The following is a 57,671-nucleotide window of genomic DNA, read 5'->3' on the forward strand; positions in this document are numbered from 1 at the left end:
TCAATAAGTTGGGTACGGTATTGATTAAAGTCGTACATTTGGTCTGCTGGCAATCGAAGGGCACCGTCAATGACTACACGTATTGTACCAACCGGTGTGTCGCCATCATAAGCAATAATATTATAGCTATCGGGCATACCGTCAAACATATCCATGATGATACGCTGTGGGTTTTTCTGCATATAGGCGTATTCTTCGGCATAAACCTGATACCTGAGCTGGTATACATGATTGAGCTCAACCGGAGTGTTAGCGACTTTAACTCTAATAGACATTCAACTGACTTTATTTTAATTATTGCAAAGCTGGATTGTAACCCTCAGTAGCGTTGCGGTAAACACGAGTAATAATATATTCAAAGAAAAATAATATATCAAAATCAATGGGGTCAGAGTCGTTGATTTTAAGCACCGTTGATTCTCGATGTCTGTAGTTGCTCCAAAGCAAATTACACACCCGTAAAAATCAACCATTAAGGGACTAAATTGTCAGAATCGATTCGCGCTTATTCAGAATTAGTAGACGAGGCTGATTGTTCAAAACCTAAGTATTTTTCTCTTAGTAGACAAACAAGCATTTAAATTAAACACCATGGAATTAACTTTAGTCCAGAACTTTTCTTGAACCAAAATCTACGCATACAGTGCAGCCACGTTGATCGTTATTGTATAAAGAGAACTCCCAATCGAATCGCTGACAGAAGTCTTCGACTATCAGTAGACCTAATCCGTGCCCCTGTGGATCTTGATTTCCATCGTAACCACACCCACTGTCGATTACCTTCAATTTTGATGCAGTCATGCAAACTTCGATAGAGCCTTTTTCGGTTGCAGCAATCGCATTTCTAATTAAATTGTTTAGTACGATGGCTATTACTGGTGGGCTAGCTTGGACGTTAGGCATACTCTCAATAGTGCACATTAATTCTAGTTGTTTTTCCTGTGCTAACGTTAGATTGGCCGCCATAATACTATTTAGTTCTTCAGCACTTACCAAGCGAAAAGGCGCATTGTGTTTTTCTCGTTCATAGCGAACTAATGCTAAGAGAGCATCGGTCATAGTCGACATTTGTGTAGTGGCTTCTTGTACTCTAATTACTTGGCGTGAAATAAAACCATCCTCACAGGCTCTAAGGAGTAACTTTGATGCACCTTTAATCACAGTTAAAGGTGTTCTAAGCTCATGACTTGCGTATCTAGCGAAAGATTGCTCGCGTTTAATCAGCTCATTTACTCGAGTTCTGTATCCATTTAATCCAGCTGCGAGCGTTTGAAACTCATTGGCTGCATCATTTGGCAGGGCGAAAGCGGCGCTCGGGTCGTTCTTATCTAGTTGGGTTTTAAGTGCGTTAACTGGCTCAATCAAACGCTGTGACAATTTCATCAGAAGCTTTGCAAAAATAAAAACAAGCACAACCACAAAGGTAAGATTGATGGCAATCACGGTGATAAACTCATCATAGCTAAGCTCTACTTCATCAACATAAGTAAGCAAGATAATCGGCTTTTCATCACCATTGTGAGTAAATGTACTTAAGTAAACCATTTGAGAGCCATCTTCTATGTGAACTTCATCCAAAAAGTGGCTTTTTCCGACTAGGTAAGGTCGATAGGTTTTCGGCACTAACGAAATGTCGTTATATGCCGTTGTCAGTAAATCCAACTGAATCACACTAATATCAGGGTTAGAGTGAAAATAGTGAATAGCTTCTTTCTTATCAATAAGTATGCGTCTTTCACCCATACGATCCTCGGCCCAGTGCAAAGTAAGGGTGATGAGCGCAAAACAGAATAACCCGATCACGGCTGAAACAGCTGCAAAAAAGAGGGCGAGACGACCAGTCATACTACGCGTGTTTCCAAGATATCGTCGAATCATGAAGGCTGCTCCAACCTAAACCCTACCTTAGGCACAGTGATTAAAACAGCATGCTCAAATGGCTTATCTAATTGGGTTCTGAGCTGATAGATATGGCTGCGTAATACATCATTGTTGGGGTCACTTTCTTGCCAAAGTTGAAACGCGATCTCCTCTTTTGTAAGCACTTCTGGTGCTTTCTTTAAGAGTAACTCCAGGATGGTGTAGGTCGTGGGGTTTAGCGCAAGTAAGCGCCCTTGTCTGTAGGCTTGTCGTGTTTTTTGGTCGATTGAAACCTCGCCATAGCAGAGCTTTTGAGTAGCGAATTCAGCATTACTACGGCGGATCAATGCATGCATGCGCGCTTCTAGGATGTCCAAGTCAAATGGCTTTGTTAGATAATCATCAGCTCCGTGTTCAAACCCTTGAAGAATATCCTCTCGGCCATCTAATGCCGTGAGCATTAATATTGGAGTAGTGTTGCCTGACTCCCGGAGCTTGTTGCAAATAGAAAGGCCGCTCAAGCGGGGTAGCATAAGGTCCAAAAGAATGATATCAAATGTGTTTTCACTGGCGAGCTTTAACCCTAACTCTCCATTGTCTGCGTAATCAATCTCCATTCCTAATGACTCAAAGTAGTCGAACAAGATACCAGCGATTTCGCGATTATCTTCAACGATTAACAGTCTTTTCAAGCGAACTCTCCAACAAAAACTCAAATTTACATTATGCACAAAGCGCGTGAAAAAAATGTCGATAACAACTCTTTCACTGCAACCATTGTAGGCTGAACCCGTCTTTTAATGATCCGGATACATGTCTATGTCTATTTCAAATGCACCAATCACTAATATAAGTGCGTTCAATGAGCGCCGAGATATTGGACCCATTTTATCAGTCGTTGTTCCTTTTTATAACGAAGCAGAAGTACTGAATGAATTCCACCAGCGCCTTGAGTGGGTGCTCACCCAAATTCATGGTGAAACAGAAATCATTTATGTGGATGATGGGAGTGTTGATGGTAGTTTGGATATTGTCAAAGAATTTAGTGCGCCAAACTGTACAATAAGATGTGTCGAGCTTAGCCGTAATTTTGGCAAAGAAAGCGCGATGAGTGCCGGCCTCAATCATGCGCAGGGGCAAGCCGTTGTTATGATAGATGCTGACCTCCAAGACCCGCCAGAGTTGATCCCAAAAATGTTATGTAAGTGGCGAGCAGGGTTTGACGTGGTTAACATGAAGCGTACTAGCAGAGATGGCGAATCTTGGTTTAAGCGGTTTTCAGCAGCTTGCTTTTATAAGTTACTCAATAAGATGACGCCGTTAAATGTGCCAGAAAACGTTGGCGATTTTCGCTTGATGAGTGCCAAAGTTGTCAAACACATCAATGCACTGCCTGAGCGGACTCGTTACATGAAAGGTATTTTCGCATGGCCCGGGTTTAATCAAACAACCATTGCATTTGAACGTGACGCACGCTATTTAGGGCAAACAAAGTGGAATTATTTAAGATTAATAGGTCTGGCCATGGACGGTATCACTTCCTTTTCTATTCGGCCACTTAGAATAGCGACCATATTGGGTGCACTGATTGCGGGATCTGCGTTTGTTTATGGGCTCGTAATAATCACTAAAACGATGGCTTTCGGTGAAGCTGTCTCTGGATATCCGTCCACTATGGTTGTGCAGTTAGCGCTCGGTGGTGTGCAGCTGTTGTCTATAGGTTTATTAGGGGAATACATAGGGCGCATTTTTGTTGAAGTAAAACAAAGACCGCTTTATCTGGTTGCTGATGTACACAATTGCGCGAAAGCCCATTGCAAAAATGAAGCATTGGCGTCATTTAGGGAGAATGCATAAATGACAATCAGACAAATACACCTCTGGTCGCTTTTAGCGTTTGCACTGCTACTTAGGCTGATCTCCTTGGCGACTTACCCCTTAATGGATACGACAGAGGCCCGTTATGGTGAAATGGCGCGATTGATGGTGGAAACGGGGAACTGGCTAACTCCTCAATTTGATTATGGCGTGCCATTTTGGGGAAAGCCTCCGCTTTTTACTTGGATGAGTGCTACTGGGATTCAGGTTTTTGGGCTCAATGAATTTGCGGTGCGAGTACCACATTGGTTTGCAGGTGTTTTGACTATTTGCTTAATTGGGTTTTTAGCGAAGAAAACCAACAATAACCCGGTTGTCGCTGCAATCGTAGTTGCCACGTGCGGCATTTTTACTATTGCTTCAGGTGCAGTTATGACTGATATGGCATTGACCTTGGCGCTTACTATCGCGATGGTGGGATTTTATTTGTGCTGGCTACAAAAAGATGAGCATACTCAAAAATGGGGCTACGCAGGTTTCTTTGGTTTGGCGTGTGGATTACTTGCTAAAGGACCGGTAGCGTTAGTGATTATGGCGATCGCAGTCGTCCCCTGGCTTATGCTCCAACATGGTTTTTTGGGAGCATTTAAGCAATTGTGGCAAAGGTTTCCGATACTGTCAGGCGGTGCACTCATGTTAGTTGTTGCACTGCGTGGTATGTCCTAGCAGAAATCGCGACACCAGGGTTTTTAGATTATTTTATTGTTGGAGAGCATTTTAATCGATTTGTAGTTAGTGGTTGGGAAGGCGATCTCTATGGCAATGCCCATGATAGGCCTCGCGGAACTATTTGGCTGTTTTGGCTACAATCTGCTTTGCCATGGTCATTGATACTCCCAGTATTAATTTGGAAAAAACGCACTCAGAAACATGATATTGAAAAGGGTCATACTGGTCTTTTTAGCTTTTTAATATTTTGGCTTTTGTCACCACTTTTACTATTCACACTTTCAGGGAACATATTACCCGCTTATGTACTACCAGGCGTGCCTGCTATTGGTGTGTTGATAGCGATGCTAGTAACACAAAAAGACTTTAAATGGTTGTGGGGAGCGTCCGCTTTGATCCCTGTTATGCTGATGATTGCTTTACTTGTACTTAATATGGGCAAAGCGGATAGTCGCAGTGATCGAATAATATTTGAAAAGACATTGCCAGAGCTTCCTGTTTTTTATGTGGGAAAGCGGCCATTTTCAGGTCAATTTTATAGCCGAGGGCAAGCTAAATTATTACAAGATGCAGATATCTTACCTTCATTGAGTCAGTATCATCTGATTGGGCACCCTGAACAGGTGACTGCGCTTATCGTTCAAAATTCTTTAAGTTGCACCGTTGACCTAGAATCTCAATCAGGCCGTTCGTTATACACTTGCAGCAATACGCATGGTGAGTGATGAGGCAATTGATTAAATTTGCCCTAGTAGGCATTACAGGATTTGCTGTGGATGTTTCAGTATTCACACTGCTAAGTTTTGGCCTGTCTTTACAGGTCGAGTGGGCAAGGGGGCTTGCATTCTTTATTGCTGCTTTAACGACGTGGCTTGGTAACCGACACTTTACATTTTGTACGGCTAGTTCCAACCGACTAGTCGGCGAATGTCGCAAGAGCTTAATTTGTGCGGTACTTGCTGGCTTAATCAACCTTACCATATTTAAAGCGATGACTTTATATTCAAACGAACTGTTATTCGTGTACTTTGCTTTTGTTTGCGGTGTACTGGTGGGGATGGTTTTAAACTATGTACTCAGTGCTATGTGGGTATTTAAAGTGGGTCACGATGTAAGTGGTGAGAGTTGAAATGCCTGATGAGCACTTTAGATTTTAATCGATTCTTATTGAAATAGCCCCGCGCAGATTTTCTTGGTTTGAATACGAGTATGGGTGTAAGGCCAGCTTATAAAAAGCGTTAAAAATAAAAATGCTGCCACTAAGGACAGCATTTTGGGTCTCTATAAAAGAAAGGAACTGTTTAGAAGTAAGCTCTAATTCCAAGCTTTAAGTTACGCCCAGGGAGAGGCGCCTGATCTTTGATAAATGAACTATGTACAAAGCCCAATTCATCAGTCAGGTTTTCAAGATTCATATAACCAACCATATCGATACCCTGAACAGCAAAGTCGTAGCTTAGGCTTGCATCTACTAATGTGTAGCCTTTAGTTACTGTTTCGTATGATGTAACTTTGTCTTGCTCTAGGTAACGGGTAATGGTCATGTCTGCTTTAAATGGACCTTTTTCAAAAGCGTAATTAACACCAAGCTTGTTGCTTGGAATACGCGGAAGGTTTTGTCCATCTTCAAGCTTAGCGCGCAAGTGGTCGCCAAATACTTTAATACGTGTCAAGTCGTTGATTTGATAGTGGACATCAAATTCTAACCCGTAAAGCTTCGCATCTTTACTCACATATTGATAAACGTCACGTGCGCCTTCATGCTCGTGGTCAGCAACTTCTAATCCATGCTCAGACGTAAAGAAGTAATTTGTCTTTTCTTGGTAGTAGAAGTTAGAAATATTGTTATGGAATACGTTAACCGTATAGCCAAAATCACCGATGAAACGACGGTAGCTTATGTCTAAGTTTGTCGATGTTTCTTTTTCGATATCTGTTGGCTCAAAGTGGATCTCTGTGCCTTCAATTTCATAACCAAGACCTAGTTCATAGGTGCTTGTTGCAATGTGTAGACCGTTAGAAAGCAATTCAGCTGTCAAAGGTGCACGCTCTGAACGAGAAAGGCTGATAGCAACGTTTTCACCAGGCGCGTAGTTATATACACCACCAATTGACGCACTTACGTTAGTCATCTCTAAAGTGTAATCAGAGATTTGGGTGGTTTTTACCATATCTTCTTCATGACCGTGGTCATGATCATGGTCGTCGTGGCCGTGCTCATCATGATCGTCATCGTGACCAACATGTGTTTCGGTAATTCGGCTTGAAAGCTCAAAATCTTCAACGCGCGCGCCCAACTCTAACGTGAAATCACCAAACTCTTTTTCTTCTAAAATATAGAATGCATGCGTTGTGGTATTTGTAGCTGGCGTGAATGCTTCCGCGCCTTGTGCTTCATAATCACTGTCAGAGTAGTGATAACCAAAGATCCCGTGCCAACCACCAATGCGGTGCTCGAAGTTAGTACGTAGTTCAGTAGTTTCATTTTTGAATACTGTGCCAACTGCGCCGCCTTCGATTTCGGCATGTTCATAATCTGTGTAACCTGCACGTACTTGAATAGACTCTAACCAGTTATTATGCAGTGCATAGTTAAATAACGCTTGCCATCTGTCTTGCTTTACGCGGGCAAACACGTTGTGGTTTTCGCCTTCGTGATCGTGCGCGTCATCTTCACCATGGTCTTCATCGTGATCATGGCCATGTTCGTCTTCGTGTCCATGGTCATCGTGACCATGCTCATCATGTCCGTGATCATGGCTGTGTGCTGGAATACCATAATCAGTTTCGATGCGACCGTAAGAAATACCCGCAGTGATATGGTCTGATACGTAACTTGTGCCGATGTTAAATACTTCTGAGTCAATAAAAGTATTGTCTACTTTTTCAGCGTACTCAGCAGCATGCTCTTCTTCACCCTCGTGATCTTCGCCTTCATGCTCATGGTCGTCATGCCCGTGCTCGTCTTCATGATGCTCGTCATGGTCGCCAGGTAATTTAAAGCTCGGCGTGTCATAGTCGTCACCTTGACGCTTTACACCATCAAAGTGGAAGTTGAAACCTTCATGACCAGTCTCAAACAATACAGCATAGGTGTTGGTGTTTGAATTCGTGTCGTGGCTGTAGTTTACAGCGCCTTGAGGTGCGTCGATTACATCAGTAGGGATGCGGTTATCAACTACGTTTACCACACCACCAATTGCGCCTGAACCGTAAAGTAGCGTCGCAGGGCCGCGAAGAATTTCAATTTGCTCTGCGCCAAGTGCATCGTTTGTGTTTGCGTGGTCAGGACCAATACGAGAAGCGTCACTGCTGTCTAAACCGTTTTGTGTAATTTTAACGCGCGGGCCGTCTAAACCACGGATGATAGGGCTTGAAGAAACTGGGCCAAAGTAGCTTGCGTTAATACCAGGTAAGCCTTTAAGTGTTTCGCCTAGAGTTGGTTTAGCAGAGTTTTTTAGTGTATCACCGCTTACAACAGTTACAGGCGACGCCATTTCCATATTACTTTTGTGTAAAGCTGATGCGTATACAACAATACTTTCAACAGAGCTTGGCGTTAGTGTTACGGTAACAAAAGGAGAGTCTGGATTAACGTCTAGACGTTGATCAATAAAGTTATTTTTTGAAACATGTAATTGTGATGCTGCATCTACATCAATGGTGAAGTTACCTTCAGCATCAGTCTTAATGGTTTGCGATTTGCCGTGCAAGTGCACATTTGCATTGCTAACCGGTAGGTTGTTGTTATCTACAACTTTACCCTTTAACTCGCCAGCATATGCCGACGTCGACAGCATTACTGCGCTGACACTCAGTGAGATCAAAGATTGTTTAAACATGTTACTACTTTCTTGATTATGATAGTGATTGTGAACTTGTAATAATATAACACCTCATTTTTTCAAAAACAATGATGTTATACTATAACTTTAAGTTTGAATTATATTTGACTGTTCCTATATTTAAGCTAGAGCGTGTTTATCAGAGCCTAGTATGACTGGACCATTTGTATTCAAAGTAAGGTTGAAAATAGCGGATTTGTTTCATCAAGCAAATCACCTTGAAACCTTTACAACAGCATTACAAAAAGCAGAAACACTTGAGCACTTTGTGTTAAAGCTCATCGGCTATTGCGCGTTGTCCTATAGTGATAAAGTGCGCTGGCTGAACAGTCGCGAAAAGTCTAGCCCTGACGTATGGCACGAAGATGACAGTGGGTTGATCGAAAATGCACTATTTGCTGGCGCATTAGAGCTAGATGACGTGCAAAAATATGCAAAGCTCTTCAACAAAACCATTATATTTATGGTTCACGATGAAGAGTGGTTTAATGCCTTAGAGCCACATTTGATAGCCCTGCCTAGCATTCGTATATTTTCAGTGGAACAAGTTTGGATAGATGATTTGGTCGCGGCCTTAACTCGCAGTTTGCACTGGGATGTAATCATTGAAGACGGTGCCATCGCGATCAGCAATGGCACCGATTACTTTCAAACAGACGTGCAAAGGTTAAGCTAGCTTAATCACAATATCGGTTATCGGCTTCGAACAGCACAATAGCACCTCACCATCTCGCACAAATGCCAAGGGCTCTTGGTTGTAAACTGTTTCACCTTGTACTAACTTTGCTCGACAAGCGCCGCAATAGCCTTCTCGGCATTGGTAGGGGACATCGATATTGTTTTGTTCAAGTGTGCATAGCAGTGAAGGTGATTGAGCCGCAAATTTCAGCGGCTCATCGTGGTCTTCGATTGTTATAGTCGGTTGTGGCCTTTCTTCCATTACAGGTCGAAATCACCAAAGTCTGACGCACTTACTTCAGAATCGATTTGACCAACTAGGTAGGAGCTGATTTCAGCTTCTTGCGGAGCAACCTGAACATTGTCAGAAACCAACCAAGCATTAATCCATGGAATCGGGTTACTTTTGCTTTCGAATTGCGTCGGTAAACCCACAGCAGCCATACGTACATTTGTGATGTACTCTACGTATTGGCACAAAATATCTTTGTTAAGGCCAATCATAGAGCCGTCTTTAAATAGGTACTCTGCCCATTCTTTTTCTTGCTCTGCAGCTTCAACGAACATTTGAATTGCTTCTTCTTGGCATTGCGCCGCAACAATTGACATCTCAGGGTCGTCTTTGCCTTCTTGCATGATATTCAACATGTGCTGAGTGCCTGAAAGGTGAAGCGCCTCATCTCGTGCGATTAGCTTGATGATTTTCGCGTTACCTTCCATAAGCTCTCGCTCAGCAAAAGCAAATGAGCATGCAAAGCTCACATAGAAGCGAATTGCTTCTAAAATGTTGACCGACATAATGCAGAGGTAAAGCAGCTTTTTCAGTTCAAACAGGTTAATGTGCACTGTTTCGCCGTTAATCTCATGCTTTCCTTCGCCATACATGTTGTAAATAGATACTTTTTCTATTAACTCATCGTAGTACTTAGTTACCGAGTCTGCGCGCTCACTGATTTTATCGTTTTCAACAATGTCGTCGAAAATCAGTTCAGGTTGCTTGGTTACGTTACGAATGATGTGAGTGTATGAACGACTGTGTATTGTTTCACTAAATGCCCATGTTTCAATCCAAGTTTCAAGTTCGGGGATTGAGACGATCGGAAGTAACGCAACATTTGGTGAACGACCCTGAACACTATCAAGCAGTGTTTGGTATTTTAAGTTACTAAGGAAAATATGTTTCTCATGTTCAGGTAACGCCTGAAAATCTAACCTGTCTTTACTTACGTCGACTTCTTCAGGACGCCAAAAGAAAGATAACTGCTTTTCAATTAGCTTCTCAAATATTGGGTATTTCTGCTGATCATAGCGAGATACATTAACAGACTGGCCAAAAAACATTGGCTCTTTTAGTTGATCATTATGTTTTCTGTTAAACGTAGAATACGACATAAATAATACTCGATACCAAAAATATAGCGGAGTCTAAGTGACTGAGCCGCTGGAAAGTTTACAATTTATCATGACACAAAATGCTGAAATAACACTTCTCAACCCTTATACAGGGACAACGGAATTTGCTCCGTTACACTTGATGTCATTAAACCCAGAGCGTGTGATTCAGTATACGAATGTATCACAGAATTCGATTCTACACCGCAAATAAATTTTTCAAAATTACGTGTTTATCGTCTTGACAAACTCCTAAAATTATCAAACTTAGTAATTCTATTTGTAATGAAAAATGGATATTATAGTCTTTAAATACAATGGGTTATTGTTTTTTCTTTTTAATTTAAGAACGATAAAGCTGAGCACTGAAAACTATCGTAATCGGACTGACATGTTTTACTATTTTTAATTTTTCGGTGCAGATTTAATCAGCTTAGCCAAAGATTTCAAATAACCTGCTATTTGAGCAAAAACCAAGAATTTATAACGTCCATTGCTTTTCAGAATTGGGACTAAAGAAAGTGGAACTTGTAGCTGGCAAATTCAATCGCTAATACGGACTCATACTCCTCAAAGAATTCTACCGTGAGTGTATCCCGACTTTAGCCCTGTGTATTGAGCCACAAAGTGTAACAAAATCTAAAAGCAGTCATTGTGACTAAAAGGCAAGCTTCGCTGGCATTGTTAATGCCAGTTGGTAAAACCAATTTCATTTCGACGCGGATAGCGAACAAATGTCACAGTCTTTGTCTTAACTTGAGGAAAACGTATTGATATTAATTTGTAAAGTGTGTTCGAAAATTAGCTTAATTATAAAAGCGCCAGATAAAGAATCAGAAGATTTTTACCAAGGTAATAGGGTAAAACCATTTGCACATTCAAGTGAATTTAGATTATAAAATCAGTACCCATAATGGTTCCTGTGAACTTTTGAAGTTGCATCAGGATATAAAATAGTTAGGTCGTGTATGAGTAAACAAATATTAGTGACTGGGGCATCATCAGGAATTGGTTTGTGCCTTGTTCATCACTTATCTTCAATTGGTCACACGGTTTACGCCGGAGTTCGAAAACAACAAGACTACAATCACTTAGTTGGATTTAAAAATATCATTCCAGTGATTTTAGACGTGACTAACAAAGCAGATATTGCAGAATTTATTGCCTTAATCGAAGCGTCAAATAGGCCGCTTTACGGGTTGGTTAATAACGCGGGGTTAGGTGGTGTAGGGCATTTTAACGCTTGGAAAGAAGATGAAATGAAAGCAATGTTTGATGTTAATGTATTCGGTCCTTGGCGGCTATCTAAAGCCTGCATCGACTCATTGCTTGAAGCCAAAGGTAGGATTGTAAATATTGGGGCTCAAAGTGGTGTAACAGGCTCTGAGCTATTAGGCCCTTACACAATGACTAAAAATGCATTGGATACGTTTACGGAATCTTTACGAAGTGAAGTCGTTGAGTTTGGCGTAAAAGTAAGTTTAATTCTGCCTGGAAACATCAAGTCCAAAATGGAAGAGTCAACGAATAAGTCGAGTTTGGAAAGGCTGGAACGAGCATCATACCCCTTTAATATACGTGCCAAAATGTTTATTAACCATATCCTAGAGCAACAGGAATATACCGGATTTGCTGAGCACACAGATGCGTCAGAGCCTGAATTTGTTTCTCATGCCGTTGAACATGCACTGTTTAGTGACGAACCGAAAGAGCGATATGTCATAGGGACACATTATGAAGGCACAAAATTAATTGAAACACTTTTAGAACGAGTAGTTCAGACAAACAAAAATCCAGACCTTCATTACACAAGGGATGAATTAATTGAAATATTAGACAGGTATCTTGCTTAAAGAAAACAGCAAAGTGGTTTGAATGGCTAGATTTAAGCTCACAAACCTACCTATTAACAACATCAAAGAACTGTCGATATGAGCGTAAAAACGGAAATTCAAGAGATCCAAGATAAATTACAACCCCATGCATTAGAGTATGTAAAAGTCATACCAATTGCACAAGAACCGATGCACCTATGGAGTAGCAAACTCGCAGGTAAACCATATTGGCCAAAAGAGAAAACTTATCCATGTAATAAGAATGCGGAGCCTTTAGTTTTATTAGCCCAAATTAATTTTGCGGAGGTACCAACTCTCGATGGCTATCCAGCTCAAGGGATCTTGCAATTTTTCATAGAAGATGATGATGAATTGTATGGATTGAATTGCGATATCTCGGTAGATGAAGCCATAGAGCAAGCTGACGGCTATCGCATCATTTATCACAAAGATGTAATAAAAAATGAAACCTTACTAGAGAGTGGGTTACCGTGTGCCGCTTTAGATTCAGATTTTCCAATTGCGAACGAGTACGCCCTGCAGTTTGAATTAGATAAAGAGTTTCCTTCACCAACGGATTATCGTTTTGAGCAAATCTGTGGTGACGTATTTGAAATGGATGAAGCGGTTGGTGAGTACCTCTATGATAACTATGAAAGTATGGGCTCCAAAATAGGAGGGTATGCACATTTCACTCAAGAAGATCCGCGAGGTTATGAAAAACCAGACGAAAAGTGGGTATTGCTGTTTCAATTGGATAGTCAAGATGATGAAGGTGTTGATGTTATGTGGGGAGATTGTGGTGTCGCTAACTTCTTCATTGAACCGAGCGCATTGCAAAAAATGGACTTTTCTAGAGTCTGGTATAATTGGGATTGTAGTTAATTGCACCAATAGGTTGGGCCAAAGTATGGCCCAACCTTATAGTTATACTCGTATCAACTACCGCCACCGGTCGCGGTCTGCACGGTGACACTCACTTCGATCCCTTCATTTTGATTACTATAAACAATCATTTTGATAGTTTGTAAGTCACTATTTAAGAATATTCGAATAGATGGGCCGCTATCATCACTGCCATAGTTAACCTGTACTCTTGGCTCTTCGGTTATATTACGCCTATCAAAAATAGCAACAATATCACTCGGTGCGAAGCTGACTCCGGAGTCAAAATCAATGGTACCATCTTGGCCTATAATGAAGGTGCCTCTGCTATGACCTTCACCTGTTACTGTATATGTACCAGCAAGCGCTGTGACAAGTTCTAGGTTTGGTATTTCATCACCACTAGCTTGCTCAACAAATTGGCCTAACAAACCACCACCAATCGCAAATAAATTAATTTCGTGGAGTTTTCCATCGAGCACAGCCACGGAATATTTAAATCCATTTGCCTCGTCACTGTAGTTGTACTCGTCACCGGATTTGTCGAAGTCGTCTATTGTAATTTCATCTCCATTCGAAGCATCCGGATCAACATCAATAAACAACTTGCCAGAGCTGGAGAAGGTAAACATGACTTTTTGACCATCTGTAAACGAGGAGCCACTTTCAGTTATTTTAAAGGTCAACGTGAACACCTTGCCACTTAACGCATCAGGCAGCATATCGTCGTTTGAACCGTCATCATCAGACGCGTCATCTCCGGTAAAACCTGGCGTCCATGTATAGGTCAGATCTGCTGTTACAGTTACTCCTGAAGTTGAGAAAGAGTATTTGACACTCACTACCACTTTTTCGCTACTGGCACTGACTAATTCAAATTCAAGGTTAGTGACCGTAATACCTTGTGACTCAACCTGCGTTTTTATCTGTTGCTCAATGGCATTGATGTCTTCAGGGTTTGGTGCGGGTACATTGTTAACCGTGATTGCTGGGAGATCAGTGGTAATACCGGCAGTTGTTGTGGTACCAGTAATGGTCAGTGTAGCCGTGGTGTCGTCGTTGCCTTGATCATCATCTTGGTCGTCGTCATCATCGTCAGGTAAAAATCCATCGGGGATAAAATCAAAATTTAGGTCATCTAGGTTCAACCCGTTTAGGATGTCTTCTAGACCTTCTAATGTCTTTTTAATTTCATTGAGCAGAAAGGTGCTATTAATATCGCTGATCAATTCAGCGACGCCGAAACTATTTGCATATGATGTGATTTGTGCAGAAAGGTCGCTAATAAATGAGTCTGCATTATAAATCGGGTTTTGAAATGCTTTGTCGCCCACTTTGCCATCAAGCTGATTATCTAAGAAATCCGCTTTTAGGCTGTTGAGCATTGCCAGTGCTGGGTTATCTTGTGTCGAGCCGAGTTTTGCAAGCGCAGCAAGGGTGACTGCATATATTCCGCCTTGGTCGTTATTGACTGAGCCTTCTGCATTTTCAGAAATAAGCTGTGGCGCTTGTAGGATACTTTGTAAAGCGGGCGCAAGCGCCTTTCTTATTTGTTCATTGACCGCATTGACTGAGTTTGCATCACTGACATTGGCAGATATGATTGAATTAGCGGCAATCTCGGTGAGTGTTGTAACCCCAACCTGACTTTGCAGGTTGGATAAAACAGCGCGAAGTTTCGTGTCTGAGGGGAGGGGTAAGAAAGCGGCCTTTGCCTCGTCAAAATACTCTGAGTCGCTGGTGGGTAGCACTTCTACCAGAAATGGACCAGTCGTTCCCGCAGGAACAGTTATAGTTGCACTGCCTGACTCGCCAGTGCTGCCTGTTGCGCCAGCTACGGGCTGGTTATTACTTAATGTAAGTATCTGAATATTTGCATTTTTGATCAACCCCAAAGAAGGGGTGACTGTGATTTGTGTATCCTGTTGCGTTGGAACTGGGTCATCATCGTCATTGTCTAAACAGCCAGGCAATGACAAAAGCGCTAAACCCAACACAAGATATTGTAATGGTTTATTGAATTTCATAGCACATGCCTACAAGGTTAACTTAAACTGTTTTGCTATTTCATCCAAACAACCCGTTCAATCCTTGTAATTTATTTGATAATACGTTTTCAAAAGCGCTGTGCTAGCATTCGACACTTATCGTAAGTTCTTCCGGCCAAGTTGAAAATGCAGGAGCGAATAGCATAGTAGAATGTAGACTAAATTTGAGGGATTTGTAGGTATATTTGACCAATATGGCTTATTTTGAAAGTTTATAGAAATGATACAAACTCTAGAATACGAGTTTGTATCTGAACAAATTATAAAGTATCGATCCGGTCTACTAAGACATCTCTGTACGCAAATTTGCATTTATTATTTGATATCACCAGCTTATCTATATACCTGCCTGAGAGCACTTTGGTATTGCTGGTTGCTGTTTTGTCTTTCATGAACAGAATGAAGTTTGAGGTTGCACCCAATTGGCCTTCAGAAGACATGTAAACATCGCTTGAAGTTAACAAGTGGACAGACTTGTTTTTTGCCCTTGCTGATTCAAACCTATCAGCAAGTTCTTTGCTTCCGTTTAACTGTATACCGAGGCGTTCAACTGTGAATGTGGCATCAGCCGTAAACAGATCCACATACTGTGTAGTCGTTCCTTTGTCTCTTACTTCTGTATATTTATAGAGTGTATCCTCACATAGCTTTTTGGCATTTTCGCTTATAGTTGAGGTCGTGCTACAACCGGCTAGGAGTATGACAGGGAGCAGTATGTATTTCATGGGGATCCTTGCTGTATAAATGGCTTCCAAAATAGGCCTATTTTTGAGTGTGATTGTTTTTCTTCTTATTAAGTGCAAATCTAGAGGCGAGCGCATAGACAATGTAAACCAAAACCAGCGAGTTCCCAAGTACTAAGACATCTTTGTCATCTGTAGACAACCACAAAAAAGCGAGTGCCGCAAAGGCAATAGTCAAATGGGTTACTAAAGGGTTCGTTTTACTCTTTTTGCTCATTACAGACCTACATTAAGTTTGGGTTGGTCATTATAAAGTGAAATTCTCTCTTTAACCAGAACAACTCAAAAACACACCTTCGTTCTGTTATGCCTGATTTATACGTATTACGTGAAGCGAGAGATTAGTTTGGGATTGATATCGAAATATTCTAAAAACATTGACCTAGAATAAATACGTAAAAGGTTGGTGCGTTAGAATTTTAGCAATTCGTAGGGAAACATAATTAACAGTTTATAGTGAAAGCCAATATAAAAAACTCGATGAAAAGAGCATTTCGAGTTGATTTGAAAAAGCTGATATTAGCTTTAGCAACATGCGGTGTATTATTGACTTCTTTTAATACGCTTTTTGCAAGTTATCAGGTACATAAAAATGCTTTCATAAAGGATACATTGCACGCAAATCGGGTGTATGCAACAAAGCTTGCACAGGTAACCGAACTGTTTTTACAGTCAGTAAATAGCCAACTCAATGTTAGCGCCTATCACATTTCACAGCGGTTTGATGATTTGAACGCGGTGAATCAGGAGCTAGAGCGACTGTTGAGCCAGACTAATAGCTTTGACTCCTTAGTAGTCGTTAATCCACAAGGCCAAATAATCGCTGTAAAACCCGACCTTGATATACTAGGAATGTCAATCTCGCCTGCGCAGCTTCGACAAGTTAAGCATCAGCAGCCTATCGTGTTAGACCCATTTAGGTCTCCCGCTGATAACCTAATGGTTAGCCCCACCTATCCCATTCGAACATCGGATGGGAAGTATTTAGGGTTTGTGGCTGGGGGCATTTACTTACAAGGAGAGACCATATTAAGCCGGTTATTAGGTAGGCACCATTATGTTGATGGTTCTTATTTGTATGTAGTAGATGGACAATCCCGGATACTTTACCACGCTAACGCATCAAGAATTGGAGAGCAAGTGTTCGGTAATGCCGTTATTAATGAGGTTTTAAAAGGCCGAGTAGGTGCGTCAGAGATTGTAAACAGCACTGGTATTCAAATGATCGCTGGATTTGCACCTGTCCCTATGACTGGTTGGGGCGTTGTGAGTCAAAGGCCAATGGCATCGATACTGAATGAATTGGGCGCTACACACAAAGCCGTAATATATTCTAGTATTCCATTTACAGTGTTAATATTGGCATTGATTTTGGTCGTGGGAGTACAGATTGCGAAGCCTCTTACGCTGTTGGCTAAGCAGCTAGCGACTTTCAATCGTCAGCAATCCGATGCGACACGCATATTTGCGTGGTATTTCGAAGCCGCAAACTTAAAGCATACACTGATACAAAGTAATCGCTCTGTACGACGTGTCATTAAAGCACTAGATACTGATCGCAAAACAGACAAGTTAACTTCTTTACATAACCGATTATCATTGGAGTACTGGCTAGAGAATGCCATTCGGAATGAGGTTGGCTTATCTGTGTTGGCGATAGACATAGATCATTTTAAACGTATTAATGATATACATGGGCACAGTACAGGAGATGGGGTTTTAAAGGAGCTGGCAGCTTTGATGGTGTGTAATGCTCGGTCTGATGATTTTATTTGCAGAGCTGGTGGCGAGGAGTTTCTTATGTTTTTGCCTAAAATTGCATTGAATGAGGCTTTGTGCATTGCCGAGAGACTAAGAAAGCAAGTGTTTGAGCACACTATGCCTCAGAATATTAAAATAACAGTATCCATCGGCGTCGCTTATTGGCAAGGCAATACAACCACGATCGAAGAAGCTATAGAGCTTGCAGATCAAGCTTTGTACCGTGCTAAACATACCGGTCGAAATAGAAGTTGCTGTATTGACGCTGTTTAATCGCATTTTTTGCGCGTTAAATCGCAATTCATTTACAATCTTTTAGCTTAAGCAATGATCTTTGTCTTAAATGTGGGTAATATGCGCGCCAAACTACAATATTATTAATTTGGAGCAGTAAATGGGACAACAGTTGAAAGTGCCACACACGCTCGTGCTTTTATTAGGCATGATGGTGGTTGCGCTACTTGCTACTTGGGTAGTGCCGCAAGGATTTTTTGAGACAAGTGTGACAGACAGTGGCCGTAAAATGGTTGTTGCTGGTACTTATCAGTTAGTAGAGCAAAAAGAGTACCTAACTCCTTGGGATTTACTAACTTCCATTCCAAAAGCGTTTGCTCAAGCTCAAGATGTTATCTTCTTTGTTCTTATTGTAGGTGGTGTGCTTAGTATTGCACGTGCAACAGGTACCGTTGATGCCCTTATTGGCCGTATGCTAGAGAAGCATGGCACTAAGCCACAGCGACTGATTTTTATGGTGGTGTTTTGCTTTGCCTTGGCTTCAAGCACCATAGGCACAGCTGGAGAATACATTCCATTTGTGCTTATTCTCGTAGCGCTATGTAAGGCGATGAAGCTAGATGCAATGACGGCTGTAGGCATGATTGTCGCAGGTTATGGTATTGGATATGGTGTTTCTGCATTTAACCCGTTTACGGTTTTAATCGCGCAACAAATCGCAGATATTCCAGTTTACTCAGGTATTGAACTTCGTTTAGCCATATTCATCCCATTTGTACTTATAGGCTTTCACCATGTGTGGAGCTACGCTAAAAAGGTTGCACAAGACCCTAGCAAGTCGATGATGATTGGTGTGCCTTGTCCTCTAGAAGGCCAAGCTAAGCCTAACTATCCCAAATTAAACAAACGCCATCAGACTATTTTATTCAGTTTTATCGTCACTTTGTGTATTGCCGTTTGGGGTATTGCGACAAAAGGTTGGTACTTATATGAACTAGGTGGATTGTTTGTCGCTTGGGGTGTCGTAATTGCAATTTTAGGTAAATTATCAGCGGATGAAACCGCTGAGCGCTTTATTGAAGGCGTGTCAGAGCTTGTTACAACCGCGGTTTTAATCGGTGTGGCGAGAGGCATCGCTTTGATTCTTGAAGATGGTCAAATACTACATACATTGGTGTATGGCATGTCTTCACCATTGTCACATGTTGCTGCCGAAATTTCAGCTGTGGGTATGTTAGTCATCCAAACCTTCCTAAATACATTCATTCCTTCAGGTTCAGGACAAGCATACGTCACAATGCCTCTAATGGTACCAGTAGGTGATCTAGTGGGTGTTCCTCGTCAAGTCGCAGTGCTTGCTTACCAATTTGGTGATGGCTTCTCAAATATGATCATCCCGACTAACGCAGTATTAATGGGGATTCTAGGCATGGCGGGTGTACCTTATACGCATTGGTTCCGCTTCTGTTTACCGTTAATTGGTAAATTATTGTTGGCTGCATCGATTGTTTTAGTACTTGCAGTGAGTTTCGGTTATGGGTTAGATGTACAACCTATTATTGAATAAAAAACAATACACAACTAATAAAAAAGCTGTCTTATAGACGGCTTTTTTATTAAAAACAGCACGATAATCTCTTCACGCCATATACGCAATTAGTGAATATATATAAATAAACAAGGCGGCCCACGTTATACATAGGTCGTTTAGACCACCTATATATTTGCTATTACTTATTGATATTTTATTGATCTACCTTCATATTTATATTCGGCAATAAAACTAATATTGCAATTTATATTATTTCCCGTTCATAGTAATAACTATAATTATTAAAAGATTGTTAAACGATGAAGCTATCATTCAGTACTTTTTACAATTTACCAAGTAGCGAAGCTCGTTACGAATTGGCGCTGAACTTGATATACGAAAAGTTTCAGCCAGCTCATTGTTTAATAGGTAAGTTTATTGACTCGGATACGAGAGTAAAGACAGTTGCGTACGCTGTAGATGGGGTAAAGTCGAATTACATCATTTACGATTTAGAAGGTACGCCATGTAAAGACGCCAAAGATAGCCAGAGCGTATGTTCGATTAGCTGTAACTTACAACAAATGTACGCTGAAGACGAAATCCTCAAAATATTTGATATTGATGGTTACTTGGGTGTTACTCTCAGAGCTTTGGACCATACCCCTATAGGCATCATGGTTTGCCTATTTGATGAGCAAATAGAAATTTCGAGCGACGATAAACATTGGTTTAGAGAACTCAGCTTATTAGTAGGCGCTGAGTTGAACCACAATATGGAGCTTGCAGCGCAGGAAATCTTGGTTAAGCAATTGGCCAAAGGGGAGCGGATCGCAAGGCTCAGTTCTTGGTCTTGGAATATTAGTAGAAATACGCATATTTTTAGTCAAGAAATGAGAGCGCTCATAAACCATCCATGCGAAGAACTCTGTTTTGAGCAATTTTGTGATTGCCTGATCGAGAAGGATCAAAAGGCGTTGCGTGTGATCATGCAAAAATTGCGTACGGGCCAAGTCGATCAAGTTGATATCAATGTCTCTCACCAAGAAAGAAATCAATTTAAAGGCCTTTTTCGCGTAATCGGGCACGTAGAGCGTTCAGAAGAGCAAGAAGATGAGCGCGTCTTTAGTGCAACGATACAAGATATTACTTATATCTATTCGCTGAATAGGCAACTTGAACTCACCAACGTTGTTTTCGAGCACGCTACCGAAGCCATTATGATCACAGATCATTTAAACAGAGTTGTGATGGTCAATCGCGCATTTGAGCGTCTGACCGGATACTCTGATACAGAGCTACTAGGGCGTAACCCCTCCGTGTTATCTTCAGGTAAACATGATGCCGAGTTTTATGCTCAAATGTGGGCGGTTTTGTCGTCGCAAAACACTTGGAAAGGTGAGATTTACAATCGCCGCAAGAATGGACAAATCTTCCCTGAAGAGCTGACTTTAAACATCGTACGTGACGATGAAGGTGAAGTGATTAACTACGTGGCTATATTCAGAGATATAACTGAATGGAAACGTAATGAAGCGCAACTGACTTTTTACGCTAACCACGAACCACTGACAGCGTTACTCAATAGACGTTGTTTCATGGATATTGTAGAAGAAAAAATATCGGCCAGTCGAAGTCGTTCTCACCCATGTTCATTGCTGTTTATAGGTCTCGATCACTTTAAAGAGATCAATGATATTTATGGGCCAGAAATAGGTGACAAGGTACTTATTTCCGTCGCCAAACGATTAAAAAATGGGTTGCGAAAGCTCGATACTATTTCTCGTTATGGTGGAGATGAGTTTGCAATTTTGCTTGATAACACCAATGTGGAGAGCGCACTGCATATAGCAAATAAGCTTAGTGATAAGCTTAAACAGCCCTATGTATTTAATGAACTGACGATTGAACTGAGCGCTAGTACTGGCATTGCGCAGTTGGATTGTCGGCATCGAGTTACAGCCGCTAAGTTTATCCGAAATGCGGCCCACGCACTTGAAAGCGCCAAGAAAAACAACCGTGGGAATGTCGCTTTACACAATCAAGAAATTCAGAACGCTCATCTCAATAAAATCGCACTACGAGACAAGCTTCGCGCAGCTATTAAACAAAAGCTACTCAAAGTTTACTATCAGCCAATTGTCGATCAGAACACGGGACGTATCGTAAAGTTTGAAGCGCTCGTAAGGTGGTTCGATGATCAGCAAGGGATGATTTCTCCAGGCGCTTTTATTCCTATTGCAGAAGAATTTGGCTTTATTCATCAAATCGGCCAGTTCGTGCTAGAACAAGCTTGCCATGACTTACGGCATATCCAAGACCTCGGTTATTCCGAAGTCAGCGTGTCTGTAAATCGTTCGGTCAACGAGTTTAAGGTAAGTAATAATCAGTTTGACTTGATATCCAATGCGATTGAACAAGCTGGTATTCCTTATGAAAGTGTCACTGTTGAAGTGACAGAGTCTATGGCAACAAACCGCTATACGTGGGAGCTACTTAAAACCTTGCGAGACAAAGGAGTAGAAATAGCGCTTGATGATTTTTGTACTGGGTATTCATCGCTCAGCCACATAATTGATAACCAAGTAGACTACCTTAAAATCGATAAATCGTTTGTAGATAGTTTAATGCAGGATAAGAGCAAGCAAATTATGATTTCTTGTTTGGTCAATATGGCAGCGCAGTTAGGTATTAAAGTCATCGCAGAAGGTGTCGAATCGCAAGTTCAGCTACAGATGTTAGCTGAGTTGGGTTGTGACCATATTCAAGGCTACTACTATAGCCCTGCAAGGCCTTTAAATGCATGTATTAACCTACTTGAGGAGTTTAATGCTCAGGAGGAAGACAAGCATGCGAGTTTTGTAGGTGTAAAACAAACACGCGTATAATGATTTAGATAAGTAAAATGCCACCTTGTGGTGGTATTTTACTGCTAATCAATGGGGTCAGAGTCGTTGATTTTTGGGCTGAGAAACGGATATCGAAAGTGAGTTCTAAAAGGCGACTATTCCCAATCCGCAATATCAAAAGCTTTTCTTGCTTCTACTACTGTGCAATCAGTTTGCGCAATCAATTTTTGCAGTGTAATAACAGGGTTGCTCTTCACTATTGCAACTAGATCATCCATCTGAGGTTTGGGTTTATACGAGTTTAACTTTTCAATCACCCACTGCCAGCTAGGCTCATCTTTCATATGAGCACTCTCAATGATGGCTTCAAATTGTTGCCAATCACCTTGTAAACGCCAGTTTCGAGAGCGGCCTTTTCGGCTTAATTTCGCTCCTGATGATTTTATCAGCGCTTTTAATTCATTTGTTTGCTCTACGCGACGAACAAAGCTATTTAATTGAATATCAAACATACTTACGATAGAAAAAAAGTGAGTGGTTATTGTAACAAAGTTATGTTGGATAGGTAGATTGAAATAGTTACTGAAGAAAAAGCATCTAATCCACGACGTATTTGATAAAAAGAGCTCAAGAAAATTGTGTGTGACGGTTTTTAACTTTGGCTTTTGTTGCTTTAATTTAATGGGGTGTATACATCGAAGATGTATGTACGAAAATTTTTGAGATTAACTTCTATATCTTGTTCAGGGTCTACTTTTAATTCGCTAAAACTGAAAAGGAGGAGCGATGAAAATGCTTGTGTGTATTTCGCAATGTTTAATCGTAATGAATGTTGCTGCGAAAGATGTATCTCAACACGAAATCCCCATTTTTGTTAAAGGAGAAAAAGAAGTAGTAATTGATTATATGAAATCGGTGAATGAAGCTTTAGGAAAGAAACAACTTGGAGGGGAGTGGGAATTATTACTAGAATTTGAAGATGATAAAGTCCTAAACAAATTTAAGAAACTATGCCCTGAATGTATTGACGTTGATCCAATTCCTGAAGTACCAGTGGTTAGCCCAACTTGTGATACGTTACACCAAATTGCGTTTCCTAAATCTCTAAAGCTAACTTCGAATACGTCTTATATATCTGAAAAGGTCACGCTTTTTATGTCGAAAGGCGTGTTAATGGATGTTGATGTAAAGTACACGACTATGTTTCCTAAAAAGGATGTAAAAAGCTTAGATGAAGTCTTTAAAGATTGTTTAACGTGTATTGATGTCGATCCAGTCCCCATCGTCCCTGTTGTCTCACCAAGTGGAGATCCTTGCAAATGAAACAGCTTATAGTTCTAATTTTACTTCTTTTACCTACAGCGGCTTTCTCAGCGGAGCCTAAAGATATATGCGATGAGAACATTACCATGAGTACTTCAGTTAACGACGCCATTGATATTCAGAAGAAATGTCAAGTTGAGAAAAATCTGCAGCTTATTCGTGAGAAGTCTAATTACGATAGGTTTTCTTTGATGCACAGGCAATCTACGCAAGAGTATCAATACACAACATCGATAATAATATTTTCCCTAGTCGTTGTGATTGTTATTTTTGGCCTTGTTTTCTCTTGGTTGGAATTTAAAAAAGGCAAAGACTCTACTACAACATTAAAATTTTCATCTAATGGTATTGAAATAAGCTCTCAGATTATAGGCCTAATCGTGTTAGTCATTTCTCTTGGCTTTGCGTACATCTATATAGATAAAGCATATCCAATAAATGAAATTGGCAGTAATAATACGAGCTCAAATAAGTGACTCTAATTTGACACACACCAGAGTTGTTTAAGTGGTAGTTCCTATGGAGGCTTACGCAAACTACACAGTATTAAATGAAAAAGGCGTAAGTTTCCTAGTGGGGATTAGTTTAGTTCAAAATTGGCTTTACTAATCTATGTTTTGGGCACCTAATGAGAGTTGCAATCTGCATTGGCAGTGTGAAGGAACGTTATAATAACTACAAGTGAGAGACCTATGTACAAGAAATGCCTATATTTATTAACAGTTTTGCTGATCTCAGGCTGTTCATTCAGTGGTGTGTTCTTTCCGATTGATAAAAGGCCAGACGATCCGATAAAAGGAATTGTAGAAACGGTCCAATTATCTTCCCCAGACGGAAAGATGATCAATCACTTTTTATTTAAACCACCCCATAAACCCAAAGCAACTATTTTTGTGTTTCAAGGGAGTGGATCAAAAGTCGTCAATTGGTACAAAGTGATTAAGCCGCTTATTGAGAGCAACTATCAGATTTTTATGATGGAATACAGAGGTTTTGGGGACTCTGAAGGGAAGGCAAGTCACGCGTTAGTCGCAAATGATGCTAGCCAAGCTTTACGCTATCTCGTCACGAGAAGTGATGTAAAACAAATGCCTGTTTTGGTGATGGGTCAGTCCTATGGTGGGCAGCTAGCGATATATGTCGCTCACAGCCATCCTGAATTTGTTGATGCTTTAATAACCGAAGGAACTTTTACATCTTTTGGTGATGAAGCTGCTTATTCATCGCCATTGCTCGTAAGGCCCTTTGTCAGAGCGGTATTCTCTGAGCCTTATATTTCTGAAGAGTTAATAGCTGATCTTCAGCACCCAATGTTAATTGTTCATAGTTCGCAAGATAAGGTCGTACCATTTAGTATGGCTGAAACACTATACGCAAAAGCAAATGGTGAAAAAGAGTTATGGGAAATTAAGGGGAAGCATATCGCTGCAATGATCGACTTACCTCAAGATTATGTATCTAAAATAAACGATCTATTGCGACGAAGCCGAAACAATGGCAAAGCAAACTGATTCAGACGTTTGAAGATTAAAGGCCACCATTGCTGGTGCCTTTAGTGTTATAAATGAGGCTTTAATATTTCGTAAAATGCTTCTATGTGATCGTCTCTATCATTCAGAGCAGGGATGTAGTCGTAACGCTCTCCACCTGCTTCTATGAAGTACTCTTTATTTTCTTCTTCTAGCTCTTCCAGTGTTTCTAAACAATCAGCGCTAAAAGCAGGGCTTAATATTGCGATATGTTTGGTGCCATTGTTTGCTAGATCTTTAAGTGTAAAGTCAGTGTAAGGTTTTAACCATTCTGCTTTACCAAACCTACTTTGAAAAGTTGTGATTACACGCTCTTTGTCTAGTCCAAGGCGCTCTATTACCGCATTAGTCGTTAAATGACAAAAACAATGATATGGGTCACCATTTAACAAAAACCGCTTGGGTGTGCCGTGATATGAAAAAAGGATTTTTTCTGGCATCGGATTTTGTTCTAAATATTCTTTTACCGAATTTGATAAGGATTCTATGTACTTAGGATGGTCATGATATCCATTCAAAAAGTGCAATTGGGGCACCCAACGCCATTTAGTTAAAACGCGTGAGACGGCGTCAAAAGTAGAGCCGGTTGTTGCGCTTGAATATTGAGGGTAAAGCGGTAACACAACAATGTTTGTGATGCCTTTTTCACGTAACTGCTCTAAGCCAGATTCAATCGATGGATTCCCGTAGCGCATTGCCATGACAACTTCAGCATTCTCATGGCCTTTCTCTGAAAGAAGGGCCTTTAGCTTTTCACACTGATTTTTCGTTATATTGATGAGCGGGGAGCCTTGTTCAGTCCATATGCTTTTATACGCTTCTGCCGATTTACGCGGTCTGACTCTTAAAATAATGCCATGTAAAATGATCATCCAAATCGCTCTGGGAATTTCGACAATTCTAGGGTCAGATAAAAATTCTCTTAAATAAGTTCTTAGTGCTGGGGTAGTGGCATCATCTGGACTACCCAAATTAGTGACTAATATCCCAATTTTACTGTTGAATCGATTTTCATGAGGATTGTCTGTAATTGCTGAAAATCTGGACACTTAGCACTCCTTGGTGGCTTTTTATAACATTAATATTTTACAGTAAAGAGCATACGTGAAAAAACGATTTTTAGATCTGATTTCGGACATATTATTCTTAAATATGTACAAATAGCCTAAATTCTTAGTAATTTGATGGAAATTGGTTGCCTAATTGTCACATAAGACGTATGTTCCATAGTCCAGCGTCGAGTTTAAATATAATTTGCAGAGAGTTTTAAGTTAAATGCGAGTTAATCAACCCGTTACAAGTCGTGAACAACGATTTGCAAAACAAGATAAACTCATTTCAGTTACCGATCTTAGAGGTATTATTACCGACTGTAATGAGCATTTTATTAATGTGAGTGGCTACTCAAAAGAAGAACTAATTGGCCAACCGCACAACCTTGTAAGACATCCCGATATGCCAGAATTGGCTTTCAAGACTATGTGGACTCAGCTTAAAGCTGGAAAGCCTTGGATGGGAATGGTTAAGAATCGGTGTAAAAACGGCGATTTTTACTGGGTTAATGCGTACGTTACGCCTATGACTGAAAATGGGCAAGTGATCGGTTATGAATCCGTGCGAACATGCCCAAATAGAGAAGACGTTGAGCGTGCTGACGCGCTTTATAAAACGGTGCGCACTGGTGGGAAGACTAAGTATGAGTTGCCTAAATTAAGGACTGCTTGGCCTCTTGCTGCTTTTGCTACTGCATTGGGACTGTTTTTCACTGGTTATGAAACCGGCGCTTTTGGGTGGTTAATGCTCAATAGTATGGCCATTTTTGGTTATAACCGCTACAGAGATAACGAACAGCTTGAGCGAATTAGTGAAGTGTTGAAGCACAGTTTTTGTGACGATGTCTCTCAAAAAGTATACTCTCCTTGGCAAGGCAAAATGGCCGAGCTACACGTTAAGTTACTGAGTGAACATGCACACTTAGATACGGTGATAACACGTATTGAGCATGCTTCGAAGCAGGTGACGTCTGGCGCTGAACAGACGACAAGTATGAGCAGTTCAACTACCGAACAACTAACGCAGCAACAGCAAGAAACTGAACTCGTAGCAACAGCGATGAATGAAATGGCGACAACCATTCAAGAGGTTTCACAAAATGTTCAGTCAACGTCGTCTGACGCTACGGATGCATTAGCGTTAGCAAAAGAGGGCGCAAAAAGCTCAGAAGAAACCAAGGCGTCTATTGTGAATTTAGGTGCTACAGTTGTCGATATCAAAGACTCAGTTTTGGGTGTTGCGCGACAAACGAATAAGATTGCAGATGCAGCTCAGATCATTGAGCAAATTGCTGAGCAAACCAATTTGTTAGCACTGAATGCGGCGATAGAAGCTGCACGAGCCGGTGAGCAAGGTCGAGGCTTCGCTGTTGTAGCAGATGAAGTGAGGCACCTTGCGCAAAGAACACAAGAGTCCACCAAAGAAATCCATGCCATTATTGATGAATTAACTCAAAGTACGCAGGAGTCTGAGGTAATTGCCCAGAGAGGGGAAACAGAGTCTCAAGCAGGTATTGAGAAATTGAACGAATCAACGCAAAAAATTGAGCATATTTACGCCTTGATTGAAACGATGAGTGTTAACTCTATGCAGATTTCTGCTGCGGTGGAAGAGCAGGCAACGGTATCTGAAGACATCAATAAACAGGTCGTTAACATTGCCGCGCTTGCGAATACAAGTGTCAATAGTTCTCAAGAAAGTCAGATGATAAGTGAAGAACTAACGCGAGTAGCAAAAGATATGCATGAATTAGTAGTAAGATTCAAACGCTAGCACTACGAAGAGAGGGCCTTATGGCCCTTTCTTAAATGCACAGTGTGGAACACATCATACTGTGGGTTTGTCAATTATGGTTAAGCAAATTAAGTGCTTTTTGTAATGTTCTTCAAGCGCTAGTGCTAAAGCTTTCTTTTTAATCCTGACTTTGCACGCTCTTTGATATTGGTTTGAATATAGATTTGATCTGTCGTCGCTATTTTAGAGTGACCCAAATCTTCTGATAAGTGTTTTAAAGGTCTAGTTTGCGCGTCGTGCGTTGCCCCTGTATGGCGTAACCAATGACTTGTTGCCGCTTCGAGACTTTCAGACTCTTCGGTAAATCCATCTTGCTTGAGTTTCTCTATCGCCAAGTCAAAACTTTCTTGAACAATGCGTCTTAATTGACGAACGTTCATGCCACCTTGCCCCCGCAGTTTATGGATAATAGGGTGTGGCTCGTCAACACGTGGGAGTGCACTTAACCCCCTCGATAAACGGTAACGTTTTAAGTAATCTACAAAGTCATCACTGAGCGTGACATCTCGCAATTTATTACCTTTCCCCATGATCCGCAAAAACCAAAAGTTGTCTTGATCTTGCCAAAAATGACTCATAACCGGGGACCACTGGGGTCGTTCTGACAACTCAGAAATACGTAAATATAAACCTTTTAAACACGCCAACGTAAATAGGTTACGCTCTAATTTAGGGTGTTGTTCACAAAGGTCTCTTGTCACACCAAAGACGTATTCCCACTGTAAATCACTGAGTGTATCAGGCATTTTTATTTGGGACTGAACAACGAGATACGGGCAATTCTTTTTCACGACAGGCACAAAATTAGTAAATGACTTCTCTTCAAGAATTGCAAACTTGTAAAATACGTTGAGGGCTGTAAACATCGAAGCTAATGTCTGTTGGCTGACACCATTTTCTTTATACACAAAAGGGCGCCAGTTTGGGTTGACTTGACGTATACCTTTGTCGTTTTTAAACCGCCATTGTACCGAGTGAGCTTGCCACTTTGAGTCTGGTTCTACAACAAATTCAACGTATGCCTCAATATCTTCTCTTTTTAGCTCAAAAACAGACTTTTGTTGAATGAGCCAGCTCCATAAATGAAAGCGCTCTATTTCATTTCTGAATCGGTTAAATGTGGCTTCGGATTTGCGACCATAAACATATAAAAAACGGTATAAAAACTTTAACTCGTCTAAACACTGTCCATTGCCCAGTCTGTTATTGTTTAAAAACTCATACATAGCAGGATATTCGCTATGCAAGGTATCGTCATCTAAGTGAGCAATGAGGTACCTGAGCTGTTTTAATGTGTCGACTAGTGGCGTCATATATTGTCTGTCCAGCGCAATAGAGATGACAAATTATATGTATATTTATTCAGTATTGTCTAGCACAGTTTGTACCGGATTAGTTTGGTGTTTGGCAATGCGTGTAGACTGCCAACATAATAGGGAGCCAATAGTCACCGCTGTTACACCCACCCAAAAACTTTGTGTTAATTTAATATTTAAAATGAGAGTACCAAATATACCTGAGAAAACGGGCGTAAAATAAGACATAGCTGCAAGAATAATCATATTGCCATTAATGATTGCTTTGTTCCAAAGTCCATAACCAAGTGCCATACCGCCACCTGCTAGAACGAGTACAAATACACTCAAAAACGTAAAATTATGATTGAAACCTACATCTAAAAAGTACCATTTTCCCCATAGGGTTAAAGCGGTTAAGAAAAAAAAGAACGCAATTGCATTTTTCCCGTCAGCAATGGACTTCGTAAGGTTACAATAAAATGCCCAAATAATCGCGCCACTAAATGCTAATAAGAACGACAAAGGGTTGCTTTTTATGCTTAAAAGAAAACTTGTGACAAGCGAGGTCAAATCGTCAGACACAACTAAACAAACACCGATAAAAGCTAAAATACAGCCGGGTATAAGCACGCCCAATTGGGCTCTATTTTGTTTAGAGAGTATCGCTCCCAATACGGTAAATACAGGCCAAAGGTAATTTACGATTAAGACCTGAGCAGACTGTTCACGCGAATTGGCAAAGCCTAAAGAAAGTGACAAACAAAGCTCGTAAGCCACGAACAATACACCACCAATGAACAAGTACTTTTTCGGAAATAATTTGATTTTTGGTAAGCCTAAAAAAGCGATTAGAAAAATCGCAGAATAGGTATACACAAGAGCGGCACCGCCTATAGGCCCAAAATCTTCACTGACAATACGAACCAAATGTAAAACTGCGCTCCAAATGAGTACTGCAATGGCCCCATAAATTGTGGATCGGTATTGGCTAGGCAATCTGTTAGGCTCCGCTAAAAATTGGCTATTATATATTCTTTAATTGGCATTGTATTGGCTTTATTCAAAAAAATTATAATTAGTTTAAATTAATTATAAGTAAGTACATTTTTCACAGGCAGTTCGTAATTCGAACCGGCGCTGTAGAAGAGCCAAGAGACTGCGAATATACAGCGGGAAGTGGATTAAGTAATGCTGTGCGTTAATGATTTAATCAGTTGCGAATGGCGGATTAAATCGGGTCCGCCATTCAAAGTCGCTATTAGCGAGCGATGTTCCACTGAATAAGTTCATCTTCAGTCATATAGTGAATGTTATCAAATGATGCGGCGTCAATCGTGTAAAAATAGAAATCCTTGGGACTATGTTGCTTTACATATTCGTAAAATTCAATGTAACGCCGGTGTTCCTGATGGTCTCTTGGCAAGTCATTCGCTGAACGAAGATGACCGTTGGCATCTTCATAACCCCAAGCGTGCACCCCGAGTTTTGCGCCGCTGGCTATTTTTCTACTCACTCCTGCGACAAAAAAATCTACTCCGCCTGATGCGATATCGCTATGGGCCAAAAGCTCTGTGCTTAAACCAGCATCATGGATCATTTTTGCTGCCATAAGATTAGAAACATCATCTTCGGACCCCGGCACCTGATTTAATACAATCGTTTTAACCTGTGGCTGATCTTTTAGTAGTTGAGAGACGGTCTCAACAATGTTTGGGCCTATAACTCCATTCATTTCTGCATGTCTTCCATTGACGATAAAGCAAGCTGGTTTATCTAGCTCAGCAGCCTTTTTGCATTGGTTGGCGTTGATTGCACCGATTACGGTTTTACTACTCGTATTGAGTTCAATTGGTTGAGGCGACCAACGAGGCTCATAGACATTAACCCCTCCAATAACAACACCATGATTATTAACGGCTTCGGATGCCCTGGCCATACCTGCCTTTCGGCTACCATCACCGACTTCAAAGATCATAAAGCCACCATCTGGAGAAAGCGCAGGGGCAGCGATGTCTTCATCAATGCCTGTGACTTGCCAACGTCGAACGGAGCCAGCGTCGAAATCATAGAAAGACATGTCTAAGAAACTGAGCTTGGAACCTTCAAAATCCCAGATTGGTTGGTCTTTGTTTTCTACTAAAAGTGTTTTATCGCTGCCGTCAGCACGTATGGTAAAGACGTTGGTGTAAGAAACATCATCTTCATCGTAGCGCCACGTTTGTGTATAAGCCAAAATGGGTGCTTTGCCATCGTTATCTTGTGTTGGGCGCCAATTGATTTCCTCATACCAAAACTGCTGATTGGCTGGAGAGGATACTAATATATCCATGTCTGAAAGGCCGAGTGTTCGACCCGAGTCCCAGAGCTCCTCCGCAGAATGCATATCGACGATATATAAGTCTGTATTGAATTGCGTAAGGTTATCGTTGTTATCTCCAATATTAGAGTTACCGGACATAACAGAAACGGCAAGGTAATCTCCATCAGGCGAGACACCAAGCGATCGAACGTCTTTTCCAAAATCCGTAAGTTTAGTGAGCTCTTTACTTTCAACATTCACTCTAAATGCCTCCCAGGCGCTTTCTGCTTCTCCTTTGGCACTCGCAAAATACACAAATTTTGCATCAGGGCCCCATGAGACATACCCAGCAATGGGACTACCGTCAGCAAGCATGGTTATATTCGAACCATCGGGAGACATCATGTAAACATATGATTCGTCGGTATACGCTATTTTGTAGTTGGGGTTAGAGGAGACTACTGACTGCAATATCTCATGACTTGAATCGACGGCAGGCGTCTTGTTGGTGCCGCTTAAAGTAATTTCAAAGCCTTGATAATCGCCGTTGGGGAGTGTGTTTGCTAACCTGTAGGAATCATTTGTCAGTATGCTATATAGCTCGGCATCTTTGCTTTTGACTTTTTCAGCAGTATTTAAAGTCCATTCATTTTGTATTTCATCGAGCCTGCCGACTTGCGCGCCCAAAATAGAGGTGAGGCCCCAGTAGGTGTATTCAGTGACCATACAACTGTAATCACAAGTCCGGTCATCATATGTGTACCAAGCGCCTTCAGGGTATACTTGCGGGATGGTTTCAAATTGTCCACCTCTGGCAATGTCCATCGCTTGCGCAATTGCAGAACCAGTATTTTCTCCAAATATTTCAGGGTACACCTTTGAATAACCAACATGTGTAATTAAATGCAGAACCTCTTCTAACGTCGCATCAAACCGAGTGCTTTGATCATCAGGGATTGTTTCGTCTCCAAATAGTGGCTGGAAAACATCTTGCTGCTCAATTCCTTCAGCTGCCTCTTCAAAAGAAGCTTCTGTTGGCGCCATCAAAAGAGTGGCTCCGGCATTGACCATTTGTTCAACGATTAGAGGGTTGTCTGCTGCCCCGTCTTCGTTATTGTCGAGGTATTCAGCCATCACTTTGGCAGCGTGCAGAACTTTGTTGGGTTTTGTCGATGACGTGGCTCTAATAGTGATACCGAATATGTTAGTAGACACTGGAAACGCGGATTCTAGAGGCGTTTTTTGACTCGGTGCGGGTGTTGGTGTTGGGACAGAGGGGGTGGTTTTCGTCTCGCTGGTAGAAGCGGAATTTCCACCTCCACAAGCGCCAATTAGGCAAGATATCGTAATTGCGAGAAAAGAATTTTTCCTGACTATATACATGGCATTAGCTCCTCGTTACGTAAAAATAATCAAACTATGTGCTGATTATTTTCTCAGAGCGTGCCTGGCAATAGGGTAAGCCAACGTATGCCATTGTCACGTTTTGTAAGCAAAGATACGGTGAGTTAATTTGATTACTTAACTTTAATGCGTGTTGTTTGGTAGCTTAACTCTAACCGTTAAGCCCTGACTCACGTTATTAGTAAGTTCGATCGTACCAGCTAAGCGTTTTACAGCGGAGCCTACAATCGCAAGTCCCAATCCAAAGCCGCCGCTGGACTTACTTCTACTGTGATCAAGCCTAGAAAACGGCATCATAGCAAAATCCAATTGCTCAGGGGCAATGCCGGGTCCGTTGTCTATCACTATCAACTCAACCCATTTTTCTGATAGTTGCAATTTAGTTGTCACCATCGACTTAGTATAGCGAGCTGCATTCGAGACGATATTGTCTACAATGAGCTCGAGATATAGGGGCAGCGCTTTGAGCTTTAGATCAGGTTCAATTTCACTTTGGTATTGAATTTTTGGATTGCTTTGTGAATAAAATTCCACTCTTTCTGCAACGAGGTTTGAGAAGTTACACGTTTCAAAAGTGGCATGGCTTTCGACATTTGAGACTTTCGCTAAGGTTAAAATGTTTAGTGATAAGTTCTCTAACTCACTGGCATACCGCCTCAACTTGTTATAAGCGGGATCATCTTTTAAATAATCGTGCTCCCTAGCGACAACTTCAATTGCTAGAGAGAGACCATTCAAAGGGTTCCGTAATTCGTGAGACATAGCAAAAGACATAACCTTCTGTTCTTCAATCAAGTTTTCAAGGTCTTCGGCCATTTTGTTCATGGTCACAAACAATGTATAAAATGGTTCTGGCGAGGTTACATCTATACGCGTCGCTAAATTACCTTCTCTCCATTCCAAACTTGCTTGCTGGATTGGTCTCAAAAACTTTTTTAGCCATGTCAGTAAAACAAGTAACGTCAATGCGATTGCCACGACAAAGCCAATGATTATGGTCATTTGAAATTGAGTATTTAAAGCGTCTTCCTCGTCATTTAGTTTGATTTCATTCTTTTGGTAAGTGTTCAACTTATCAAACTCTTTCTCAAAGTCGATTTCCCTCACAATAAGGAAGTCATTTCCTACAGTCATCGGGTGTAAAGATATATAAATGTCTCTTTTTGGGTCAATGTAAACATCGGTTCTATCCACTTGCGCAACAAATTCCATAGGCGCTAAATAATCTAAAACCCCATCGGCCTCAAGCATGCTGACTCTCAACCCATGTTTGTCTATTTCTAAGCTCCAATCGAAATCATTAATTTTGGCTTGTTGTGCATTGGCGTTAGCATATGAAGCAACTTGTTTTGCATCGATTACAAAAGCTCTAATTGCATATTCCTCTCCTATATGAGAAAAATAAACAATAGTAAACAGGGAGATAGTTACTATCGACAGTAATATGCCTAAGTAAAAATGCCAGAATATATGAATGCGCTTTTTCAAGGTCTACTCCCATCAGTTGGTCTAAAGCCAGTTTATTACCAATGCTTAGATTATTGGATTAAGACTGTGTAAGGGTATGTATCAGATAGTCATTTTAAGTCTTAGAAAGCATGTATCCTTTATTGCGAACCGTAACGATAATTGTGTCTCCAAGGGAAGTATTAGAGAGTTTTTTTCTCAGCCCAGAGATTCGCATATCAATTGCTCGATCATATGCGTCACTTTCAATACCACGCGACGCTTTTGAGCACTCATCTCTCGAAACGGCAGAGCCTGCGTTTTGGGCAAGTAAAAGTAATATATCGAACTCTGCAGTGGTCAAATTCAGTAATTCTCCTGTATCCAACTTCACAGTACGCTTATTAGGGTAAATATTGAGGCCGCTGACCGAGAAGTGATCTGTAGGGGAAGGGGACGTTTGCGACATTCTGCGAAGTATTGACTCAATTCGCGCAATCAATACATGTGGTTTCATCGGTTTTAACACATAGTCATCTGCACCGGCTTTTAGCAAAGCAACCTCTGAAATATCGTTGTCTTTTCCTGTTAGAACTAAGATAGCGCCAGTGTAGAATGCACGTAACTCTTTACATATTTCAAGCCCCGTTTTTCCCGGCAACATTAAATCGAGTAATACTAAGCTTGGAATATGGTTTTTTACCGCATCGATTGCTTTATCGCCATCCGAACAAATTGCACATTGATAGCCTTCTGATTCTAAAAGCATCGAAGTGAGGTCTGCCATTTCGGTATCATCTTCTACAATTAAGACGGACTTTGTCATGTTTATCTCATTATTGTTTGGATTTATCTCAACAGGATAGGACTAAGGCTTTGAAATATAGTTCATAGTCTGAAAAAATTTCCGAGTCTATAAGGTGAATTCATAGTCCTACATTTAAGCATATATCAATTAGTTTCATATTCACTCTCACTATATAAACTAATGCGTTAATGATGTGTTCGGTACTGGTATTTGTTTGCGTATGCGAGTGAAATTTGTGTTGTCCGTTCCAGCAAGCATTGTGTAACACAGTGACGTTATTGCTTTCGAGGTATTTATAATGAACAAACTTGGCGTAGGTGGAAGTTGCTATTGGTGTACAGAGGCTATTTTTACCTCTTTAAATGGTGTTATTAAAGTCACACAAGGGTGGGTAAATAGCATTGGGGATCAAAGCGGGTTCTCTGAAGGCATTTTGATTGAGTTTGATACTGAAGTTATAACGCTATGTGATCTTATCGAAATACACCTTCATACTCATAGTTCAACATCAAACCATAGCCGAAGGGATAAATATCGTAGCGCTGTATACTGTTTTGATGAATTGCAAAAACAATCTGCGGAAGAATGTTTGGACTTGCTAGGTAAGGGCTTTGAAGAGCAAATTATAACGCAAGCTCTCATATTTAATGAGTTTAAAGCGTCAGCGGCACATTACCAAAATTATTTTTATACAGAGCCATCACGACCGTTTTGTAAGAACATTATAACCCCAAAACTAAAAAAGCTACTTGAACAATTCGGTGAAAAAGTCGATGAGGTAAAAGTTAAAAAGGCACTGTATTAGCGTAGGTCTAATACCAGTTAGAGGTTCAATCAAGCCGTTATTTCAAGACCGTTCTTATTTGTCGAATAAGGTAAATTAAAAACCCGATAATATTTTAATCAACATTCTAAATTAAAGAATTTGCAGTCTGATTTATATTCTTTTTATTATTATGTTAAAAGCAACTTGTTTTTATAAGTTCCAGAGAAAGCCCAGCAAAAAAGCTAGGCTAGGGTGATATTTTTACCATTAACCATGGTTTTCATGAAAGTGATCACCGTGTTGGTGATGCCAGTGACCATCATGATTATATTCTACACGACCATGCTCAACACGACTTTTGTGACCGCAATCTAGTCCATGACCATGTTTGTGCTTATTGTGCAATTTGACTTTAGCTTCGTGCGTCTCACCTGCATGACTGTGATGATCATGGCCATTATGATTGTAATCAAAATGGTCTTTATGCCATTCCGAAGCATGACCACAGTTGTAATTATGCGTGTGCTGATGCTTGTCGTGAGATTTATGCTCACTCGCAACTACAGAACATGTCACACCGAGTGACAATACCAATATAATTTCCTTCATAGAGATTCTCCTGATTGTGAAATAATCACTTTAGACTATAGCGATTGCATGTAATTTAAACAATACACAAAACGTATTGCACTTTTGGCAAGGTAACTTTAGGTTTACGCCCTAACTGGGCGTGTGTGCAGGGGAATAAAGTAAAGAATTAAGGGTAAAATGATCTAGTAAATGAAACAAACTGGTTACTTAACATACCACACTCATTTAAACGAGGATAAATACTGTCTGTTTTACGAAGTAGGCAACTTTACCGGAACTGAGCAAGTACTAGAAATTCTAAAGCTAGCCTCTCGCAGCCTCTTTGCGATTTTTTAAAAACGAAGGGGAAGTACTTTTTGCGTTAGTGAAAACATACACTAAATTTATGTATGAATCCTATCAAACAAGGAAATACATAATGTCTTGCTCACAATCACATAAACACTCAAACCATACGCATGGGCCTAACTGTGGTCACACAGCAGTGCGCCATGCTGGTCATGTCGACTATGTTGTTGACGGGAAATTACACCACCCACATGGTGATCACTGTGATGAACATGTTATTGAAGTCAGTTCTGTTAACCCTGATGAGTGTAATCGTGCCCATCAATCTAACGGTCATGTTCATGGTCCTAACTGCGGTCACGAGTCCATTCAACACGGGGATCATGTTGATTATATAGTAGAAGGCAGACTGGAACATCAACATGGTGACCATTGTGATGATCATGGACCAATTGAAATAGTTTAAGCTCATTACATATCCAAAAACAACAGAGCCTATCTTTATTGTAAAGGCTCTGTTTAATTTAAAGTGATGGCAGTCGCTTTCTATTTTAGGGTCTAAGAAGTAAGGTATGCGTGGTTTACAAAGTAATCCCCAGGCTCAAAGTTATAAAATATTTATTCAGATGTTATCAATGATAGCCAGCGAAGTGTTGTGATTTCTGTAAATGTTTTGAGCTATTTAAATCTTCAGTTGAGCAACTTTTTTAGTCTGTCTAGGAGAGTCTCTAACACTTAACGTGAACACTTCCTTTTACAAACTTATACATAAACCCACCATTTCTAGCGTGGCTCATTCCGATTGCATTGATTTATATTGCCTTTTTTAATGCTGATATCGCTTTTAGATTTTTATTCACAAAGTGCGATTTCGTTCGACTTACTATCTGTCTCTTTATTAATTTTTGTAAAATTAATGCCGGAAGAGAATTAAATAAGATATGTAACAAAATTTTTGTTACCTAATTTACAAACAGACAATTAACATATTATGATGGAAGATAGGTGTTTTGGAGTTAACATTCAAAAGTTAGGCTCAACACTCATTTTTTCGGTATTTATAAGGAAAGTAAGGAAATATAATGGGAAAAACTAGAAGACTAAACCCCCTTTGTATGTCAATTAAGCTTCTTTGTTTCGGGGCATTGACATCCGCGCCTATGCACTTTGCTCAAGCGAATCAAGTGAGCGAAGAAGACATAGAAAAAATTGAAGTAACAGGTTCACGTATTTTGCGTGAGGGAACAATCGCTCCAAGTCCAGTTTCAGTCGTCACTGGCGCAGAGCTCGTTAATACTGGTGCACTAAACATCGGTGAAGCACTCAACAAACTTCCGAGTTTAAAGCCGACATTCGGTATGCAGAACTCAGGCAGGTTCATCGGCACATCAGGCTTAAATATTCTTGATTTACGAGGCATGGGTTACGAAAGAACACTTGTACTGGTAAATGGTAAGAGGCATGTAGCGAGTAGTGCAGGTACCTCATCTGTCGATACTAATACTATCCCAACAACTTGGGTAGACCGAGTTGAGGTCATTACGGGTGGCGCGTCTGCGATATACGGTGCGGATGCGGTTACTGGTGTAGTAAACTTTATTCTGAAAAAAAACATAGAAGGGTTTTCTGTCACTGCGACACGTGGTGAAGCTGAAAACTCGGACTACAGCAACCATAAATTTAGCATTTCTTTCGGTCAAGACATTCTCGATGGCCGCGGTAATTTTGGTGTTTCATACGAATTCGCTACTCAGGATAGGTTGAATGCCTTAGACAATGAGTTTACAAACTACGCGAATCGAGAACTAACAAACTTTGACCAAGATCCGACACGACCGGATGATATCAATAACCCTGACGAAATATTCTATAACAATGCAGGTATTTATGGCCTTAATGAAGCGGGCTCCTACCGTGTTGATGGTCTATGGTACACGTTCAATGAAGATGGTTCATCTCGCCCACTTAGATTGAATTACGACAAGTTAGATGGCTTGGGTTGTACCGATTGTGAATTTATGAATCTAAGAAAATTCAGCGAAATTCAACCAACATTCGATCGTCATATTGTGAACTTTAAATCAAACTTTGATGTAAACGATAACATGAACGTGTACTTCGAAGGTAAATATGCACGTATCGAATCGGAAGATTGGGGACAGCCTAGCTTCTTTACGCGAAATCTTCTGATTAAGCGTGATAACCCATTTTTACATTCGTCTACGGCCGATTTAATGGATGAAAAAGGCGTTGATTCTATCTCAGTAATGCGATTCAACGATGATATTGGACGTCGATTTGAGATCAACACACGTGAAACAACACGATTCGTTCTTGGCGTTGAAGGTGTCGTGGCCGAAGATTGGGATTACGAGGTATTTATTAATTCAGGCACAACGGAATTAGAGCGAGCTAACTATAACAATTTAGTCGTGCCTAATTTCTTCGCAGCGGTTGACGCGGTATCTGATGGCCAAGGCAATGTGGTTTGTCGTGACGAAACTGCACGCCAAAATGGCTGTGTTCCGATGGATATTATGGGTTACAACCGTCCAAGTCAGGAGTCGATAAACTACGTTAACACAGTATCGACAGGCACAAGTAAAATTGAACAGTTGAATGCAGGCGCGAGCTTGTCTAACCCTGCGCTTTTTGAATTACCAGCAGGCCCAATGGGTGTAGCATTTGGTTTAGAATATCGAGAAGAAAAGAGTCGCTCAACAGAAGATGAAAACGCCAAATCCGGCGATACATTTTTCAATGCCTTGGGAGAGGATGTTGGTAAATATGACGTATCTGAGGTGTTCGTTGAAACCTCAATGCCAATCCTTGGTGATTTACCACTAATTGATACGTTAACATTAGAGCTTGCAGCCCGTTACGCTGACTATAGTACGGTGGGAGAAGTAACGAGTTGGAAAGTGGGTCTGGATTGGCAGTTATACGATGATCTTAGGTTCCGAGCTACCTTGTCTGAAGCTATTAGAGCACCGAACATTAGTGAGCTATTTGGTGCTGCAAGTGAAACCTTTTATTCAATCGATGATCCATGTCGAGAAAAGTATCTAACTTCAATCTCAGGTGAAGCGCAAAGCAAACGCAGAGCAAACTGTGCCGCTTTAGGTGTGCCAGCAGGCTTTGATGATTCATATGACGATGCAAGGGTTCGTGGATTACAATCTGGTAACTTAGAAGCTAAAGCTGAGGAATCAACAAGTTACACTGTTGGTGCTGTATTCACACCGAGTTTTATCGAGGGTTTAAGTTTTACTGTTGATTACTGGAATATTGAACTAGAAGATGCGATTGATACCATTTTAGCGCAGCAGATTGTTGAACGTTGTGTCGATTCAGATAGCGTTACCAACCAATATTGCGCGCTGATCTCTCGTAATAGCAGTAACCAAATTTCATTGATTGAAAATAAAGTACTGAACATTGCAAGACAAGAATCTTCCGGTGTGGACTTTGAAGTTAACTATGACTTTAAAACTGGTTTTGGTAACTTTAAAACTCGATTGATGGCAACTCGTTTAATTGATCGTAAGAGCTACCCATTCCAGGATGAGCTAGATAACTTTGAAGAATATGCTGGGGTTGACTCAGAGCCGAGCTGGTCTGGCGCACTTGATGTTGGCTATGAATACGAAGACTTTTTTGCTTCTTGGAAGTTGCGTTATGTAGAAGAAACAAGTCGTTTCCGTCCAGATCAATTAGCGACAAATCCGAACCCATCGAATCATATGCGTTGGCCAACTTATGTTGTGAGTGATGTGACTGCAGGGTATCGCTTCGAGAATGGCATTACTGCTAAGCTAGGTATCGACAACCTATTCGATAAGGCAATTATTGAGTATTCAACTGGTACAACAGAAGAAAGCTCTACTTATGATAACTTAGGTCGTTTAGTGTATTTAGAGTTATCTTATAAGTTTTAATTTTTTGATGTTGGTTCCTTTGCCAATATCAATTTAATTGAACTAGCCCCGAAAGGGGCTTTTTTAATTACTTGATTCAATGTATTAGCATTCAAATAAGCACTTATAGATTGAGCCAATCATCTGGTTCTTTTTGCCTACCTGTTTTGTCAAATATAGCGCGCCTTGGGTCACCGTCACTGCAAAGATAAGAGCGCCTATTTCTAGTATGGAAAATGGTGAATACACCATAACCAAAGCGGTATTTATCCAGCTAGCAACCGCAAATAGCCAAGCAAGAAATAGTGTCTTTTCATTTGTTTTTTTATTAAAGGCTTCGGTAATCATATTGATATCCTTGATGTTATACTGTTTTGTATTTATTGAGTTCAATGAGTGCTAGGCTTTAGCTAAATTTCTTTCTGCCTTAAGTGAGAGCTTGCTCGTGACAGTTTGTAATCCAAAACTACTCAGTAAACTTGTGTTTTCATGTTCTTTGGTTAGTCGGTGAAACTCGCAAGCCATTACACATTTTTTATCAGTGGTACACAGTTTTTATTTCGATATATAAAATATTTTAAAAAAAGGTGTAATAGATCGCAGTTTGTGACGACTACTAGTAAAAAAACTTTGGAGACGTATATCGTTGGTAACCTTCACCAAGGACTCAGAAAAAGAGATTATTATAAAGCAGTACTGGCCACAGATAGGTAGAGCGGCCTCCGGTTATGAGAATCGCTCCGCGTTATCCGACGAGCTCGCACAGGAAATGGCGCTGTCTGTTTGGCGTTCATTAGACAGATTTAACGGCCAATGTTCGATTAATACTTATGTCTATAGAGTCATACACAATACGGCAATTGATCATATCAGGCGTCATAGCAAGCTTTCTGAGGATGAGTTGAGTGACAAAACTATTTGTGAGCACACCTCTCCCGAAGCTGATGCGCTTCAAGCACAAAGGCAAAAACATCTCATGAATGCCGTTAATAAACTGCCGCTGAGTTTAAGACAGGTCATGCTTTTAAAGTTAGAAGACCTAAATAATGTTGAAATCAGCGATGTTTTAGGAATTAGCGAGGCGAATGTAGGGATCAGGCTCCATCGAGCAAAAGAGCAGCTCACAAAATTATTAGCGGGAATGAACTAATGGATAATAACGAGTTTGAACAATTGTCATCGCTTTGGCAATCAACTGAGCAAAAATCTTTGCCGCACATGGATAAGCTGATAAAGCGTCATAAAAGACATGGTTTCATTTTAAAGCTCAATATTGTAATAGAGTGCGTTGCAATATTGGCTGTTAGCAGCCTGTTTTTAATGTCACTTATAGAAAAAGCATCGTTGATAAAGCAAATCTGGGTAGGGTTTGCAACCATTTGGGGTATTACGTTATTCGTGTTAATGAGTAAAAGCCGCTTGAGTAGCTTAAAGCACTTAAAAAGTGGGCAGTTAAGCAGCTCTATCGAAGCGCATAAAAAGCTACTTAAAAATGAAATTTTAAGATGGGACCTCAGCATCAAGGCAACCTGGGTATTCGTTCTTGCAATGGGCGTGTTTGCTGTCAGCAAATGTGTTTTTGCACCATGCGACGCTGATAGTGGCTTACATATTGTGATATCGTTTTTGGTGTTAGGTGTCGCGCAAAGCGTTTTTTTTGTTAAGCGTCGCGCTGCGAAGCGTGTGTTGCTCACTCTTGAACAGTGAATCTCGGCGAGTTGATAAAGCAAAAATACCTTTTTTAACGTCCCTGTTAAAGCTTGTTTACTATAAAAAAGACACAAGCTTAATCACTTGTATTATTGCGACAATAGAACCACAAATCAGAAACATAGCACCTCTTTTGTGAAGCTTTTCAAGGCTCGTTGTAGGTGTTTCGGTTTTTGCTGCTTTTAAAACTTTACCTTTAAAGACCATTCCTATAGAGACTAAAAATATTACTAAAGTAATCGTTAAATCTGTCATCAATTCAGGCGGCATGGATATTCCTCAAAACATATTATGTCGTAACAACTTGTGTTGTGGCTAGCATTCAAAATTTCTAAGCCAACTCTCAAGCTGGGCATCCTAAATCATGTAAGCGTAGAAATAAAGAGCGTTATCTATCTAGCGGTTATACATAGAACTATGTTGTATTCCGCTTCTGTCAGTTTGCGCTAATCTTGATATCACTCTCGAGATAAAGAAAGTTAACAGTAAAAACTGCCTATTCGATACTTGTAAAAAAAGGGGATTACTTGCTAAACCTAATATTGCGCAATTGACAATTGCATACCTAAAATTTTTGGAGGGATCGCATATGGCTCTTAAACCTTTAACTGTTGTTGCCAAAGATGCACACATCGAATTATTTGAAAAAGAATATGTTGGCTCGCATAACGCGCTCATTTCAAAATTAAACGATGTTGCTTACAAACTTTATTCAATACCGATGGAAAACCATTACATTAGAGACACCATAATTATTGAAGTGTCGAAAGCGTTAATGGAGACAAAAAAGTATTTTAGAACGCTAGAGTCTAATAGTCCACGCAATGAGGAAACCGAAGGGCGACTGGTTATGCTGTGGGGGATGGTGGCTGCTCCAATAGGGTTTATTGACAAAGATCTTGCTATTTTATGTGCTTTGGACCAAGAAAATTGGCTCCACCCCGATGGTTGGTCCGCCGATGAAATTATAGAGTTTGGGGTAAAGTTAGACAGCGTATCTCGCAAGTTTATGCGGCTATCATTTCCTGTATCTGTTTGGCATTAGTTGACGTTAGTCATCAGATTCATGCGATGATAATAGCGGTGAAGGGTCGATGAAAGCTTCCATGCAGGGTTTATCTGAGACAGGCTAATTCTTTGGCCTGCCAGGTGTAGTGACTGGTTTCAAAAGATATTTGCGGGTTTAATTGTTTTTTTTGGAATTTTGATAATTCAGCGCACGAATTCTCTATTTGGCTTAATTTTAATATTTGCGGGCTATTGCATGTATTGTGACGCGCAAAAAGGCGTGTGGTTTTGTATTGATTTTAAATCTAAAGATCGTACTGGTTATCAAGGAGATAACGATTCTGAAGGGGGCTGCGACTAGGGCTTATAATAGGGCACTTAAATAAGGCCCATATAGCGAGGTTTGAAAACTCTGTAAGTCACATATGAGATTAGCGATCGATAATATTGGATACAATATATTATTGACAATCAATTGTGTGTTGATTAGTTTATAATCTCATAAATAATAAAAGGACATTAAAAATGAAGTTAAAACTAAACAAATCTAAGATTAAAAACCTATCTAATAGTCAGCCACTTAACCAATTTGCAACACCATTAATTGCCGGTGGTAGACGAGGCGGCGGCGAAACAGAATACGATAGAGGTTGCCCATTTTTCACAGATAGACAAGCAAAGACATGCGGCATGGGCTGGACTTGTGACGGTGTAAATTAATTCAATTGAAGCGCCAAGTAGCGCTTCTTCAATAAACCCCTCAAAAGGTTCGGGTTGAAGAATACAAAACCCAAACATTAAAAATAATGTCGTTATCTGCAAAGAAAATTATGAATTAGGTTTGTGGATTTTGCCCATTTCTTAAAGTTAACAGTCGAATTTCTCAATTGTATAGAAGGAAAGTGAATGAAATTATATAGGTTCGTCACAGGACCAGATGATGAGGTATTTTGTATGCGAGTTTCTCAATCTCTTAATAGCGGCTGGCAACTTCACGGTAGCCCAACACTAACTTTTGATGGAAAAACACCGATTGCGGGGCAAGCACTTGTTAAAGAAGTCCCCGATGAAGAATTTCACGAGGGTATTGACTTAAGATCTTACTAAGTAGCGCTGAAATTTAATTATGTTGAATAGCTAAGTCGTAACAAATTTACTGTCTAATTCTAGTCATATGAAGCTGTGTGTATCACGATTTCACTTTCTGTTAGAAATCAGGAGCAGCCGAGCAGCTGGCGTGCTTTGTACTATGTTAGTTTGAACACCTTGATTGCGTAGATAACAAATTGAGCGATTAGTAGTAGGGGCCGCTTGGTTTTAACGATATTACATTAAATGGAATAGAAAAATGAGTAAACAATTTGATTTTATCAGTGTTATCAAGTTCATACCCGAAATATTAATCGCATTAGGTGTGCTATATTTTGCTATCAAAACATTTAATCAGGAAACTGAAAATACGAGACATGATAGATTTAAGCCTTTATATGAAGCGTATTTAAGTTTAAAAAAAGAATCATATAAGCTGTCTTTAAAAGGCAAGGAAATAGCGGAACTAAAAAGAACGGGTGAAAACGATCGCACCGAAGATTACATTGAAAAGCTGAATATCCAACTGTATATGTTTCGTGATACAGCGAAAATCTATGAGAAACGATACTGCAAAGCTGAGCCAATTCAGACGCAGATAGAGCTTTTAATCAATAAGAATGACGAAATAAGAAACGCAATCCTGCAAAAGAATGCCGCAGCCCACGAAATAGGAAAGATGTACAGTGAGTTTTCGCAATCTAATATGCAGTGTGTTGACAAGATTATAGATACCTATATCGGTGGTCAGTGCGTTGACTTTAAAAAAACAGCAGGTTGTTAGTTTATAATTTCGATATTGCCCGTTTCTTTTAAAGTTTTTGAAATGGGCATTCAATGTCTTTAAAAATATCCCTTATTGACCACCGCTTTTCGAGATGCAGGGCTTGCTGGCCAGTATCTATACTTTTTTGCACTTTACTTATGCAGTAATTTGCTGAGTGAGGCGTAAATAGTACTTTTATAAAGGAAGCTTTCTGACTAACTATTGCTTGATTATTTGTCTTTTTTAAAATTTATAAACGAACCTAAGTGCTAGAAGTGTTTTGTTCGCTAAGTGAAAGTGATGATTTAATCGACCAAGCTCGCCTGCTCAATTATATACAGATAAGTTTTTTATTTCTTCTGTAATGGGAAAACCTGCTATTTAATCTGATGGTACAAAAAGAGAAGCCCAATAATGTGGTGAAAAAGCCTATATAAACTTACCTTGGTATAACTTGTATTGAAAAGAAAGTTGACTATTGCTGCTAGGTATATAGATTAATTGATAGTGTTCTAGGCGATAAATTAGCATAACTAATAACAAGCGAACCTGAAGCAAATGAAGTGCACAACGAATAGAATAGGAAAATAAGTTCTATTGTGCTGAAATATCTAAAGTTTTATTTGATCTTCATACTTTCATAAGGAAACTGACATGGAACGTATCCCAGAAAATTCGAGAATTAGCACATATACTACCGACGCCTATTTTGCTGATTGTTTCGCGTGTGACATAGACTACGAAAATCAACCTGCTTTAGATATATTCCTTTCAATTGCTAGAGGTATTCCAAGTTGGGTCGAACATCTGATGTCTATACGAAATAATATTGTGTCAAAGTTAGGTCTCAAAAACCTTGGGGCGTTGTCTGGCATTGATAATGATAAGTTAGTGACAGACTATAAGGTCGGTGAAAGGGTTGGTATTTTTATACTGCATTCTCATACACACAACGAAGTGATCCTTGAAGACCGGGACAAACATCTAGATGTAAAAGTGTCATTTTATGTCGAACCAAATGGTAGCAAAGCGCGTGTGTATGCAAATACTGTAGTTCATGTGCATAATATGTTTGGAAAAATATACATGTTCTTCGTAGCACCTGTACACAAGTTAATCGTACCATCTTCGTTAAAAGCACTGCCGCAAATAGAGCGTAAAAACTGAGATATTTAAGTGACAAAGCGGTTCTAGTTATCGCATAAAAGCACAGATTTAAAGGTGCAAATTCAGCTGTTTCTTTTCGTTTTTTAAGGTAGCACAGTGAATAAATTACTTTTGATTGTACTGTTATCCATGTCCTCTGATGTTCTAGCCAATAAGGTGAATACATATGATGAGTTGACATCAGCGCTTGAGGATATCCGCGTTAAAAATAATATCCCAGCTATGTCCGTAGCTGTAATCACATCCGGTAAAGTGAGTTATACCAGAGGTTTCGGCTTTATAGACGCAAAGATGAAAAAAGCAACAAAACCAACGTCTTTGTTTCGTGTAGCTTCTATTTCAAAGCTGTTTACGGCTCAAGCTATCATGCAGTTAGTAGAGAAAAATAAGATAGCGTTAAATGATAAAGTTGGTCGACATTTACCCCATTTCAAAGAGAGTGACATTACGGTCAAGCAGCTACTCACGCATACTTCCGGTTTAGGTGATAACGTTAAACCAGTCGGCTATGAACAACAAAGAACCATAAGTTCATATTTAGAATTGGTAAAAAAATCGTCACTCACAAAGGTTGAAAATAAGACCTTCGAATATAGTGACACTAACTATAATGTTTTAGGGGCTGTCATAAGTGCAGTTTCGGGCGTGAGCTTTGAAAAATACGTATCTAACAACATTCTGATACCAGCCAAGATGAGTAAGAGTGGTTATTTCAATGGCGAAAATGCATTTTATTCTGAAGCGAAACCGACCTACAAAGGAAAAGTAATCGATGAGTCATATCAGAGACCTTATGATCTATCATTTAACCCAAGCGAAGGGCTTATCTCAAATACAAACGATCTCAGTCAGTGGCTTGCGCTAACACTTTCTCGTGATTCGTCTATTTTGAATAAGCAAACATACTTAGATATGTTAAAGCCCCAAGTAAAAACATCTTGGGGTGAAATATACATGGGGCTAGGGTGGCAAGTATATACAAATTCAAACGACACAGTTGCTAGGCACCCAGGGAGTATTAGAGGCTATAAATCACTCGTACTCACTTACCCGGATAGTGAAAATGCGCTAATTATCCTAACTAACTCAAGTAATACACCTCGTTGGGAAATTGCGAACACTATCACAAAAGTTTTAAAACAGAATTCTCAGTGGTAATAAAATTTAACAAGCTACCTAGTAAGGTGGTAGTTACCTTTTTAATACAATGGAGTTGTGATCAATGTTGAGAGCAATAATTTGGATGTTAATGTATTTAGTTGTTTCTCCTGTATTACAAGCTAAACCTTGTGACTCTGTCGAGTCATTAGCTTGGCTTGTAGGCAATTGGAGCTCTAAAAGCAGTAAAGTTAAAATTAATGAATCGTGGAAGCAAGTAAGCAAGAAATCCTTTGAAGGGTCGGGTAGCACGTACTCTCTCAAAAAAAATAAAATCGTGAGCTCTGAATCTTTACGGCTAGTTGAAATGTCCGGAGAGATATTTTATCTCGCTAAAGTTGCGAGCAACGAACTACCAATTGCATTCAAATTAACAAGTTGTACAGATAAAACTGCAATATTTGAGAATTCGAAGCATGACTTTCCTAAGAAACTAAGTTACCAATTAACTGAAGATGGAAACATCACTGTTTTTGTTTCTGGTGAAAAGGGGAAAGGTTTCTCAATTGATTTTATTGGCATTAGAGATAACAAGGCAGGCATACATAGTAAGTAAACAACCAAATAGTTTCGACCGAAGCCGGTGTCTATAAAAGCTTCTGTCTTTGTAGTTAGGGAGCTGTTTTATTTGTTATCAGACCAATAACCATAGCGCTAAAAGCGCACCAACGAACAAGTAAGATTTAAAAACTTGGTGAGACTTACACTTTTCAATTATCGCAACTACTGCTGCGATAGTCGACAGACTAATCAGCGCGAGTAAAAGATGATATTCAGAATATGAAGCTGCCGAACGATATATTTCGCCTCCATGATATATCATTGCTTCCGAACCAAAATTGTAGTTGTTTAGAATTTCCGGGCTTTGCGTTACCCCTATGGCCCAATATTCAGAAAAGCTAATTACGAATACGATACCTAGCAAAATAATCAGTGGGAGCACAGGGTAGTAGCGGCTTAAGTTGTTCACGAAATTATTGTTCCTTACTGGGAATGTGTGAAATTTCAAAGTTAATATCTGCATGAATTGCGTCTTTGCGAAAAGTAAACTTCTCAAACCAAATAGACTTTATTTCATAATTATATCGTTTCAGCGTTTCTTTTATTAGTTGATATCCTGAAGTAGACCTAAGCGCATTTTTAAAGTGCTCTTTTAAGGGTGACAGCACAGGATTATGCAAATTACCCGAGGATTTTAAAGCTCTTTTTAGTTCATTTGGAATATGATCTTCATAATACTTAACCACTTCACCAATAAAATGTTCCTCGCCGAAACAACACAATAGCCGTACGCTATGCAAGCCACCCTCTCTTTCAGTTAAAAGTAGCTCATTTAAACTAACCGGGCTGGCTATGTAGTATTGTGCATAATATGAGCTAGAGCCCGAACCTATCAGCGTCGATTCATTTGCGCTTAAGCAGCTTGAGAATAATAAGCAGCTGGCTAACTTAAATAGTTGAAACCTCATATACAATATGTCCTTTGCTTTTGTCCTAACGAGTTAAAGTACGCTAAAAGGTAATAAAATAATGACACTCAAACGCTCAGTTCTATTCACCGTAACAAATTAACTGTTACAACCCCAAATTGGCCTTTTTATACTCTCTACAATTTTCTCAAATTCTTCCTTTGTCATATCTGAATGTATATCGGCGGATGCTCCAATTCCACCTTTAGCAGCGTCGGACCCATATGTAGATATTTGGTAGCCATCAAAAGTGGATTCATAAATATAGTCTCTATCCCAGACATCAATCGGTATTTCTGAAGCGTACTTTGGTACAAGGTCTTGGAGAGATTTTGGTAGGAAATTTAGCTCTAATCTGTATAACTTAACAGCCTCAGATAAAATTTTAATATCTAGAGCGGTCTTGTCTAAAGCTAATGTATGGCGGAAACACCTGTCTGGGTAAATAATTGAAAAGAAAAACCAAGACACTACGGCTAATAATCCTATCAATACCGTTTTCATATCAGCTCATTACCTTAAAAAGTTCAGGGCTTTACAAATTTCGAACCGACTAAGCAAACTATGCTAACTAAAAGCGCGTAAAACTTGTATTCTGGCCAAAAGATATAGTCTTCTTCCGTAGATACTACCTTAAGGTATACGTCACTGTCATTCATATGCATATTCATAAAGTACATTTCATAGCCAAAACCAACTAAGAAACATATAAGAAAAATTACTGCGACCACTCTAAACGCTTTGTCCATATTTAAATATTTTCCTAAGGTGCAAACTTCACAAGTGTATGGTTTTCACCAGCTAGATCTGAATCAATGATATCTGAAATGACCTTCCAGTCTCTGCCTGCCAGACCTGCTTCTATCTGTGGATATCAATACACTGTCCTATAAATTCTTCTTTGATTTGAGAGAATACGCTTTGAATAGCATTGTACTCAACTTTTATACCACGACCACGCCAATAAAACTGTGTATACGCATTAACCACCGTAATGCTTTTTCCGTTTCGTTGAATTGCTGCTTGTGATTATGCGCCTAGCTTTTGCAGTGACCCTTTGCTTGCTGCTCGAAACACTTCTGGGAATTCAGACATAATAGCTTTGGTAAACCAGCTCCCATGGTGCAGAAACAGTTGCAGCCGTGGACAATTACATCAAAGTTACATTGCAAAGCAAATTTAATTAAATCACCCTCTACTGTTTTCATCAACTCGTCATTTCTTAATATTGCTAAATAGCCTAAAGGTGGGTAACTCATACAAAAATAACTGCCGCCTGCAGGCTCTGTGGCTTTCTGTGTTTCGATCCCAACCAACCTGAATACGATCGTAACACGTATAAACTAAGCCTAACAAGGCAGCGATACTGGGGGGTCTTTTTAAATTTAATTTTTTAGGGCTCTACAGAAGAGCATGGAAGAACATGTAGATAAACAACAGGCAACTAGGGATCGTCAAGTCATTAGTCGGGTTATTTTTTTGATTAAGACATGTTGTTACACATTAAAAATAGAAGCTACCTAGTAATAGCTCGGCCAATTTGATACTAATTTTAAAATAATAAAAATAAGATGACCGCCGGTAGATAAGCGCATCAATCGCTCACTGTTAAATTCTTAGTAGGTAAATGGATATTTGTAATTACTTAGGTGCTGTAACATGTATATGTCCATTTCTGCTGCGAGCGTTTGTCTGAACAAAAAGCATACCTTATCTACGGTCTTCTTGGAATTAAGAAACTAAGGAGTTGTTTAAATATGAAGTTAGTAAGCGGTTTAATCTTTTTCCTATTTTTTACATCAGGTTGTGTGACAAACGATAACAATCTGAGTCGTGCTTCCAATCAAGAAAAACATCAAACGAAAGACTCAATTTTGGTTAAAGATATTATTTTTGAGAGTGAGGGCGTAAAATTAGTAGGGAACATATATAAACCTAAAGATGCGAAAGCAGCGGTTGTGTTAGTACATGGTTCTGATCCTGTACCACGTATGACCGAGTTAGCAGAGTTATTAGCTAAGAGTGGTTTATTAGTTTTGACGTATGACAAGCGGGGAGTAGGAGAGTCGGGTGGCGTTTATGCTGGGCCTCAAGTGGGAACCAACAACATCAGCGTTGAGAATCTCAACCTCTTAGCAAAAGACGCAAGTGCAGCGATAAATGTTATCCATCAGCATGACGATGAATTGCCTATTGGCCTTTTGGGTGCGAGCCAAGCCGGTTGGATTATCCCTATTACCGCGGTTCAAAACCCGTTGGTAGAATTTATGGTGCTTTTTAGCAGCCCGACAATCACCACTTTAGAGCAACTCAGATTTCAATTCTACACCAATGGTAGAGAGGATTTTTGGGAGAATCATACTGATGAGACTGCGCGTAAACATACCAAAAATGATCCTGATAGATACCAGTTTAAAGCCACAGATCCGAAAGATTCTTTGAATGACCTATCGATACCAGGACTTTGGCTTTTTGGAGAAAAAGACATACAGGTTCCAGTCAAAATGTGTATGGAGCAACTCAATATACTAAAGGCTCAGGGTAAACCGTTTGAGTATGTTTTATTTCCATCGTTAGGGCACAATACCAATAAAACAGAACCCCTAGATATTGCGATACATTGGATAAAGCAAAACACTCAGGGCGATTAATTGTAGCGCGTTTTGAAGTTGGATAAATGGACATTAGAAATTAGACTTGGTTAAATACGTTTAGATCTATGTCTTTAGTATCTATTTCACCGGCTGTCAGTTCTGAGCCAAAAGCGGACCTTCATCGTTTTTTGAGAACGTTGCTTTTTAGCTCCTTAAATAGAGACTTGCCCCTATAGCCATGGAAACGACCAAATGGGTTAAAACATCATGACCTTAAAATGGTGATATATAGCAACATGTTATTATTTATGTTAAAAATGGACCAATCAGATAAACGGCCCAACTAGTTGGTCGATATTAAATTGCTATGTGTAAATCGTATGAAATCAGTTAGAAACACATAACAAGCCGCTTAAACCGAAGCTAAACACTTCAAGTTGCTTTGTGATTCGCTTCGCTTATTTTATCGCAAGGTAACTGGAGTAATTGTCCCGTTTAGCGGGGAGTTAGCATTCAATATGAACTATCGAGTAATTATAAAAAGTATCGCACCATGTAGTTGCGAAAATGAAGGTGAAGCTGAGGTTTATTTCCCTGATTTCGATTTAACTATTGTCTGCTATTTCATTGGTAGTATTGATTGGTTTAAAAGCTGTTTTCCATTCTACGAATTGAAAAATGCGTCTCTAAGGTATTGGCACGCTGACTGGCAGTTAACGAATAAAAAGACCAAATCTATCGCAACAAGTGTTGTTGGCACATACGATGGTTTCGAGTTGGACGAAGATGATGATAAATTGTTTAAGATTAATTCGTTACTTCCAATTTTATCTGATAATGAATTAGGTGATTATCACTTAGATGTCCCAGAAGGAAGTTGGGTAGAATCAACGGGACAATTCGTTATCGAGGAGCTTGAATGCTAACAAATTACTAACAGGCGTTATATGTATGAAGAAAAGAGCATTATCGCTATTACCAGAAAGGCTATCGTCCAAATCTTTATCTGCCAAAGAGGTTGTGCTCCCTTATAACGAAGCATTGGAAGTAATTGATTTCTTTGAAAATGAGGAGTATTTGATACTCGGTTGGGAAGGCTGGGTAAAGACCAGTGATGGTCGCGTTGGGCATGGTAGTGCTCCGCAAGGTACTGTAAGTTTAGAAAATTGTACGGTAGTTGAGGCCGCTAGTATTTGTAGGGAAACGATTCGTTCGGATAAAGCAGGCTGGGAAAAAGATAACCCTGAATCGGATGAGGAATTACACTTTTGTATTACAGTTCGCACTTAACAAGCACATACCTAAACAATTAACAGTCGTAACGCGTGTTTTGAAACTAGATAAAAAAACAACTTAAATTGGACTTCGTTAATTTACGATTCTCGGCTCATATCTTAAATCTTAAGCTTCAATTCAATGCTCGTTTTCTACAAACGAAATCGACTTAGACATCCAGTATTTCATTAGAATCCTTAGCTTATTGTGATGAGCTAACTAGTGTTGCAGGCGAGTGCGTTAGATGTCATACAGGCATTAACTATTTGGCTCAATATAATGCTAAAGAAATTGAGGATTTTTTGTCTAACAATAGTGGAAAGAAATCAATCGGAGATTACTACACTACAGAGGTGGGCTGTGTACTATATGAAATGGAAAATACTACATACGAGTTTCTAATTGAGAGTGACAATTTTTACCGCTCTTGTATTAGGTATCTAATTGAAAAAGGGCAAGTAAAACTTAACAAGCAACTGCAACTCTAGTTTTAGAGACGCAACGAAACATTTCATAAAGTTAAAAAGGGTGATTAAAGGCTGTGATTGGTTCGAATTGGCTGATCTTGAATTGCAGAAGAGCAGCGGTAAGTTACACTGGGAGCTTGGGAGCTTGGGAGCTTGGGAGCTTGGGAGCTTGGGAGCTTGGGAGCTTTCGCTAAGCTCTATACCACCAAAACGCCAATGCTACCACATGGGCTTAGATTATTTGTAGTAACTATGGGGCTGGATGATGCAGTAAAAGCCTTAAGTGAAGAGCAGGGCAACTTGTTTTAACACCTAACCACGAATTTTGTAAGCGGTTTAGCGTTGACATAGTGAGGGCGTTATCTAACCACGCTGGCAGTACTTGCCAAATACCAAAGTTGGACAAGATTTTAATCCAGCTTAGAAACATCAATGTAAGGCAGAAGTTTAAGCAGGGCGCTTCAGTACAAAATTTAGTAAGGCGCTATAAGTTGACCAGACAAATGATCAACTTAATAGTGACCTCCGAAGCCGACGGCGCACCGATTTTAGTTGGCGACGCGCATAAGCAGATGGAGTTGAAGTTGTAGGTTTATGATCAGCCTTCGTTGTTAGGTGTGGGGCTGGTTTCATTGATTCTTACTTGTGTCGGAAGCTGTCGTTCTTAATACACTTGTTATGTATCAGTTGATGCAGCCTAACTTTGCAACCCAGTATTCTTCAAAGCAATCCCCCGACTGGGAACAAAGAAAAAACTCATTATTTAGTTGGCAAATAAAACGGCCACCTCTTTCGTAAACAACATTCAAAAACGCAATGAAGCCCTCTTTTCTCAGTTTTTGCCATGTACTAAATTTATGATCTGGTAATTCTATAGAAACAAAAATATCTCTGGTTATATCTAATTTCTGTGCTACCTCTTTGAGCACAGCATTTACTATGATTTCGGTATCAGATGTTAGATAGTTTTTTGTTCTCGTAACGTTGTCATGTGCTCTCATATCCGAACATCGATTGTACAACTCGTTAATTTTTTTATCACTAAGTTTTTTATTTATAAATACATAACCTTCAAAAGACTGCTTTAAAAACTCAAGATTATTTTCTTGATTACGTTTCTCTCTTAGAAGTGAAAGCTTTTTATCCAGCCTTTCTTTATTCGACATAACTCTAGACCTATAAGAATGACACCTACGCCCGGTTATGGGGCGTAAAAGACTTGGCAAAAATTAGCGACGAAGGAGCATAAGCCAAGTTTTATGCGTCCCACCATAAACCGTTTGTTATGTTGCTTTAATTATCGACTCGTATTTAACCAAATGCTTATTCCCCATCAGTTTGGAAGCATTGATTAAGTGTTGCCAAAACTCTTTGGACTGGCTTGGATTATCTTCAATTACGCCATCCAATTCTTCCATAGCTAAGAGCAGCTCATTGGCTTTTATATAGTCGAAGAAATCTTTTTTTCTATAACCATTATCAGACTCCACAATGTTACTAGGTAGTAATTCGAAAGCGGATATTAATTCAGCTTCGATATAACTCCATTTTTCAGTGAGATTCATGGTTATCCTCGCAACATAACAATTTAATATCGACCCAATGGGTCGAATAGTTCGGTTATTTATCTGATTGGTCCATTTTTAACATAAATAATAACATGTTGCTACATATCACAATTTTATGGTTCTGTTGTTTTACCAAATATATAATTACGACCCATTGGGTCGTTTCCATGAGTACAGGGGCAAGTTGCTAGTTAAGGAGCTAAAAAGCAAAGTTCTCAAAAAACTAGGGGTGCGACTGCCAAATATTGGCTTTAGCCTAATAAGTCGACTTTACCTCAAAGCACCGTAACATGGTGGTAGTACTAATCAAATACCAAAGTTGGACTAGATTTTAATCCAGCTTAGAAACATTAAGATAAGACAGGAGTTTAAGCAGGGCGCTTCAGTCCAAAATTTAGTAAGACGCTATAAGTTGACCTGACAAATGATCAACTTAATAGTGACTTCCATCTGCTTGTGCGCACCGATTTTGGTTGGCGATGCGCACAAGCAGATGGAGTTGGAGTTGGAGTTGTAGGTTTGTGATCAGCCTTCGCTGGTTACATTGATTTTTACATGTATCTGACAATCGCCTAAGTTCTAGAAGTGGTCGTTCTTAACGCCCATTCATGCGCTTGTTATATTTTATTGAACCTTGAACTCTCAAACGCTTTTTTTATTGTCTCACATTCGGTTGTGCCGTAAATACAGGTATAACTAGTAACTAATATGCTGTCTTTTACGAGCCCCATATACACTTCCATGTAAAAATACTCATCTTTGTTTTGAGAAAACCTGAACTTCGCATCAAATACATTGAACTGCTTACCATCAATCGTTAGCTGATTAATTTCTCCGCTTTTAACTTCTACTTGAGGAGACAGAGCCTTTAGCTGTGACAGCATCTGTTTTTTATAAGTCGAAGTCCCATTAATAAACTCAACCTCAGAACCAGAAAAAGAAGTGACTTCAGAAGTGAATTTATTAAAGCCCTCCTTAGTTTCTAACATAAAAACTTTTTGATTTTGGAAGTTTTCTTTATCGGCATCACTAATGCCCATTTGATTCCCATATTTTTCTAAAGTTTTGTCTATGTTAAAACCTTTTTGAGATTTCCAGTACTCTGGCAATTGGAATTGCCAACCAATAGGGCTAAATAAATAGCTTTTTTTATTAGCCACTTTTTCTTCTTTACCACAAGAAGTTAGAGTTAAAAGTAGCAATATGACAGTGAAAGCTTTGAGCACAGATATTTCCTTAAAATATAACGCCCCATTCAGGGGCTGATAATAACTTGCTAAAATTGTGTAGCGAAGCAAGAAGTCCCATTACTGTAATGGCTTTTTATACCTCGCAATTAGAGGTTACATCAGAAGTTCTAAATACATTCATTGATGTTGCACCTTTTCTAGTAGCGTTATCAAATGTAAAAATTAAATTAGAAACCATCGGGGCACTTTTAGGGTTGCTTTTGCCGGCTACAAACTTTGACTTGGAAAATGAAGTAATAGTATTTGCAATCATTTGATTGTCTGGAAATGATTTTTTAACAACAATATCTTGTGGTTTCCCATTAGAGCCAACAACAAACTCTAGATTAACACAGCCTTCATAAGGCTCAGATGGAAGCTTGTTAGCTAATGGTTCAACCAACATGATCACATTCCATTTGTCTTTATCTTGTTTTACAACAAATTTATCCAAACTAGATTTGTTGTATGAAGGCGTGGAATTACAACCAAACAAAAAGGCACTTATTACAACAGGTATCCAAACTCTCATTTTTCTTCATTCCTAATAGAGGTATAACGCCGCAAATAAACGGCAAAAAATAGTTGGCTATAATTTGTGAGGCACGAACAAAGCCAACTGCTTTTTGTCCGTGCTTTTAAATTTGCTTTGTTAGCATGCTTTATTTTTGAGGCCAAATAGCGGGCTTTACAAAACGACTGCTATCGAAACTACCAAGTAAACTTTTAGCCTTATACATACCTGACTTTATTGAAGCTATTTCATTTGTATTCAGCTTTACTGTGTAGTCGACCATCGCTGGCCCTGTTTGAACCAGATACGTGAGAAATATCTCCTCACCTCTTTCAAAACAAACAAAGCTCCATCGTTCTTCCTCAATTACGATATCCATCGATTCTCACTAGCATACTAACGCCGTGCTAAGCGGCAAAAAAGTTTGGCTTAAAATTAGTAAGGCACGAACGACAAGCCAAACTTTTGTGTCCGCCCTTGAGCACCTTGTTACAGTTCTGGACTTACACAGAGCTGAAAAGATTGAATTACTTGATCATATTGAGGGGGGTTACTGAAATCCTTATTATATAATGGAGAGTTACGATGATTTACTGTGTCACCTACATTCCGTCCATAATATTCGCCATTAACTAATTCGAGTTTTACACCATCAGAGTTCACTGAAACAACACGCCATAAATTAGCGGCATGTTTTTTGTAGACTCCATTTACCCAGCCGTCTTGGGTGTACCAACGATACCTTTGAATGTAATCACCACTTTTGAATTCTTTTAATTCAGTGTTGACACCACAAAGCATTTCATTAGGAACGATTTGATTACCTTCTTTAACATTATATTTTTTACACAAACTATGCTTTTGTTTAAAGTTGATATCTTTTCTTGGGAAAAGGTCAGCCTCGCACGAGCACTTAGCCTCCAAATTAATGTA

The 57,671-nt window shown here is 39.8% G+C and carries 59 protein-coding genes and 1 pseudogene (2 of these 60 only partly in view); 32 read left to right on the top strand and 28 right to left on the bottom strand.

Annotation, left to right across the window (positions count from 1 at the left end; translation table 11 throughout):
- The 3 genes from A7985_RS03855 to A7985_RS03865 all read right to left on the bottom strand — a co-directional run.
- Positions 1-275 carry the beginning of an N-acyl amino acid synthase FeeM domain-containing protein gene (locus A7985_RS03855; RefSeq protein WP_065789081.1) on the bottom strand. The gene continues 931 nt to the left of window position 1, outside the view, so 275 of the gene's 1,206 nt are visible here — the first part of the coding sequence; it begins with the start codon at positions 273-275; its stop codon lies beyond the left edge, outside the window.
- Positions 276-603: 328 nt separating this feature from the next.
- A complete protein-coding gene (locus tag A7985_RS03860; protein WP_065789082.1) occupies positions 604-1,878 on the bottom strand; it encodes a sensor histidine kinase in 1,275 nt (424 codons plus the stop codon).
- Positions 1,875-2,552, bottom strand: coding sequence for a response regulator transcription factor (locus A7985_RS03865; protein ID WP_065789083.1), 678 nt, complete (start codon positions 2,550-2,552; stop codon positions 1,875-1,877). Before A7985_RS03865 ends, A7985_RS03860 begins: the two co-directional genes overlap by 4 nt.
- A 127-nt stretch (positions 2,553-2,679) precedes the next feature.
- On the opposite strand from A7985_RS03865, the gene A7985_RS03870 reads away from it, so the two are divergent.
- The 4 genes from A7985_RS03870 to A7985_RS03880 are packed head-to-tail and all read left to right on the top strand — an operon-like array spanning position 2,680 to position 5,536.
- Positions 2,680-3,717, top strand: a complete 1,038-nt coding sequence (locus A7985_RS03870; protein WP_081310475.1) for a glycosyltransferase family 2 protein — start codon at positions 2,680-2,682, stop codon at positions 3,715-3,717.
- Positions 3,718-4,404, top strand: a complete 687-nt coding sequence (locus A7985_RS26735) for an ArnT family glycosyltransferase (RefSeq protein WP_218061276.1) — start codon at positions 3,718-3,720, stop codon at positions 4,402-4,404. It begins immediately after the preceding gene.
- Positions 4,335-5,132, top strand: coding sequence for a hypothetical protein (locus tag A7985_RS26740; RefSeq protein ID WP_218061277.1), 798 nt, complete (start codon positions 4,335-4,337; stop codon positions 5,130-5,132). The genes A7985_RS26735 and A7985_RS26740 overlap by 70 nt, the downstream gene beginning before the upstream one ends.
- Positions 5,132-5,536, top strand: coding sequence for a GtrA family protein (locus A7985_RS03880; protein ID WP_065789084.1), 405 nt, complete (start codon positions 5,132-5,134; stop codon positions 5,534-5,536). The genes A7985_RS26740 and A7985_RS03880 overlap by 1 nt, the downstream gene beginning before the upstream one ends.
- Positions 5,537-5,708: 172 nt before the next feature.
- Here the strand turns inward: A7985_RS03880 and A7985_RS03885 are convergent, their stop codons facing one another.
- On the bottom strand, positions 5,709-8,249 hold the full coding sequence (locus tag A7985_RS03885) for a TonB-dependent receptor (RefSeq protein WP_065789085.1): 2,541 nt from the start codon (positions 8,247-8,249) through the stop codon (positions 5,709-5,711).
- Positions 8,250-8,403: 154 nt separating this feature from the next.
- Here A7985_RS03885 and A7985_RS03890 point away from each other — a divergent pair, with 154 nt between their 5' ends.
- The gene (locus tag A7985_RS03890) at positions 8,404-8,928 is read left to right on the top strand and encodes a YaeQ family protein (RefSeq protein WP_065789086.1); all 525 of its coding nucleotides are present in this window, start codon (positions 8,404-8,406) and stop codon (positions 8,926-8,928) included.
- Here A7985_RS03890 and yfaE read toward each other — a convergent pair.
- Both yfaE and nrdB read right to left on the bottom strand, forming a co-directional pair.
- Positions 8,920-9,192, bottom strand: coding sequence for a class I ribonucleotide reductase maintenance protein YfaE (yfaE, locus tag A7985_RS03895; RefSeq protein WP_065789087.1), 273 nt, complete (start codon positions 9,190-9,192; stop codon positions 8,920-8,922). The genes A7985_RS03890 and yfaE overlap by 9 nt on opposite strands.
- Positions 9,192-10,322, bottom strand: coding sequence for a class Ia ribonucleoside-diphosphate reductase subunit beta (nrdB, locus tag A7985_RS03900; RefSeq protein WP_065789088.1), 1,131 nt, complete (start codon positions 10,320-10,322; stop codon positions 9,192-9,194). Before nrdB ends, yfaE begins: the two co-directional genes overlap by 1 nt.
- Before the next feature lie 37 nt (positions 10,323-10,359).
- Between nrdB and A7985_RS26360 the strand changes: the two genes are divergently transcribed.
- From A7985_RS26360 to A7985_RS03910, 3 genes are all read left to right on the top strand, one after another.
- Entirely contained in the window at positions 10,360-10,536 is a 177-nt protein-coding gene (locus A7985_RS26360; protein ID WP_176716679.1) for a hypothetical protein, read from the top strand.
- Between the two features lie 754 nt (positions 10,537-11,290).
- On the top strand, positions 11,291-12,175 hold the full coding sequence (locus A7985_RS03905; RefSeq protein ID WP_065789089.1) for an SDR family NAD(P)-dependent oxidoreductase: 885 nt from the start codon (positions 11,291-11,293) through the stop codon (positions 12,173-12,175).
- Between the two features lie 78 nt (positions 12,176-12,253).
- The gene (locus A7985_RS03910) at positions 12,254-13,042 is read left to right on the top strand and encodes a YwqG family protein (RefSeq protein ID WP_065789090.1); all 789 of its coding nucleotides are present in this window, start codon (positions 12,254-12,256) and stop codon (positions 13,040-13,042) included.
- Between the two features lie 53 nt (positions 13,043-13,095).
- On the opposite strand, the gene A7985_RS03915 is transcribed toward A7985_RS03910, so the two are convergent.
- From A7985_RS03915 to A7985_RS03925, 3 genes are all read right to left on the bottom strand, one after another.
- Positions 13,096-15,069, bottom strand: coding sequence for a hypothetical protein (locus A7985_RS03915; protein ID WP_065789091.1), 1,974 nt, complete (start codon positions 15,067-15,069; stop codon positions 13,096-13,098).
- 281 nt (positions 15,070-15,350) lie between these two features.
- A complete protein-coding gene (locus tag A7985_RS03920) occupies positions 15,351-15,815 on the bottom strand; it encodes a nuclear transport factor 2 family protein (protein ID WP_065789092.1) in 465 nt (154 codons plus the stop codon).
- Positions 15,816-15,852: 37 nt separating this feature from the next.
- Entirely contained in the window at positions 15,853-16,050 is a 198-nt protein-coding gene (locus tag A7985_RS03925; RefSeq protein ID WP_065789093.1) for a hypothetical protein, read from the bottom strand.
- A 263-nt stretch (positions 16,051-16,313) separates the two neighbouring features.
- Here A7985_RS03925 and A7985_RS03930 point away from each other — a divergent pair, with 263 nt between their 5' ends.
- From A7985_RS03930 to A7985_RS03940, 3 genes are all read left to right on the top strand, one after another.
- Positions 16,314-17,867 carry a sensor domain-containing diguanylate cyclase gene (locus A7985_RS03930; RefSeq protein WP_065790023.1) on the top strand — a complete coding sequence of 518 codons (1,554 nt, stop codon included), beginning with the start codon at positions 16,314-16,316 and terminating at the stop codon, positions 17,865-17,867.
- Positions 17,868-17,988: 121 nt separating this feature from the next.
- Positions 17,989-19,395 (top strand): YfcC family protein, encoded by a 1,407-nt coding sequence (locus A7985_RS03935; protein WP_063373667.1) that lies wholly within the window; start codon positions 17,989-17,991, stop codon positions 19,393-19,395.
- A 284-nt stretch (positions 19,396-19,679) separates the two neighbouring features.
- Positions 19,680-22,247, top strand: coding sequence for a putative bifunctional diguanylate cyclase/phosphodiesterase (locus A7985_RS03940; protein WP_065789094.1), 2,568 nt, complete (start codon positions 19,680-19,682; stop codon positions 22,245-22,247).
- A gap of 116 nt (positions 22,248-22,363) precedes the next feature.
- Here the strand turns inward: A7985_RS03940 and A7985_RS03945 are convergent, their stop codons facing one another.
- Complete coding sequence (locus A7985_RS03945; RefSeq protein ID WP_065789095.1) at positions 22,364-22,720, bottom strand: ribosome recycling factor family protein; 357 nt, start codon at positions 22,718-22,720, stop codon at positions 22,364-22,366.
- Between the two features lie 274 nt (positions 22,721-22,994).
- Here A7985_RS03945 and A7985_RS03950 point away from each other — a divergent pair, with 274 nt between their 5' ends.
- The 3 genes from A7985_RS03950 to A7985_RS03960 all read left to right on the top strand — a co-directional run bounded on the left by A7985_RS03950 (position 22,995) and on the right by A7985_RS03960 (position 25,042).
- On the top strand, positions 22,995-23,531 hold the full coding sequence (locus A7985_RS03950; protein ID WP_065789096.1) for a hypothetical protein: 537 nt from the start codon (positions 22,995-22,997) through the stop codon (positions 23,529-23,531).
- On the top strand, positions 23,528-24,007 hold the full coding sequence (locus A7985_RS03955; protein ID WP_065789097.1) for a hypothetical protein: 480 nt from the start codon (positions 23,528-23,530) through the stop codon (positions 24,005-24,007). Before A7985_RS03950 ends, A7985_RS03955 begins: the two co-directional genes overlap by 4 nt.
- Before the next feature lie 216 nt (positions 24,008-24,223).
- Positions 24,224-25,042, top strand: a complete 819-nt coding sequence (locus A7985_RS03960) for an alpha/beta hydrolase (protein ID WP_065789098.1) — start codon at positions 24,224-24,226, stop codon at positions 25,040-25,042.
- Positions 25,043-25,089: 47 nt separating this feature from the next.
- Here A7985_RS03960 and hemH read toward each other — a convergent pair whose 3' ends face one another.
- A complete protein-coding gene (gene hemH / locus A7985_RS03965; protein WP_065789099.1) occupies positions 25,090-26,109 on the bottom strand; it encodes a ferrochelatase in 1,020 nt (339 codons plus the stop codon).
- A 226-nt stretch (positions 26,110-26,335) separates the two neighbouring features.
- Between hemH and A7985_RS03970 the strand changes: the two genes are divergently transcribed.
- Positions 26,336-27,886 carry a methyl-accepting chemotaxis protein gene (locus A7985_RS03970; protein WP_065789100.1) on the top strand — a complete coding sequence of 517 codons (1,551 nt, stop codon included), beginning with the start codon at positions 26,336-26,338 and terminating at the stop codon, positions 27,884-27,886.
- 125 nt (positions 27,887-28,011) lie between these two features.
- On the opposite strand, the gene A7985_RS03975 is transcribed toward A7985_RS03970, so the two are convergent.
- The 5 genes from A7985_RS03975 to A7985_RS03995 form a co-directional block, all read right to left on the bottom strand.
- A complete protein-coding gene (locus tag A7985_RS03975; protein ID WP_065789101.1) occupies positions 28,012-29,220 on the bottom strand; it encodes a tyrosine-type recombinase/integrase in 1,209 nt (402 codons plus the stop codon).
- Positions 29,221-29,265: 45 nt separating this feature from the next.
- Positions 29,266-30,201: an aromatic amino acid DMT transporter YddG gene (gene yddG, locus A7985_RS03980; RefSeq protein WP_065789102.1), complete on the bottom strand. Its 936-nt coding sequence runs from the start codon at positions 30,199-30,201 to the stop codon at positions 29,266-29,268.
- A gap of 262 nt (positions 30,202-30,463) precedes the next feature.
- Positions 30,464-32,887 (bottom strand): hypothetical protein, encoded by a 2,424-nt coding sequence (locus tag A7985_RS03985; protein ID WP_065789103.1) that lies wholly within the window; start codon positions 32,885-32,887, stop codon positions 30,464-30,466.
- A 144-nt stretch (positions 32,888-33,031) separates the two neighbouring features.
- On the bottom strand, positions 33,032-34,396 hold the full coding sequence (locus A7985_RS03990; protein ID WP_065789104.1) for a sensor histidine kinase: 1,365 nt from the start codon (positions 34,394-34,396) through the stop codon (positions 33,032-33,034).
- Between the two features lie 94 nt (positions 34,397-34,490).
- Positions 34,491-35,180 carry a response regulator transcription factor gene (locus A7985_RS03995; RefSeq protein ID WP_065789105.1) on the bottom strand — a complete coding sequence of 230 codons (690 nt, stop codon included), beginning with the start codon at positions 35,178-35,180 and terminating at the stop codon, positions 34,491-34,493.
- Between the two features lie 280 nt (positions 35,181-35,460).
- Here A7985_RS03995 and A7985_RS04000 point away from each other — a divergent pair, with 280 nt between their 5' ends.
- On the top strand, positions 35,461-35,967 hold the full coding sequence (locus A7985_RS04000) for a peptide-methionine (S)-S-oxide reductase (protein ID WP_065789106.1): 507 nt from the start codon (positions 35,461-35,463) through the stop codon (positions 35,965-35,967).
- A 228-nt stretch (positions 35,968-36,195) separates the two neighbouring features.
- Here the strand turns inward: A7985_RS04000 and A7985_RS04005 are convergent, their stop codons facing one another.
- A complete protein-coding gene (locus A7985_RS04005) occupies positions 36,196-36,537 on the bottom strand; it encodes a hypothetical protein (RefSeq protein WP_065789107.1) in 342 nt (113 codons plus the stop codon).
- A 400-nt stretch (positions 36,538-36,937) separates the two neighbouring features.
- Between A7985_RS04005 and A7985_RS04010 the strand changes: the two genes are divergently transcribed.
- Together A7985_RS04010 and A7985_RS04015 are read left to right on the top strand one after the other, a co-directional pair.
- Entirely contained in the window at positions 36,938-37,273 is a 336-nt protein-coding gene (locus A7985_RS04010) for a hypothetical protein (RefSeq protein WP_065789108.1), read from the top strand.
- A gap of 616 nt (positions 37,274-37,889) precedes the next feature.
- Positions 37,890-40,745 (top strand): TonB-dependent receptor plug domain-containing protein, encoded by a 2,856-nt coding sequence (locus A7985_RS04015; protein ID WP_065789109.1) that lies wholly within the window; start codon positions 37,890-37,892, stop codon positions 40,743-40,745.
- Between the two features lie 84 nt (positions 40,746-40,829).
- Here the strand turns inward: A7985_RS04015 and A7985_RS04020 are convergent, their stop codons facing one another.
- Complete coding sequence (locus A7985_RS04020; protein ID WP_065789110.1) at positions 40,830-41,072, bottom strand: hypothetical protein; 243 nt, start codon at positions 41,070-41,072, stop codon at positions 40,830-40,832.
- A 298-nt stretch (positions 41,073-41,370) separates the two neighbouring features.
- On the opposite strand from A7985_RS04020, the gene A7985_RS04025 reads away from it, so the two are divergent.
- Positions 41,371-41,874, top strand: a complete 504-nt coding sequence (locus A7985_RS04025) for an RNA polymerase sigma factor (RefSeq protein WP_065789111.1) — start codon at positions 41,371-41,373, stop codon at positions 41,872-41,874.
- Complete coding sequence (locus A7985_RS04030) at positions 41,874-42,431, top strand: hypothetical protein (RefSeq protein ID WP_065789112.1); 558 nt, start codon at positions 41,874-41,876, stop codon at positions 42,429-42,431. Before A7985_RS04025 ends, A7985_RS04030 begins: the two co-directional genes overlap by 1 nt.
- Positions 42,432-42,491: 60 nt before the next feature.
- Here A7985_RS04030 and A7985_RS04035 read toward each other — a convergent pair whose 3' ends face one another.
- On the bottom strand, positions 42,492-42,704 hold the full coding sequence (locus A7985_RS04035; protein WP_065789113.1) for a hypothetical protein: 213 nt from the start codon (positions 42,702-42,704) through the stop codon (positions 42,492-42,494).
- Between the two features lie 319 nt (positions 42,705-43,023).
- Here A7985_RS04035 and A7985_RS04040 point away from each other — a divergent pair, with 319 nt between their 5' ends.
- The 7 genes from A7985_RS04040 to A7985_RS04070 all read left to right on the top strand — a co-directional run bounded on the left by A7985_RS04040 (position 43,024) and on the right by A7985_RS04070 (position 48,178).
- Positions 43,024-43,479, top strand: coding sequence for a hypothetical protein (locus A7985_RS04040; protein ID WP_065789114.1), 456 nt, complete (start codon positions 43,024-43,026; stop codon positions 43,477-43,479).
- Positions 43,480-43,967: 488 nt separating this feature from the next.
- Positions 43,968-44,162, top strand: coding sequence for a hypothetical protein (locus A7985_RS04045; protein WP_065789115.1), 195 nt, complete (start codon positions 43,968-43,970; stop codon positions 44,160-44,162).
- 186 nt (positions 44,163-44,348) lie between these two features.
- The gene (locus A7985_RS04050) at positions 44,349-44,549 is read left to right on the top strand and encodes a DUF1737 domain-containing protein (RefSeq protein ID WP_065789116.1); all 201 of its coding nucleotides are present in this window, start codon (positions 44,349-44,351) and stop codon (positions 44,547-44,549) included.
- A gap of 241 nt (positions 44,550-44,790) precedes the next feature.
- Positions 44,791-45,315, top strand: a complete 525-nt coding sequence (locus A7985_RS04055; RefSeq protein WP_065789117.1) for a hypothetical protein — start codon at positions 44,791-44,793, stop codon at positions 45,313-45,315.
- Between the two features lie 636 nt (positions 45,316-45,951).
- Complete coding sequence (locus A7985_RS04060) at positions 45,952-46,464, top strand: DUF2867 domain-containing protein (RefSeq protein ID WP_065789118.1); 513 nt, start codon at positions 45,952-45,954, stop codon at positions 46,462-46,464.
- Between the two features lie 96 nt (positions 46,465-46,560).
- Positions 46,561-47,622 carry a serine hydrolase domain-containing protein gene (locus tag A7985_RS04065; RefSeq protein WP_065789119.1) on the top strand — a complete coding sequence of 354 codons (1,062 nt, stop codon included), beginning with the start codon at positions 46,561-46,563 and terminating at the stop codon, positions 47,620-47,622.
- A gap of 64 nt (positions 47,623-47,686) precedes the next feature.
- Positions 47,687-48,178, top strand: a complete 492-nt coding sequence (locus A7985_RS04070) for a DUF6265 family protein (protein ID WP_065789120.1) — start codon at positions 47,687-47,689, stop codon at positions 48,176-48,178.
- A 78-nt stretch (positions 48,179-48,256) separates the two neighbouring features.
- Here the strand turns inward: A7985_RS04070 and A7985_RS04075 are convergent, their stop codons facing one another.
- The 3 genes from A7985_RS04075 to A7985_RS04085 all read right to left on the bottom strand — a co-directional run bounded on the left by A7985_RS04075 (position 48,257) and on the right by A7985_RS04085 (position 49,595).
- A complete protein-coding gene (locus tag A7985_RS04075) occupies positions 48,257-48,592 on the bottom strand; it encodes a hypothetical protein (RefSeq protein WP_065789121.1) in 336 nt (111 codons plus the stop codon).
- Between the two features lie 4 nt (positions 48,593-48,596).
- Positions 48,597-49,091, bottom strand: a complete 495-nt coding sequence (locus A7985_RS04080) for a hypothetical protein (RefSeq protein WP_065789122.1) — start codon at positions 49,089-49,091, stop codon at positions 48,597-48,599.
- A 99-nt stretch (positions 49,092-49,190) separates the two neighbouring features.
- Complete coding sequence (locus A7985_RS04085; protein WP_065789123.1) at positions 49,191-49,595, bottom strand: type II secretion system protein GspG; 405 nt, start codon at positions 49,593-49,595, stop codon at positions 49,191-49,193.
- Positions 49,596-50,848: 1,253 nt separating this feature from the next.
- Here A7985_RS04085 and A7985_RS04100 point away from each other — a divergent pair.
- The 5 genes and pseudogenes from A7985_RS04100 to A7985_RS27125 all read left to right on the top strand — a co-directional run.
- On the top strand, positions 50,849-51,742 hold the full coding sequence (locus A7985_RS04100) for an alpha/beta hydrolase family protein (protein WP_065789125.1): 894 nt from the start codon (positions 50,849-50,851) through the stop codon (positions 51,740-51,742).
- A 461-nt stretch (positions 51,743-52,203) separates the two neighbouring features.
- The gene (locus A7985_RS04105) at positions 52,204-52,611 is read left to right on the top strand and encodes a hypothetical protein (RefSeq protein ID WP_065789126.1); all 408 of its coding nucleotides are present in this window, start codon (positions 52,204-52,206) and stop codon (positions 52,609-52,611) included.
- Positions 52,612-52,636: 25 nt separating this feature from the next.
- Positions 52,637-52,975 carry a hypothetical protein gene (locus A7985_RS04110; protein ID WP_065789127.1) on the top strand — a complete coding sequence of 113 codons (339 nt, stop codon included), beginning with the start codon at positions 52,637-52,639 and terminating at the stop codon, positions 52,973-52,975.
- A gap of 605 nt (positions 52,976-53,580) precedes the next feature.
- Positions 53,581-53,736 (top strand): hypothetical protein, encoded by a 156-nt coding sequence (locus tag A7985_RS26365; RefSeq protein ID WP_176716680.1) that lies wholly within the window; start codon positions 53,581-53,583, stop codon positions 53,734-53,736.
- Positions 53,737-53,756: 20 nt separating this feature from the next.
- Positions 53,757-54,017, top strand: a pseudogene (locus A7985_RS27125) (Mor transcription activator family protein); the annotation flags it as partial.
- Between the two features lie 93 nt (positions 54,018-54,110).
- On the opposite strand, the gene A7985_RS04125 reads toward A7985_RS27125, so the two are convergent.
- The 6 genes from A7985_RS04125 to A7985_RS04150 form a co-directional block, all read right to left on the bottom strand.
- Positions 54,111-54,593 (bottom strand): hypothetical protein, encoded by a 483-nt coding sequence (locus A7985_RS04125; RefSeq protein ID WP_065789130.1) that lies wholly within the window; start codon positions 54,591-54,593, stop codon positions 54,111-54,113.
- Positions 54,594-54,710: 117 nt separating this feature from the next.
- Entirely contained in the window at positions 54,711-54,992 is a 282-nt protein-coding gene (locus A7985_RS04130; RefSeq protein ID WP_065789131.1) for a hypothetical protein, read from the bottom strand.
- Between the two features lie 620 nt (positions 54,993-55,612).
- The gene (locus tag A7985_RS04135) at positions 55,613-56,221 is read right to left on the bottom strand and encodes a hypothetical protein (RefSeq protein ID WP_065789132.1); all 609 of its coding nucleotides are present in this window, start codon (positions 56,219-56,221) and stop codon (positions 55,613-55,615) included.
- A gap of 97 nt (positions 56,222-56,318) precedes the next feature.
- Complete coding sequence (locus A7985_RS04140; RefSeq protein ID WP_065789133.1) at positions 56,319-56,756, bottom strand: energy transducer TonB; 438 nt, start codon at positions 56,754-56,756, stop codon at positions 56,319-56,321.
- Between the two features lie 130 nt (positions 56,757-56,886).
- Positions 56,887-57,117: a hypothetical protein gene (locus A7985_RS04145; RefSeq protein WP_065789134.1), complete on the bottom strand. Its 231-nt coding sequence runs from the start codon at positions 57,115-57,117 to the stop codon at positions 56,887-56,889.
- A gap of 110 nt (positions 57,118-57,227) precedes the next feature.
- On the bottom strand, positions 57,228-57,671 hold the 3' portion of the coding sequence (locus A7985_RS04150; protein ID WP_065789135.1) for a hypothetical protein. 186 nt of this gene lie beyond the right edge of the window; 444 of the gene's 630 nt are visible here — the last part of the coding sequence; the start codon falls outside the window, past its right edge; its stop codon occupies positions 57,228-57,230.

It is taken from the genome of Pseudoalteromonas luteoviolacea (genome assembly GCF_001696455.1).
GTDB lineage: Bacteria > Pseudomonadota > Gammaproteobacteria > Enterobacterales > Alteromonadaceae > Pseudoalteromonas > Pseudoalteromonas luteoviolacea_C.

What these genes read in the sequence shown, in the direction of transcription:
- A7985_RS03860 (WP_065789082.1), bottom strand. Translation starts at nt 1,878, where the DNA reads ATGATTCGACGATATCTTGGAAACACGCGTAGTATGACTGGTCGTCTC.
- A7985_RS03870 (WP_081310475.1), top strand. Translation starts at nt 2,680, where the DNA reads ATGTCTATTTCAAATGCACCAATCACTAATATAAGTGCGTTCAATGAG.
- A7985_RS26735 (WP_218061276.1), top strand. Translation starts at nt 3,718, where the DNA reads ATGACAATCAGACAAATACACCTCTGGTCGCTTTTAGCGTTTGCACTG.
- A7985_RS03880 (WP_065789084.1), top strand. Translation starts at nt 5,132, where the DNA reads ATGAGGCAATTGATTAAATTTGCCCTAGTAGGCATTACAGGATTTGCT.
- A7985_RS03885 (WP_065789085.1), bottom strand. Translation starts at nt 8,249, where the DNA reads ATGTTTAAACAATCTTTGATCTCACTGAGTGTCAGCGCAGTAATGCTG.
- A7985_RS03890 (WP_065789086.1), top strand. Translation starts at nt 8,404, where the DNA reads ATGACTGGACCATTTGTATTCAAAGTAAGGTTGAAAATAGCGGATTTG.
- yfaE (WP_065789087.1), bottom strand. Translation starts at nt 9,192, where the DNA reads ATGGAAGAAAGGCCACAACCGACTATAACAATCGAAGACCACGATGAG.
- nrdB (WP_065789088.1), bottom strand. Translation starts at nt 10,322, where the DNA reads ATGTCGTATTCTACGTTTAACAGAAAACATAATGATCAACTAAAAGAG.
- A7985_RS03905 (WP_065789089.1), top strand. Translation starts at nt 11,291, where the DNA reads ATGAGTAAACAAATATTAGTGACTGGGGCATCATCAGGAATTGGTTTG.
- A7985_RS03910 (WP_065789090.1), top strand. Translation starts at nt 12,254, where the DNA reads ATGAGCGTAAAAACGGAAATTCAAGAGATCCAAGATAAATTACAACCC.
- A7985_RS03915 (WP_065789091.1), bottom strand. Translation starts at nt 15,069, where the DNA reads ATGAAATTCAATAAACCATTACAATATCTTGTGTTGGGTTTAGCGCTT.
- A7985_RS03920 (WP_065789092.1), bottom strand. Translation starts at nt 15,815, where the DNA reads ATGAAATACATACTGCTCCCTGTCATACTCCTAGCCGGTTGTAGCACG.
- A7985_RS03925 (WP_065789093.1), bottom strand. Translation starts at nt 16,050, where the DNA reads ATGAGCAAAAAGAGTAAAACGAACCCTTTAGTAACCCATTTGACTATT.
- A7985_RS03930 (WP_065790023.1), top strand. Translation starts at nt 16,314, where the DNA reads ATGAAAAGAGCATTTCGAGTTGATTTGAAAAAGCTGATATTAGCTTTA.
- A7985_RS03935 (WP_063373667.1), top strand. Translation starts at nt 17,989, where the DNA reads ATGGGACAACAGTTGAAAGTGCCACACACGCTCGTGCTTTTATTAGGC.
- A7985_RS03940 (WP_065789094.1), top strand. Translation starts at nt 19,680, where the DNA reads ATGAAGCTATCATTCAGTACTTTTTACAATTTACCAAGTAGCGAAGCT.
- A7985_RS03945 (WP_065789095.1), bottom strand. Translation starts at nt 22,720, where the DNA reads ATGTTTGATATTCAATTAAATAGCTTTGTTCGTCGCGTAGAGCAAACA.
- A7985_RS03950 (WP_065789096.1), top strand. Translation starts at nt 22,995, where the DNA reads ATGAAAATGCTTGTGTGTATTTCGCAATGTTTAATCGTAATGAATGTT.
- A7985_RS03955 (WP_065789097.1), top strand. Translation starts at nt 23,528, where the DNA reads ATGAAACAGCTTATAGTTCTAATTTTACTTCTTTTACCTACAGCGGCT.
- A7985_RS03960 (WP_065789098.1), top strand. Translation starts at nt 24,224, where the DNA reads ATGTACAAGAAATGCCTATATTTATTAACAGTTTTGCTGATCTCAGGC.
- A7985_RS03970 (WP_065789100.1), top strand. Translation starts at nt 26,336, where the DNA reads ATGCGAGTTAATCAACCCGTTACAAGTCGTGAACAACGATTTGCAAAA.
- A7985_RS03975 (WP_065789101.1), bottom strand. Translation starts at nt 29,220, where the DNA reads ATGACGCCACTAGTCGACACATTAAAACAGCTCAGGTACCTCATTGCT.
- A7985_RS03985 (WP_065789103.1), bottom strand. Translation starts at nt 32,887, where the DNA reads ATGTATATAGTCAGGAAAAATTCTTTTCTCGCAATTACGATATCTTGC.
- A7985_RS03995 (WP_065789105.1), bottom strand. Translation starts at nt 35,180, where the DNA reads ATGACAAAGTCCGTCTTAATTGTAGAAGATGATACCGAAATGGCAGAC.
- A7985_RS04000 (WP_065789106.1), top strand. Translation starts at nt 35,461, where the DNA reads ATGAACAAACTTGGCGTAGGTGGAAGTTGCTATTGGTGTACAGAGGCT.
- A7985_RS04005 (WP_065789107.1), bottom strand. Translation starts at nt 36,537, where the DNA reads ATGAAGGAAATTATATTGGTATTGTCACTCGGTGTGACATGTTCTGTA.
- A7985_RS04010 (WP_065789108.1), top strand. Translation starts at nt 36,938, where the DNA reads ATGTCTTGCTCACAATCACATAAACACTCAAACCATACGCATGGGCCT.
- A7985_RS04015 (WP_065789109.1), top strand. Translation starts at nt 37,890, where the DNA reads ATGGGAAAAACTAGAAGACTAAACCCCCTTTGTATGTCAATTAAGCTT.
- A7985_RS04020 (WP_065789110.1), bottom strand. Translation starts at nt 41,072, where the DNA reads ATGATTACCGAAGCCTTTAATAAAAAAACAAATGAAAAGACACTATTT.
- A7985_RS04030 (WP_065789112.1), top strand. Translation starts at nt 41,874, where the DNA reads ATGGATAATAACGAGTTTGAACAATTGTCATCGCTTTGGCAATCAACT.
- A7985_RS04035 (WP_065789113.1), bottom strand. Translation starts at nt 42,704, where the DNA reads ATGCCGCCTGAATTGATGACAGATTTAACGATTACTTTAGTAATATTT.
- A7985_RS04040 (WP_065789114.1), top strand. Translation starts at nt 43,024, where the DNA reads ATGGCTCTTAAACCTTTAACTGTTGTTGCCAAAGATGCACACATCGAA.
- A7985_RS04045 (WP_065789115.1), top strand. Translation starts at nt 43,968, where the DNA reads ATGAAGTTAAAACTAAACAAATCTAAGATTAAAAACCTATCTAATAGT.
- A7985_RS04050 (WP_065789116.1), top strand. Translation starts at nt 44,349, where the DNA reads ATGAAATTATATAGGTTCGTCACAGGACCAGATGATGAGGTATTTTGT.
- A7985_RS04055 (WP_065789117.1), top strand. Translation starts at nt 44,791, where the DNA reads ATGAGTAAACAATTTGATTTTATCAGTGTTATCAAGTTCATACCCGAA.
- A7985_RS04060 (WP_065789118.1), top strand. Translation starts at nt 45,952, where the DNA reads ATGGAACGTATCCCAGAAAATTCGAGAATTAGCACATATACTACCGAC.
- A7985_RS04070 (WP_065789120.1), top strand. Translation starts at nt 47,687, where the DNA reads ATGTTGAGAGCAATAATTTGGATGTTAATGTATTTAGTTGTTTCTCCT.
- A7985_RS04080 (WP_065789122.1), bottom strand. Translation starts at nt 49,091, where the DNA reads ATGAGGTTTCAACTATTTAAGTTAGCCAGCTGCTTATTATTCTCAAGC.
- A7985_RS04085 (WP_065789123.1), bottom strand. Translation starts at nt 49,595, where the DNA reads ATGAAAACGGTATTGATAGGATTATTAGCCGTAGTGTCTTGGTTTTTC.
- A7985_RS04100 (WP_065789125.1), top strand. Translation starts at nt 50,849, where the DNA reads ATGAAGTTAGTAAGCGGTTTAATCTTTTTCCTATTTTTTACATCAGGT.
- A7985_RS04105 (WP_065789126.1), top strand. Translation starts at nt 52,204, where the DNA reads ATGAACTATCGAGTAATTATAAAAAGTATCGCACCATGTAGTTGCGAA.
- A7985_RS04110 (WP_065789127.1), top strand. Translation starts at nt 52,637, where the DNA reads ATGAAGAAAAGAGCATTATCGCTATTACCAGAAAGGCTATCGTCCAAA.
- A7985_RS04125 (WP_065789130.1), bottom strand. Translation starts at nt 54,593, where the DNA reads ATGTCGAATAAAGAAAGGCTGGATAAAAAGCTTTCACTTCTAAGAGAG.
- A7985_RS04130 (WP_065789131.1), bottom strand. Translation starts at nt 54,992, where the DNA reads ATGAATCTCACTGAAAAATGGAGTTATATCGAAGCTGAATTAATATCC.
- A7985_RS04140 (WP_065789133.1), bottom strand. Translation starts at nt 56,756, where the DNA reads ATGAGAGTTTGGATACCTGTTGTAATAAGTGCCTTTTTGTTTGGTTGT.
- A7985_RS04145 (WP_065789134.1), bottom strand. Translation starts at nt 57,117, where the DNA reads ATGGATATCGTAATTGAGGAAGAACGATGGAGCTTTGTTTGTTTTGAA.